Annotated in this window: 60 protein-coding genes, 1 rRNA gene, 1 pseudogene and 1 riboswitch (1 of these 63 only partly in view); of the genes and pseudogenes, 2 read left to right on the forward strand and 60 right to left on the reverse strand. The window is 60.1% G+C overall.

Features of this window, described 5'->3' with window-relative positions:
• From RIN49_RS24890 to RIN49_RS25135, 50 genes and pseudogenes are all read right to left on the reverse strand, one after another.
• Positions 1–91 (reverse strand): 16S ribosomal RNA (locus RIN49_RS24890); the annotation flags it as partial.
• A 326-nt stretch (positions 92–417) separates the two neighbouring features.
• Complete coding sequence (gene lysS, locus RIN49_RS24895) at positions 418–1929, reverse strand: lysine--tRNA ligase (protein WP_309122847.1); 1512 nt, start codon at positions 1927–1929, stop codon at positions 418–420.
• Positions 1930–2011: 82 nt separating this feature from the next.
• Positions 2012–2491 (reverse strand): transcription elongation factor GreA, encoded by a 480-nt coding sequence (gene greA / locus RIN49_RS24900; RefSeq protein ID WP_309122848.1) that lies wholly within the window; start codon positions 2489–2491, stop codon positions 2012–2014.
• A 131-nt stretch (positions 2492–2622) separates the two neighbouring features.
• Positions 2623–3639: a tRNA dihydrouridine synthase DusB gene (gene dusB / locus RIN49_RS24905; protein ID WP_309122849.1), complete on the reverse strand. Its 1017-nt coding sequence runs from the start codon at positions 3637–3639 to the stop codon at positions 2623–2625.
• Between the two features lie 4 nt (positions 3640–3643).
• Entirely contained in the window at positions 3644–3859 is a 216-nt protein-coding gene (locus RIN49_RS24910) for a helix-turn-helix domain-containing protein (protein ID WP_309122850.1), read from the reverse strand.
• Positions 3811–4323, reverse strand: coding sequence for a 2-amino-4-hydroxy-6-hydroxymethyldihydropteridine diphosphokinase (gene folK, locus RIN49_RS24915; RefSeq protein ID WP_309122851.1), 513 nt, complete (start codon positions 4321–4323; stop codon positions 3811–3813). The genes RIN49_RS24910 and folK overlap by 49 nt, the downstream gene beginning before the upstream one ends.
• A complete protein-coding gene (folB, locus tag RIN49_RS24920) occupies positions 4320–4691 on the reverse strand; it encodes a dihydroneopterin aldolase (RefSeq protein ID WP_309122852.1) in 372 nt (123 codons plus the stop codon). Before folB ends, folK begins: the two co-directional genes overlap by 4 nt.
• A 20-nt stretch (positions 4692–4711) precedes the next feature.
• The gene (folP, locus tag RIN49_RS24925; RefSeq protein WP_309122853.1) at positions 4712–5527 is read right to left on the reverse strand and encodes a dihydropteroate synthase; all 816 of its coding nucleotides are present in this window, start codon (positions 5525–5527) and stop codon (positions 4712–4714) included.
• Positions 5527–6408, reverse strand: a complete 882-nt coding sequence (locus tag RIN49_RS24930) for an aminotransferase class IV (protein ID WP_309122854.1) — start codon at positions 6406–6408, stop codon at positions 5527–5529. Before RIN49_RS24930 ends, folP begins: the two co-directional genes overlap by 1 nt.
• Entirely contained in the window at positions 6405–6986 is a 582-nt protein-coding gene (pabA, locus tag RIN49_RS24935) for an aminodeoxychorismate/anthranilate synthase component II (protein WP_309122855.1), read from the reverse strand. The genes RIN49_RS24930 and pabA overlap by 4 nt, the downstream gene beginning before the upstream one ends.
• Positions 6987–7022: 36 nt before the next feature.
• Positions 7023–8531, reverse strand: coding sequence for an anthranilate synthase component I family protein (locus RIN49_RS24940; protein WP_309122856.1), 1509 nt, complete (start codon positions 8529–8531; stop codon positions 7023–7025).
• Positions 8532–8962: 431 nt separating this feature from the next.
• Positions 8963–9904, reverse strand: coding sequence for a cysteine synthase A (gene cysK / locus RIN49_RS24945; RefSeq protein WP_309122857.1), 942 nt, complete (start codon positions 9902–9904; stop codon positions 8963–8965).
• Between the two features lie 90 nt (positions 9905–9994).
• Entirely contained in the window at positions 9995–10975 is a 981-nt protein-coding gene (locus RIN49_RS24950) for a peptidylprolyl isomerase (RefSeq protein ID WP_309122858.1), read from the reverse strand.
• Positions 10976–10991: 16 nt separating this feature from the next.
• Positions 10992–11870, reverse strand: a complete 879-nt coding sequence (gene hslO / locus RIN49_RS24955) for an Hsp33 family molecular chaperone HslO (RefSeq protein ID WP_309122859.1) — start codon at positions 11868–11870, stop codon at positions 10992–10994.
• A 40-nt stretch (positions 11871–11910) separates the two neighbouring features.
• Entirely contained in the window at positions 11911–12681 is a 771-nt protein-coding gene (locus RIN49_RS24960; RefSeq protein WP_309122860.1) for a type III pantothenate kinase, read from the reverse strand.
• Entirely contained in the window at positions 12678–13565 is an 888-nt protein-coding gene (gene nadC, locus RIN49_RS24965; protein ID WP_309122861.1) for a carboxylating nicotinate-nucleotide diphosphorylase, read from the reverse strand. Before nadC ends, RIN49_RS24960 begins: the two co-directional genes overlap by 4 nt.
• On the reverse strand, positions 13555–15180 hold the full coding sequence (gene nadB / locus RIN49_RS24970) for an L-aspartate oxidase (RefSeq protein ID WP_309122862.1): 1626 nt from the start codon (positions 15178–15180) through the stop codon (positions 13555–13557). Before nadB ends, nadC begins: the two co-directional genes overlap by 11 nt.
• 69 nt (positions 15181–15249) lie before the next feature.
• Entirely contained in the window at positions 15250–16188 is a 939-nt protein-coding gene (gene nadA / locus RIN49_RS24975) for a quinolinate synthase NadA (protein WP_309122898.1), read from the reverse strand.
• 213 nt (positions 16189–16401) lie between these two features.
• Positions 16402–18345: an ATP-dependent zinc metalloprotease FtsH gene (ftsH, locus tag RIN49_RS24980; protein WP_309122863.1), complete on the reverse strand. Its 1944-nt coding sequence runs from the start codon at positions 18343–18345 to the stop codon at positions 16402–16404.
• Positions 18346–18441: 96 nt separating this feature from the next.
• Positions 18442–18987, reverse strand: a complete 546-nt coding sequence (hpt, locus tag RIN49_RS24985; protein ID WP_309122864.1) for a hypoxanthine phosphoribosyltransferase — start codon at positions 18985–18987, stop codon at positions 18442–18444.
• A 74-nt stretch (positions 18988–19061) separates the two neighbouring features.
• Positions 19062–20504 carry a tRNA lysidine(34) synthetase TilS gene (tilS, locus tag RIN49_RS24990; RefSeq protein ID WP_309122865.1) on the reverse strand — a complete coding sequence of 481 codons (1443 nt, stop codon included), beginning with the start codon at positions 20502–20504 and terminating at the stop codon, positions 19062–19064.
• A gap of 34 nt (positions 20505–20538) precedes the next feature.
• Positions 20539–21459 carry a protein kinase domain-containing protein gene (locus RIN49_RS24995; protein WP_309122866.1) on the reverse strand — a complete coding sequence of 307 codons (921 nt, stop codon included), beginning with the start codon at positions 21457–21459 and terminating at the stop codon, positions 20539–20541.
• Positions 21452–22177, reverse strand: a complete 726-nt coding sequence (locus RIN49_RS25000; RefSeq protein WP_309122867.1) for a vWA domain-containing protein — start codon at positions 22175–22177, stop codon at positions 21452–21454. The genes RIN49_RS24995 and RIN49_RS25000 overlap by 8 nt, the downstream gene beginning before the upstream one ends.
• A gap of 113 nt (positions 22178–22290) precedes the next feature.
• A complete protein-coding gene (gene spoIIE / locus RIN49_RS25005) occupies positions 22291–24786 on the reverse strand; it encodes a stage II sporulation protein E (protein WP_309122868.1) in 2496 nt (831 codons plus the stop codon).
• A gap of 480 nt (positions 24787–25266) precedes the next feature.
• The gene (locus tag RIN49_RS25010) at positions 25267–25800 is read right to left on the reverse strand and encodes a S1 domain-containing RNA-binding protein (protein WP_309122869.1); all 534 of its coding nucleotides are present in this window, start codon (positions 25798–25800) and stop codon (positions 25267–25269) included.
• A gap of 81 nt (positions 25801–25881) precedes the next feature.
• Positions 25882–26199 carry an FtsB family cell division protein gene (locus RIN49_RS25015; RefSeq protein ID WP_309122870.1) on the reverse strand — a complete coding sequence of 106 codons (318 nt, stop codon included), beginning with the start codon at positions 26197–26199 and terminating at the stop codon, positions 25882–25884.
• A 15-nt stretch (positions 26200–26214) separates the two neighbouring features.
• Positions 26215–26814, reverse strand: coding sequence for a spore cortex biosynthesis protein YabQ (yabQ, locus tag RIN49_RS25020; RefSeq protein WP_309122871.1), 600 nt, complete (start codon positions 26812–26814; stop codon positions 26215–26217).
• On the reverse strand, positions 26811–27098 hold the full coding sequence (gene yabP / locus RIN49_RS25025; RefSeq protein WP_138197988.1) for a sporulation protein YabP: 288 nt from the start codon (positions 27096–27098) through the stop codon (positions 26811–26813). Before yabP ends, yabQ begins: the two co-directional genes overlap by 4 nt.
• Positions 27099–27236: 138 nt before the next feature.
• Positions 27237–27512: an RNA-binding S4 domain-containing protein gene (locus RIN49_RS25030; RefSeq protein ID WP_309122872.1), complete on the reverse strand. Its 276-nt coding sequence runs from the start codon at positions 27510–27512 to the stop codon at positions 27237–27239.
• Position 27513: 1 nt separating this feature from the next.
• The gene (locus RIN49_RS25035; protein WP_309122873.1) at positions 27514–27786 is read right to left on the reverse strand and encodes an HU family DNA-binding protein; all 273 of its coding nucleotides are present in this window, start codon (positions 27784–27786) and stop codon (positions 27514–27516) included.
• Between the two features lie 140 nt (positions 27787–27926).
• Positions 27927–29417: a bifunctional methyltransferase/pyrophosphohydrolase YabN gene (gene yabN / locus RIN49_RS25040; protein ID WP_309122874.1), complete on the reverse strand. Its 1491-nt coding sequence runs from the start codon at positions 29415–29417 to the stop codon at positions 27927–27929.
• 147 nt (positions 29418–29564) lie between these two features.
• Entirely contained in the window at positions 29565–30107 is a 543-nt protein-coding gene (spoVT, locus tag RIN49_RS25045; RefSeq protein WP_309122875.1) for a stage V sporulation protein T, read from the reverse strand.
• 238 nt (positions 30108–30345) lie between these two features.
• Positions 30346–33915 (reverse strand): transcription-repair coupling factor, encoded by a 3570-nt coding sequence (gene mfd / locus RIN49_RS25050; protein WP_309122876.1) that lies wholly within the window; start codon positions 33913–33915, stop codon positions 30346–30348.
• A gap of 97 nt (positions 33916–34012) precedes the next feature.
• The gene (gene fin / locus RIN49_RS25055) at positions 34013–34243 is read right to left on the reverse strand and encodes an anti-sigma-F factor Fin (RefSeq protein WP_309122877.1); all 231 of its coding nucleotides are present in this window, start codon (positions 34241–34243) and stop codon (positions 34013–34015) included.
• A 60-nt stretch (positions 34244–34303) separates the two neighbouring features.
• Positions 34304–34867 carry an aminoacyl-tRNA hydrolase gene (gene pth, locus RIN49_RS25060; protein WP_309122899.1) on the reverse strand — a complete coding sequence of 188 codons (564 nt, stop codon included), beginning with the start codon at positions 34865–34867 and terminating at the stop codon, positions 34304–34306.
• Positions 34868–34962: 95 nt separating this feature from the next.
• A complete protein-coding gene (locus tag RIN49_RS25065) occupies positions 34963–35604 on the reverse strand; it encodes a 50S ribosomal protein L25 (protein ID WP_309122878.1) in 642 nt (213 codons plus the stop codon).
• Positions 35605–35693: 89 nt separating this feature from the next.
• Entirely contained in the window at positions 35694–36644 is a 951-nt protein-coding gene (locus RIN49_RS25070) for a ribose-phosphate diphosphokinase (protein WP_138197981.1), read from the reverse strand.
• A 50-nt stretch (positions 36645–36694) separates the two neighbouring features.
• Positions 36695–38083: a bifunctional UDP-N-acetylglucosamine diphosphorylase/glucosamine-1-phosphate N-acetyltransferase GlmU gene (glmU, locus tag RIN49_RS25075; RefSeq protein WP_309122879.1), complete on the reverse strand. Its 1389-nt coding sequence runs from the start codon at positions 38081–38083 to the stop codon at positions 36695–36697.
• Positions 38084–38214: 131 nt separating this feature from the next.
• Entirely contained in the window at positions 38215–38502 is a 288-nt protein-coding gene (spoVG, locus tag RIN49_RS25080) for a septation regulator SpoVG (protein ID WP_138197979.1), read from the reverse strand.
• Positions 38503–38630: 128 nt separating this feature from the next.
• Positions 38631–39014, reverse strand: coding sequence for a RidA family protein (locus RIN49_RS25085; protein ID WP_309122880.1), 384 nt, complete (start codon positions 39012–39014; stop codon positions 38631–38633).
• Positions 39011–39850 carry a pur operon repressor gene (gene purR / locus RIN49_RS25090; RefSeq protein ID WP_309122881.1) on the reverse strand — a complete coding sequence of 280 codons (840 nt, stop codon included), beginning with the start codon at positions 39848–39850 and terminating at the stop codon, positions 39011–39013. Before purR ends, RIN49_RS25085 begins: the two co-directional genes overlap by 4 nt.
• Before the next feature lie 66 nt (positions 39851–39916).
• Positions 39917–40795 carry a 4-(cytidine 5'-diphospho)-2-C-methyl-D-erythritol kinase gene (ispE, locus tag RIN49_RS25095; protein WP_309122882.1) on the reverse strand — a complete coding sequence of 293 codons (879 nt, stop codon included), beginning with the start codon at positions 40793–40795 and terminating at the stop codon, positions 39917–39919.
• Between the two features lie 324 nt (positions 40796–41119).
• Positions 41120–41293: pseudogene (locus RIN49_RS25100) on the reverse strand (small, acid-soluble spore protein, alpha/beta type); the annotation flags it as partial.
• Between the two features lie 202 nt (positions 41294–41495).
• Complete coding sequence (veg, locus tag RIN49_RS25105; protein ID WP_138197975.1) at positions 41496–41774, reverse strand: biofilm formation stimulator Veg; 279 nt, start codon at positions 41772–41774, stop codon at positions 41496–41498.
• Between the two features lie 116 nt (positions 41775–41890).
• Positions 41891–42703, reverse strand: a complete 813-nt coding sequence (gene yabG / locus RIN49_RS25110; protein ID WP_309122883.1) for a sporulation peptidase YabG — start codon at positions 42701–42703, stop codon at positions 41891–41893.
• Positions 42704–42787: 84 nt separating this feature from the next.
• Entirely contained in the window at positions 42788–43705 is a 918-nt protein-coding gene (gene rsmA, locus RIN49_RS25115) for a 16S rRNA (adenine(1518)-N(6)/adenine(1519)-N(6))-dimethyltransferase RsmA (protein WP_309122884.1), read from the reverse strand.
• Entirely contained in the window at positions 43702–44316 is a 615-nt protein-coding gene (gene rnmV, locus RIN49_RS25120) for a ribonuclease M5 (protein WP_309122885.1), read from the reverse strand. The genes rsmA and rnmV overlap by 4 nt, the downstream gene beginning before the upstream one ends.
• Before the next feature lie 117 nt (positions 44317–44433).
• Positions 44434–45537, reverse strand: coding sequence for a resuscitation-promoting factor (locus tag RIN49_RS25125; protein WP_309122886.1), 1104 nt, complete (start codon positions 45535–45537; stop codon positions 44434–44436).
• Positions 45538–45767: 230 nt separating this feature from the next.
• Positions 45768–45940: riboswitch (cyclic di-AMP (ydaO/yuaA leader) on the reverse strand.
• Between the two features lie 216 nt (positions 45941–46156).
• The gene (locus tag RIN49_RS25130; RefSeq protein WP_309122887.1) at positions 46157–46942 is read right to left on the reverse strand and encodes a TatD family hydrolase; all 786 of its coding nucleotides are present in this window, start codon (positions 46940–46942) and stop codon (positions 46157–46159) included.
• 4 nt (positions 46943–46946) lie between these two features.
• Positions 46947–48230, reverse strand: coding sequence for an HD domain-containing protein (locus tag RIN49_RS25135; RefSeq protein ID WP_309122888.1), 1284 nt, complete (start codon positions 48228–48230; stop codon positions 46947–46949).
• A 264-nt stretch (positions 48231–48494) separates the two neighbouring features.
• On the opposite strand from RIN49_RS25135, the gene RIN49_RS25140 reads away from it, so the two are divergent.
• The gene (locus RIN49_RS25140) at positions 48495–48749 is read left to right on the forward strand and encodes an AbrB/MazE/SpoVT family DNA-binding domain-containing protein (RefSeq protein ID WP_138197968.1); all 255 of its coding nucleotides are present in this window, start codon (positions 48495–48497) and stop codon (positions 48747–48749) included.
• Between the two features lie 115 nt (positions 48750–48864).
• Here RIN49_RS25140 and rsmI read toward each other — a convergent pair whose 3' ends face one another.
• The 10 genes from rsmI to RIN49_RS25190 form a co-directional block, all read right to left on the reverse strand.
• Complete coding sequence (gene rsmI, locus RIN49_RS25145; RefSeq protein ID WP_309122889.1) at positions 48865–49782, reverse strand: 16S rRNA (cytidine(1402)-2'-O)-methyltransferase; 918 nt, start codon at positions 49780–49782, stop codon at positions 48865–48867.
• Positions 49783–49806: 24 nt separating this feature from the next.
• A complete protein-coding gene (locus RIN49_RS25150) occupies positions 49807–50571 on the reverse strand; it encodes a tRNA1(Val) (adenine(37)-N6)-methyltransferase (RefSeq protein ID WP_309122890.1) in 765 nt (254 codons plus the stop codon).
• A gap of 78 nt (positions 50572–50649) precedes the next feature.
• Positions 50650–51012 (reverse strand): initiation-control protein YabA, encoded by a 363-nt coding sequence (locus RIN49_RS25155; RefSeq protein WP_375295284.1) that lies wholly within the window; start codon positions 51010–51012, stop codon positions 50650–50652.
• 66 nt (positions 51013–51078) lie between these two features.
• Entirely contained in the window at positions 51079–51894 is an 816-nt protein-coding gene (locus tag RIN49_RS25160; protein ID WP_138197965.1) for a PSP1 domain-containing protein, read from the reverse strand.
• A complete protein-coding gene (holB, locus tag RIN49_RS25165) occupies positions 51894–52874 on the reverse strand; it encodes a DNA polymerase III subunit delta' (RefSeq protein WP_309122892.1) in 981 nt (326 codons plus the stop codon). The genes RIN49_RS25160 and holB overlap by 1 nt, the downstream gene beginning before the upstream one ends.
• An 11-nt stretch (positions 52875–52885) precedes the next feature.
• Complete coding sequence (locus RIN49_RS25170) at positions 52886–53332, reverse strand: YaaR family protein (protein WP_309122893.1); 447 nt, start codon at positions 53330–53332, stop codon at positions 52886–52888.
• A 50-nt stretch (positions 53333–53382) separates the two neighbouring features.
• Positions 53383–53712 (reverse strand): cyclic-di-AMP receptor, encoded by a 330-nt coding sequence (locus RIN49_RS25175; protein WP_138197962.1) that lies wholly within the window; start codon positions 53710–53712, stop codon positions 53383–53385.
• Positions 53713–53739: 27 nt separating this feature from the next.
• Positions 53740–54387: a dTMP kinase gene (gene tmk, locus RIN49_RS25180; RefSeq protein ID WP_309122894.1), complete on the reverse strand. Its 648-nt coding sequence runs from the start codon at positions 54385–54387 to the stop codon at positions 53740–53742.
• A 37-nt stretch (positions 54388–54424) separates the two neighbouring features.
• Positions 54425–55909, reverse strand: a complete 1485-nt coding sequence (locus RIN49_RS25185; protein ID WP_309122895.1) for an aminotransferase class I/II-fold pyridoxal phosphate-dependent enzyme — start codon at positions 55907–55909, stop codon at positions 54425–54427.
• Positions 55910–56037: 128 nt separating this feature from the next.
• Positions 56038–56196: a sigma factor G inhibitor Gin gene (locus tag RIN49_RS25190; RefSeq protein ID WP_375295285.1), complete on the reverse strand. Its 159-nt coding sequence runs from the start codon at positions 56194–56196 to the stop codon at positions 56038–56040.
• A gap of 194 nt (positions 56197–56390) precedes the next feature.
• Here RIN49_RS25190 and RIN49_RS25195 point away from each other — a divergent pair, with 194 nt between their 5' ends.
• Positions 56391–56802, forward strand: the 5' portion of a protein-coding gene (locus RIN49_RS25195) for a hypothetical protein (RefSeq protein WP_309122897.1). The gene runs 164 nt beyond the window's last position; 412 of the gene's 576 nt are visible here — the first part of the coding sequence; its start codon is at positions 56391–56393; the stop codon falls past the right edge of the window.

Here is a 56802-nt window from a genome sequence, read left to right on the forward strand (position 1 = left end):
AGCTGTCCCCGAAGGAACAACTCCGCTCGACTTGCATGTATTAGGCACGCCGCCAGCGTTCGTCCTGAGCCAGGATCAAACTCTCCAAAAAGGGTAGTTCAAACTACTGCGCTCATTACAAGCTAGCTTTCAAAACTTTGCTATGAGCCGAAGCTCACAGCGCGTATGCGCTCGTTGTTCAGTTTTCAAGGAACAAGCTGTCGGCTCAAGGCCGGACTATTAATGTACCACACCGAAACCATCGATGCAACCGGCAATGTTTTCCCACCGTTGCCGCTTCGTTATTTCGGCGCCGCCGTTCTCGCGGCGACAAGCAATAATATATCACAACCGCCTAGACCAATGCAAGTGTTTCTTTTCGACCATTTCTCGGTAAAGCTTCTCGGCCCCCGACAGGGGGCCGAGCGCTTAAGCCTATTACTCGACGGAACGCGCCCGCATATGCGGGAACAACAACACGTCGCGAATGGACGGCGCATTCGTAAGCAGCATCACGAGGCGGTCGACGCCGATGCCGAGACCGCCCGTCGGCGGCATGCCGTATTCGAGCGCACGAACGAAATCGTGATCCATCTCGTGCGCCTCGTCGTTCCCCTGCTCCCGTTCCAGCAGCTGCGCTTCGAACCGCTGCCGCTGATCGATCGGATCGTTCAGCTCGGTGAACGCGTTCGCGTACTCCCGGCCGACGATGAACAGCTCGAACCGATCCGTGAAGCGCGGATCCGCTTCGTTCTTCTTCGCGAGCGGCGAGATGGCCGTCGGGTGCCCGTAAACGAACGTAGGCTGAACGAGCTTCTCCTCCACGAACTGCTCATAGAACGAGTTGACGATATGTCCGAACGTATGCGACGGCTCGACCGGAACGTTATGCTCCTTCGCCAATCGCTTCGCTTCTTCGTCGCTCATCTCGGCCCAGAAATCGACCCCGACCGCTTCCTTGATCAGGTCGACCATATGCGCGCGGCGGAACGGCGGCGCCAGATTGACCTCGACGCCCTGGTACAGGACCGTCGTGGTGCCCAGCACTTCGCGGGCGATGTGCGAGATGACATTTTCCGTAAGCTTCATGATGTCTTGGTAATCGGCGTACGCCTCGTACAGCTCGAGCATCGTGAACTCCGGATTGTGGCGCGTCGATACGCCTTCGTTCCGGTACACGCGGCCGATCTCGTACACCTTCTCGAGACCGCCGACGATCAAGCGCTTCAGATGAAGTTCGATCGCGATCCGCATGTACATCTGCATGTCGAGGGCGTTATGATGCGTCACGAACGGACGGGCCGCGGCGCCGCCGGCGATCGCATGCAGCGTCGGCGTCTCGACTTCCAAGAAACCGAGGCCGTCGAAGTACCGCCGCATCGCTTGGATGATTCGGGAACGGGTAATGAACGTCTGCTGCACTTCCGGATTCGTAATCAAGTCCACGTACCGCTGACGGTAACGCTGCTCCACGTCCGTCAAACCATGGAATTTGTCCGGCAGCGGGTACAGCGACTTCGTCAGCACTTCGATCGACTTCGCCTTCACGGACAGCTCCCCGGTCTTCGTGCGGAAGAGCACGCCGTTCACCCCGACGATATCGCCGAGGTCGAGCAGGTTGAATGCCTTGTATAACGTGTTTCCGACTTCGTCCTCGCGGACGTAAATTTGAATGCGGCCGGTCAAATCCTGCACATGCGCGAAAGAAGCCTTGCCCATGCCGCGCTTTTGCATAATGCGGCCGGCCAGGCTGACCTCGATCGGGTTCGCGTCGAGCGCTTCGCCCGTCGTCTCCGCGTATGCCTTCAGTACATCTCCTGCGTAGTTCGAGCGCTCATAACGCTTGCCGAACGGATCGACGCCGAGCTCTCGCAGCGCATCCAGCTTGTCCCGCCGGATTTGCAGCAGCTCGCTAACTTCGATTTCTTGTGGTTGGACCGTATCGCTCATGATTCTCACTCCTACGAATGAAGGACAAGCCCAATGAACCAAAAAAGCCTCCGAAGGAAGCTCTCAAGGTCGTCGGGCTATATTACTTCTTCTTAATATCGATGATTTTATACTGAATGACGCCGGCGGGCACGTTCACGTCGACGATCGAGCCCTTCGATTTGCCAAGGATCGCCTTGCCTACCGGGCTCTCGTTCGAAATCTTGTTCTGCAGCGGATCGGACTCCGCGCTGCCTACGATCGAATACTCGACCGTATCCTTGAATTCGAGATCTTCCAAGATGACGATCGATCCGACGCTCACCGTGTTCGTGTCGACTTCGTCGTCGTTGATGATCCGCGCGTTCCGAAGCATCTTCTCGAGAGTGATGATCCGGCCTTCGATGAAGGCTTGTTCGTTCTTAGCGTCTTCGTATTCGGAATTCTCGCTAATATCGCCGTACCCGATCGCGATCTTGATCCGTTCGGCGACTTCGCGGCGCTTGACCGACTTGAGGTGCTCCAGCTCTTCCTCTAATTTTTTCAACCCTTCTTGGGTTAAAATGACCTCTTTCTCCGTCATTTTAAGTAGCTCCCGTCGTCTGAAAATTTGGTTCGGTATTCCGACTTGTGATTACTATATGAACAGCGGGGCCGAATCAACACAAGCAGGATTTAAATTATTGACGATTATATTTCAAGGGGGAGCAAATGTCAAACAACGGAAAGCGCGCCAGGCTCCAACATCCCGCTCTCGAGCGCCGCGACGTAACCGTCCAAAATCGAGACGACTTGGTCCCTCGTGGTCACTTCCATGATCCGGTTCTTCACTTCCGCCGCGCCGCGCAGCCCTTTGAGATACCAAGCGAAGTGCTTGCGCATATCCTTCACGGCGACCGCCTCGCCTTTCAACGCGATCAGACGATCGAGATGAAGCATCGCGATGCGCATCTTCTCCGCCGCGTCCGGCTCCGCCGGGAGCTCGCCCTTCGTCAAGTATTCGACCGTCCGATACAGCATCCAGGGGTTGCCCAGCGCGCCTCGGCCGATCATGACGCCGTCGCAGCCCGTCGTGTCGAGCATCCGCTTCGCGTCTTCCGGCGTAGCGACGTCCCCGTTCCCGATGACCGGAATGTTCACGGCTTCCTTCACCTGACGGATCATGTCCCAGTCCGCCTTGCCGGTGTAAAGCTGCTCCCGCGTCCGGCCGTGAACGGCTACCGCTTTCCCGCCGGCCCGCTCTACCGCTTGCGCGTTCTCGACGGCGTAAATATGCTCATGGTCCCAGCCGATTCGCATCTTCACCGTAACCGGCTTCTCGACCGCATCGACGACGGAGGAGACCATCTCGTAAATTTTATTCGGGTCGAGCAGCCAACGAGCGCCCGCGTCGCAGCTGACGACCTTCGGTACCGGGCAGCCCATGTTGATGTCGATAATGTCGGCGTTCGTGTGCTTGTCGACGTGCTTCGCCGCCGCTACGAGCGAGTTCCGATCCCCGCCGAAAATTTGCAGGCTGAGCGGCTTCTCGCGCTCGTCCACGAACAGCATCTCCATCGTACGCGCGTTGCCGTGCAGGATCGCCTTGTCGCTGACCATCTCGGCGCAGACGAGGCCGGTGCCGAACTCCTTCGCGATCAAGCGGAACGCCGGATTGCACACGCCGGCCATCGGCGCGAGCACGACGTTGTTTTTCGTTTCGACGTTGCCGATCTTTAATGTCTTCGTCATGTTCTCAATTCCCTCCTTCGGTTCCGTTCAATTCTTCTTTCTCGATGCCGAGCGCGTCGGCGATCTCGCGCAGCAATCTCGGTTCGGCCTTGCGCGTGCCGCGCTCCACCGCTCCGAGCACCGCGACCGAGACGCCGAGCTTCTCCGACAATTCGTTCTGCGTATATCCCTTCAGCTTTCGGAACGCCCGAATTCTGCCGGCCAATTGTTGCTGGTCCATCTTCTCACTCCCGCAGCGTCGACCGATCCCTCGGCGGGTCCTGACAGCCAGTCGCGCTCTTTGTTATCCAGTATATCCAGAAGGGGCACCAACACGAACGCCCGCTCCATTAATCGTGGATGCGGGACGGTCAGGTCCTTCGTGTTAAGCGTCGTATTGTCGTACAGCAGCAGATCGATATCGATCGTCCGCGGTCCCCAGCGAACGGTGCGTTCTCTGCCCAGCTCCCGTTCGATCGTAAGCGTCGACGCGAGCAGCGCCTCCGGAGCGAGCGAGGTTTCGATACGGCAAGCCATGTTGAGAAAAGGAGGCTGATCCTCGTACCCGACGGGATCGGTCTCGTACAGCGCCGAGACGTCGGTCACCCGTATCGAAGGATGTCCGTTCAATCGCTCGATCGCTTGCGCCAGCAAGACGTCCCGATCTCCGATATTGGAGCCTAAGCCTAAATAAGCGACGCTCATGACGCCGCCTTTCGGCGGCGCGTCAACTCGACCGTCACGCCGTCGAACACGATGTCGAACGGCGGGTGCGGCTTCATCACGCGAACCGTTACCTCATGTATTTTAGCATACGCGTCAAGAATGCGGGAAGCGAGCGTCTCTGCCAGCGCTTCAAGTAATTTGAACGTTTCGCCTTCCACGACGTCTTTCACTAAGCCGTATACTTCCGCGTAATTAACGGTATGCTGCAGATCGTCGGTCTCCCCGGCTTTCGAGAGGTCGAGCTTCAGCTCCAAGCTGACGTAGAAGCGCTGGCCGAGCCGGTTTTCTTCCGCGAATACGCCGTGCCTGCCGTACAGCTGAATGCGCTCCAGCTTCATCGTGTCCATACTGCTTCCCCCTTTTACGTTCACAACTCTTCGCCGCTTCGCACGATCGCGTCCGCCATGCGCGCCGCCTTGGCGTTCGCCCCGACGTCGTGCACGCGCACGATCGAGACGCCCTTCTGCACGCCGAGCGCCGTCGTCGCGATCGTGCCTTCGACGACGTCCTCCGGCCCCGCGTCCAGAATGTCGCGGATGAATCGCTTGCGCGACGTCCCGAGCAGTACGGGGTAGCCGAGCGACGCGACCGCTTCCAATCGGTTCAACAACTCAAGATTATGTCGACGGGTTTTCGCGAAGCCGATTCCCGGATCCAGAATAATATGGTCGTCCGGAATGCCCGCCGCCTTTGCGATCCAGATGCATTCGCTCAAGTCGTGAAACACGTCGACGACGAAGTCGGGACCGTAATTCATATGGTCCCGGTTATGCGTAAGGACGACCGGCGCGTTGCGCCTCGCGGCGACTTCCAGCAGTCGAGGATCCTTCTTGCCGCCCCATACGTCGTTGACGATCGTTGCGCCCGCCGCAAGCGCGGCTTCCGCGACGGCGCTCTTATACGTATCGATCGAGATCGGAACGTCGATGCCGTCTCGGCGCAGCGCCTCCAACACGGGAACGACCCTCGCGGTCTCTTCCTCGTCGGTAATCGGAACGTATCCCGGTCGAGTCGATTCTCCCCCGACATCCAAAATGTCGGCGCCTTCGGCGATCAACCGCCGAGCGTGCTCGAGCGCCCGCTCGACCGTCGTGTACTTTCCCCCGTCCGAGAACGAATCGGGCGTGACGTTCAGAATGCCCATAATGAGCGTGCGGCGCCCAAGGTCTTTATGAATTGCCATTAGGTACGCGATCCCTCGATTCCCGTAAGCTTGCGGTACGACCGTCGGAGCCGCTCCGTAACCGGTCCCGCATCCGGCGCCCACCGCTTCCGTTCCGTCCCGTCCGCATCGAACAATACCCCGACCGGCGTAAGCTCCTGCACGGAGTTCGTAACGAACGCTTCGTCGGCCGCAAGCAGCGCCTCCCAATCGAACCGTCCTTCGACGACGGGGAGGCCGGCTTCCCGCGCCTGCTCCAGGACGACTTCGCGCGTAATGCCCGGCAAGCAGCCCGTATCGAGCGCCGGCGTGCGGAGCGCTCCGTCCGCGACCCAGAAGACGTTGCTGACGATGCCTTCCACAAGGATACCCTGCGCGTCGGCGAACAGCCCTTCCGCCGACGGGGACGCCGTTCGTTCCGCGAGCTCCCATTTCCCTAGTACATTATTCATATAATGAAAAGACTTCCGCCGAACGACGCCGCCCTCCGGCCCGCTCCGCGTCAGCTTGAGCACATGCAGTTCTTTCGATGCCGCCGCGCTCGTCCCAAGCGACTTCGCCATAATGGCGACGTTCGGCGCTTCGTAGCCCGCGGGGCTTGGCAGCCCGAGGGGCGCCGCTCCGGCGGAGACGGACCAGCGGACGTACCCGTCCGTCAAGCCGTTCGCCCGAAGCGCTTCCGCGACCGCCGTTCCGATCTCGGAAGCGTCCGGCGCGTACGCGATCCGCAGCTCCTCGCAGCCGGCCCGCAGCCGTTCGACGTGACGTTCGAGGAGGAACGGCTTGCCGCCGTACGTGCGGAACGTCTCGAACAGCCCCATCCCGTAGAGAAAGCCGTGATCGGTTATCGGGATCACGGCTTCGGTCTCTTCGATTATCGTTCCGTTCCACCACAGCTTCATGCGTTCGTCCCCCGCGTCCGGTCGAGGAAGTTGCGGAGCATCGAAAGGCCATGCTCCGTGATGATCGACTCCGGGTGGAATTGCACCCCTTCGATCGGATAATGCTTGTGTCGAAGGCCCATAATTTCGCCTTCCGCCGTCTGCGCGGTAATTTCCAACACGTCCGGCAGCGTCTCCCGCTTCACGATGAGCGAGTGGTAGCGCGTCGCCGTGAACGGATTCGGCAGCCCTTCGAACATCGTGCGGCCGTCATGCTCGATCGGCGACGTCTTGCCGTGCATCAGCCGCTCGGCTCGCACGACGTCGCCGCCGAACGCCTGCCCGATCGCCTGATGTCCGAGGCATACGCCCAGGATCGGGATTTCTCCCTTAAACCGTTCGATGACGCCAAGCGACACGCCTGCCTCGTTCGGCGTGCAAGGCCCCGGCGAAATCAAAATATGATCAGGCCGCATCGCGGCGATGCCGTCGAGATCGATCTCGTCGTTCCGCTTCACGACGACCTCCTCGCCAAGCTCCCCGAGATACTGCACCAGGTTGTACGTAAAAGAGTCGTAATTATCGATGACCAAAATCATAGTAACGCCTCCCTCTCCTCTGCTCCGCTCCGCTCGTTACGCGCGTTCGCTGATTTCTACCGCTTTCCACAACGCCTTCGCCTTGTTTAACGATTCCGCGAATTCCTTCTCCGGAACGGAATCGATTACGATGCCGGCTCCCGATTGCACGTGAGCCGTTCCGTCTTTGTACACCAGCGTGCGTATAGTAATATTTAATTCCATATTGCCGTTATAGTCAATCCACCCGACCGCGCCGGTATAGACGCCGCGTCGGACCGGCTCCAGCTCTTCGATGATTTCCATCGTGCGAACCTTCGGCGCGCCGGTGATCGTCCCTCCGGGGAAGACCGCCGCGATGCAGTCGAACGCGTCCCTGCCCTCGGCCAGCTCGCCTTCGACCTCGGAGACGATGTGCATGACGTGGGAATAGTGCTCGACGGCCATGAGTTCCTTGACGCGAACCGTGCCGAACGTCGAAATTTTTCCCAGATCGTTCCGTTCCAGATCGACGAGCATAATATGCTCCGCGCGCTCCTTCTCGCTGAGCAGCAGCTCCTCGCGGAGCGCCCCGTCCTCGCCGACGTCCCGCCCCCTCGGACGCGTGCCGGCGATCGGCCGCGTCGACAGGCGGCCGTGTTCGAGACGCACGAGCAGCTCGGGCGAGCCGGAGACGATGCGTTCGCCGCCGGGGAGACGCAGGAACGCCATGTACGGCGACGGGTTGAGACGCCGCAGCGCTTCGAACACCCGCTCCGGGGACGCGCGCAGCGGCTTCGATTGCCGGACGCTGATATTGACTTGGAACACGTCGCCGCTCGCGATATATTCACGAATCCGCTCGACCGCGTTCATGTACCGCTCCTTCGGCAAGCTGAGCCGGACGTCCGCCATTCGTTCGACGTCGATGTCGAGCGCTTCGGGGATGTCCAGCGGCGGCGCTTCCGCCTGCGTCCATCGGTCCCACGCCCGCTTCATCTCGGCAACGGCCGCCCGCGCCTCCTCGTAATGCGCGCGAAGCGCCTCGCCGTCCCGCCGCTCGTCCTGAAGGCGGGTCTTATACGCCGCGCAATAGAGCCGTTGGTCGACATGGTCGATGATCCATAGCTTCTCCAACCGCATAAAGAAGTAGTCCGGCACGGGAGAGTCCGCAGCCGCCTCGTCCGGCAGACGCTCGATCGTTCGGACGACGTCGTACGCCAGGTAACCGACGATGCCGCCGGTAAACTTAGGCGCGCGAGGCACCGGCGGCGAGGCGAACTCGGCCATCCACCGCCGCAATATTTGTAGGGGCGGCCCGATGAGCCGCTCCCCGTCCGATGGACCGCCGCTCGCCTTGCGCCGAACCGCCTCGGTCAACCCGCCCGTCACCCACTCCGCCGGCTCCGCGCCGACGAACGTATATCGTCCGGCCTTCCCGCTCTCCAGCACGACCGCGGCTTCTCCCGCTTCCTCCCACAATCGCTCCCAGCTTCGAACCGGCGAAGCCGTATAATCGAAAGCCTCAATGTAAGGGAGGCAATTGTAGCGCTCGTTCCAATCCACCCATTGTCCGTACGTGATCATGCGTCCCTCGACCGCCGTTCTTCGAAAACTATTGCCTCAGTATACTGCATTTCGCGCCGAAATTCACGATCACTTGCGCCAGCATTCCTTTGATTGCACGAAATACCCGCCCGGAACGCGAACGATCATCCAATGCTCCATCCCGGCGCGATCAACGTCCAAGGGTCCTCTTCGAAGACGTCCCGCATGAAGGCGATCATAGCCTCGCTCGCATAGGACGTATCCGTCTCTATCGCCTAAAGCCTGATGGAAACGAACGATGCTTCGTTTGTCCAAGGGGGAAGACCTCCTCTTTATTCCCATCGTAGATAAATTTCTAAGTTAGATAAAATTCGACGATACAAAAATACAATACCTCTACCCCGGCGTTTTGCACAAAAAAGCACCGCCGGACCCTAAGGTCTCGGCGGTGCTTCCAACCGATGAAACGATTATTGGTTTTCTTCGAAGTTGTACAGCGGCGTGCTGAGGTAACGCTCGCCGTTGCTCGGCACGATCGCGACGACGCGCTTGCCTTTGCCGAGCTTCTTCGCCACTTGCAGCGCCGCGAAGATGGCCGCGCCGGACGAGATGCCGCCGAGGATGCCCTCTTCCTTCGCTACGCGGCGGGAGGTCGCGAAGGCGTCGTCGTTTTCCACTGCAATGATTTCGTTATAAATTTCCGTGTTCAAGATCGACGGAACGAAGCCCGCGCCGATGCCTTGAATCTTATGCGGGCCTGGCTTGCCGCCCGACAATACCGGCGAAGCCGCCGGCTCGACCGCGACGATCTGAATGCCCGGGAAGTTCTCGCGAAGCACTTCGCCCGCGCCCGTAATCGTGCCGCCCGTACCGATGCCCGCGACGAACGCGTCCAATTGACCGTCGTGCGACTTGATCGCTTCGACGATTTCCGGACCCGTCGTGCGGCGGTGGATTTCCACGTTGTTGATGTTGTTGAATTGCTGCGGCATGAAGTAGCCGTTCTCCGCCTGAAGCTCTTCCGCGCGCTTGATCGCGCCCTTCATGCCTTCCGGTCCCGGCGTCAGAACGAGCTGCGCGCCGTAAGCGCGAAGCAGGTTGCGGCGCTCGATGCTCATCGTCTCCGGCATGACGAGGATCGCCTTATACCCCTTCGCGGCGGCAACCATCGCAAGACCGATGCCCGTATTCCCGCTCGTCGGCTCGACGATCGTGTCGCCCGGCTTGATCCGTCCTTCGCGCTCGGCCGCTTCGATCATGTTGATCGCGATCCGATCCTTAACGCTCGCGCCCGGGTTCTGGTACTCGAGTTTTACGTAAATTTCAGCGCTGTCTTCCGGCACGACTCGGTTCAGCTTAACGAGAGGCGTGTCTCCGATGAGTTGCGTGATGTTCTGGACTAATTTGGCCATAATGGTATGAATCCTCCTTAGATCCGACCCGCCCGACTTACGGTGAGAAGGATAATCCCGAGTAATTAGGTCGGTTTTGTTTCCATCTTATCAATCGCCATCGAGAAAGTCAACTGCATTGTACTTCTCGAGCAGCATCGCTTCGACGTCGAATAACGACGGCGCCTGCGCCAATGCAAGCTCGCGCTTCAGCTCTTCCCGTACGTTGGAATCGTCCAACGGATCGATCGTCCGGCGGCCGAGGAGCGTGACGATCATCCAACGGCCGTCCTCGAGCGACAAGGGCGGACTGACGTCGCCGACGCTCATCGCGCCGAGCGCCTCGGCCGCCTCGGACGGGATGAACGGGTCGTCCGCGGACACCCAACCCGAATCGCCCCCCGCGGCCGCCGTCGTCTCGTCGAGCGAGACGTCCTTCGCGAGCAGGTCGAACGCGACGCCTTTCCCCAGCTGCTGCAGCACGAGATTGGCGCGTTCCTTGCTGTCGACCACGATCTGCGCGTACCGAATGTCGTGCATCGGGGCGAATTCTTCCGGATGCTCCTCGATATACGCCTCCACGTCCGCTTCGGTCACTTGGATGCGGGCCGTCGCGACCCCTTCCAGCATGAGCCTATATAATGCGTCGTCCCGTAGCGCCTGTTCGGACATGCCGAGCTGTTCTCTCATCACGCGATAAAATTCCGCTTCGCTCTCGTACCCGATTTGCATCCGGTTCAGCTCTTCGTCGATGTCGGCCCGGGTCACGTTAATGCCCAAGGACTGCGCCTCCAAGCGGACGACGGTTTCCTTCAACCAGTGCCGCACGAATTCGGCTCCGAAGGCGTCCCGAAGCTCCTCCAAAAATTCGTCCTCGTACAACGTGACCGAGCCGGCTTGAGCGATCTTGCGCTTCCCCGTTCCGTCGCCCTCTTCCGCCGTTCCCGAGCCTTGTCCGTCCGGCCGGTCGGCCGGGGGAGGCGGCGCGGCATCGCCTCCGGACGGACCCGGTACCGCGAGAAGCACCGCCAGCGCGGCCGAGAGCGCGGCTAATGCGCCGCACAGTCCCCAAAGCCATTTTTCTCTCGACATCGCTCTCCCACCGATTCTATTTTGCGTCCAGCCGCTCCCGCAGCGTCGTCAGCTCCGGCCGATCGAAGCCGTATTTTTCGTTGCAGAAGTGGCATACCACCTCGGCGCTGCCTTCCCCCTCGATAATGGCGTCCAGCTCTTCCTTGCCGAGCGACACCAACGTGTTCTCCACGCGTTCCCGCGAGCAGAAGCATTGGAACCGCAGCTCCAGACGCTCCACGGCGGAGATGTCGTCCACGAGCTCTCGCATCATATCCTCCGGCGTCAATCCCCGCTCCAACATCGAGGTGACGGGCGGGATGGCTGCGAGCCGCTTCTCGAGCTCGGCGATTTCGTCGTCCTCGAGCCCGGGCAGCAGCTGAAGAATAAGACCGCCGGCCGTCTTGATCGAGTAGTCGGTATCGACGAGCACCCCGAGCGATACGGCGGAAGGCGTTTGCTCCGACTTGGCGAAATAATACGTGAAGTCTTCCGCGAGCTCGCCCGAAACGATCGGGATGCTGCCGCGGTACGGCTCGCGAAGCCCTAAATCCTTGATGACGTAAATAAACCCTTCCGTGCCCACGACGCCGGCGACGTCCAGCTTTCCTAAGCTGTTGCTCGGCAGATGGGAATGCGGATTGTCCGCGTAAGCGCGCACTTCGCCCTTCGCGTTCGCGTCGGCGACGATCTGGCCGATCGGGCCGTTGCCCTTCACCTGAATCGTCACCTTCTCCTCGCCTTTCAGCATCGCGCCCATCATCGCGGCCGCCGTCGCCGTCCGACCAACCGCGGCCGCAGCCGTCGGGAACAAGTCGTGCCGTCTTCGTATTTCTTCCACGACCTCCGTCGTTCGCGCGGCGAACAGGCGAACCTTCCCCTGCAGTCCGGTCGCCCGTACTAAATAATCGTTCAAGCTCGTTTCTCTCCTTCCGCTCTCGGGCGCGTCTTGCGCCTCATTTGACGCGATTGCGTTCGTAGATCAAACGCAAGCCTTCCAACGTTAATAACGGGTCGATCGTATCGATCGTCTTCGACTCCCCGGCGATCATCTCCGCAAGTCCTCCGGTGGCGACGATGCGAGGGCGCGTTCCGAACTCCTCGCGGATGCGTTCCACGATGCCGTCGACTTGACCCGCGAAGCCGAAGATGATGCCGGATTGCATCGAAGCGACCGTCGTGCGGCCGACCGTGCTGCGCGGTCTCGCCAGCTCGATCCGCGGCAGCTTGGCCGCGCGCTGGTACAGCGCCTCGGTCGAGATGCCGATGCCGGGCGCGATGGCGCCGCCGATGTAATCGCCCTTTTCATCAATATAACAAAAGGTGGTCGCCGTACCAAAATCGACGACGATTAAGGGGCTTCCGTACTTATGAATGCCTGCGACGGCGTTCACGATACGGTCCGCGCCCACTTCCCTCGGATTTTCGTACCGAATGTTTAGGCCCGTCTTAATGCCGGGACCGACGAACGCCGGCACGCGCCGCACGTATTTGCGGCACATGTGATCCAGCATGGCGTTCACCGGCGGAACGACGGAAGAAATCATGACGCCCTCCACATCATCCACGCGAACGCCGGCATGTTGGAACAGGCTGCAGATGAGAATGCCGTACTCGTCGGCGGTGGACGACCGGTCGGTCGCCACCCGCCAATGGAAGCGCAACGTCTCGCGCTCATACAAGCCCAAAACGATATTCGTATTGCCTACGTCGACGACGAGAATCATGCGCGAGCGCCCTTCTTCCCGCCCAGGTCGAGCGAGATGTCGAGCGACTTCGCCGAGTGGGTCAGGCCGCCGACGGAGATGACGTCTACGCCGCTTTCCGCGATCGTACGTACGGTCGTCAAGTTTACGCCGCCCGACACTTCGACGACCGTGCGCGGGGAGGCGCGGCGAATTCGCGACACCGCTTCCGCCATCGACGCCGGTGCCATGTTGTCGAGCATAATAATGTCCGCGCCCGATTCGATAGCTTCCTCTACCTGTTCCATCGTTTCCACTTCGACCTCGACCCGCATCGTATGCGGAACGGCCGCCCGAGAGCGCGCGACCGCTTCTTTCACGCCGCCTGCGGCCTTGATGTGATTATCCTTCAATAGAACGGCGTCGAACAGGCCGAACCGGTGGTTATGCCCGCCGCCGACGCGCACCGCATACTTCTCGAGCAGCCGCAGTCCCGGCGTCGTCTTCCGCGTATCGACGATGCGCGGCGCCGGCGTCACGCCTTCGACCGCAGCCGCGTACGCGCGGGTCGTCGTCGCGATGCCGGACATCCGCTGCAGCAGGTTCAGCGCCAGCCGCTCGCCCGTCAATATCGAAAGCGTGCTCCCCTCCAGCTCGAGCAGGACGTCGCCGACCGCGATCGGCGCGCCTTCCGTCGCGATCCGCGTGACGCGAAGCGCCGGATCCACCTCGGCGAATACGGCTTCCGCCACGGGCAAGCCCGCGACGACGCCGGCTTCCTTCGCGTGGATGACCGCCTTGCTTCGATGGTCTTCCGGCAAGATCGAGCGGCTCGTCACGTCCCCCGGACCGACGTCTTCGCGAAGCCACCCTTGGATTTGGTCCCGAACGATCGACAAATCAAGCGTCATCGAATCAACCGCCATGCTGCAAACTCTCCTCCGCTACTCCGAAATCCCGATGGTGTACGATATGCTTCTTCCAGACGATATCGTCCCGTTCGGGGAAATCCTCTCGATAATGCGCGCCGCGGCTTTCCTCCCGCCGCAGGGCGGCCAGCACCGTCAACAGCGCCAACGTCAACAAGTTGGCGTATTCGAATTGCTCTCGGCCGGACAGCTTCGTCATGAACAACGACGATTGCTTGCGCAGCTCCTCCAGCCCTTTCTTCAACCCTTTTTCGTTCCGTACGAGACCGGCGTACCGCAGCATCAACTTCTGCAGCTTCAGCCGCCGCTCGACGACCGGCTGGGTCGACGCGTCCGTCCGGCCGAGCACGACATGGAACTCCGGATCGCGTTCTAACGGCGGCAGCGCGCGGATGCGCTCGACGATGCGGCGCCCGAACACGATCGCTTCCGACAGCGAGTTGCTCGCGAGACGGTTCGCCCCGTGGACGCCCGTCGAAGACACCTCGCCGCAGGCGAACAGCCGGCGGACGTTCGTCTCGCCGTGAAGGTCCGTCTTTACGCCGCCCATCATGTAATGCGCCGCCGGCGCCACCGGGATCCAGTCGCTCGACAGATCCAACCCGTACCGCAGACAAAATTCGTAAATCGTCGGAAAACGAGCCTTCACAACGTCCTGCGATTCGTGCGTCAGATCAAGATACACGAACGTCGACTTCGTCTTGTCGATCTCGCTGACGATCGCCCTTGCGACGACGTCCCGCGGCGCGAGCTCGAGCTGCGGGTGATAGCGCTCCATGAATCGCTCGCCGCGGATGTTGCGCAGCACGGCCCCTTCGCCCCGAACCGCCTCGGAAATCAGAAACCGAGGCGCCCCCGGATACGTCAAGGCGGTCGGGTGAAACTGCACGAACTCGACGTCCTGCACGTACGCGCCGGCGCGGAACGCCATGGCGATGCCGTCGCCGGTGGCGATTTCCGGATTCGTCGTGTACCGGTACAACTGCCCGGCCCCACCCGTGCATAACACCGTCGCCTTCGCCATCACGAATACCCGCTCGCCGCCGAACGGACGCTCGACGACGACGCCGCAGCATTCGCCTTGATCCGTGACGAGATCCAGACAGAAGTGGTCGTCCCACACTTCGATCCGCTCGTTCCGCCGCGTCTCGGCCGCGAGCGCGCGAACGATCTCCGCGCCCGTCGCGTCGCCCTGCGCGTGCAATATGCGGCGCTGGCTGTGCGCGCCCTCCATCGTCAGCGCATATTCCCCGCCGTCCTCGCGGTCGAACTGCGTGCCGAATCGGATCAGCTCCTGGACGCCGTCCGGCCCTTCGTGCACGAGCACGTCGACCGCGGCCGACGTGCAAAGACCCGCGCCGGCGATAAGCGTATCCTGCCGATGGTACAGCGGCGAGTCCTCGTCCGAGATGACGGCCGCGATGCCGCCCTGCGCGTACCGCGTATTGCTCTCTAGCAGCGATTTCTTCGCGATCATCATGACGCGCTGTTTCGCGTCCGCCGCTTTCAAAGCGGTGTATAAACCGGCAATCCCCGAGCCGATGACGATGACGTCCGTCTCGACTCGGGGCAAGGCCGCGATATCTATATCGATTAGCGTTCTAGGAATCATGAGGTACTCCTGCCTTCCTACGCTGCCGGGCGGAGGGCCGCCGGTCCCGTCCGCCCGGTACGCGGCATGTTACTTCACTTGCAGCATGCGTTCCAGCGATTGTCTCGCCCGCTCGGCGACGTCCTCCGGCACGTGAATCTCCGGCTGCATCGTCTCCAGGCAGCGCACGAGCTTCTTCAAGTTGTTGACCTTCATGTTCGGGCACACCAAATACTTAGACGCGAAATGGAATTTCTTGTTCGGGCTGTCCTTGCGAAGCTGATATCCCGTCCCGTCTTCCGTGCCGACGATGAACTCTTGGTGATCCGACTTCTTGCAGTAGTCGATGATCGCCGTCGTGCTGCCGACGAAGTCCGCCAGCTTGACGACCTCCGGACGGCATTCCGGATGGACGACGAACAAGGCGTTCGGATATTGCTGCCGCATCTCGACGACGTCCTTCACCGTCAGCATGTCGTGCGTGTTGCAATACCCTTCCCAGATGATCATCTTCTTATCGGTAAACTTGGACACGTAATCGCCAAGGTTCTTATCCGGGACCCAGATGATTTCGTCCGAATCGACCGACTGGATGACCTTCACCGCGTTGGCGGACGTACAGACGATATCGGTCTCGGCCTTGATTTCCGCGGACGAGTTAATGTACGTAACGACCTTCGCGTTCGGGTGCTTGCGCTTCAGCTCCCGGAGCCCTTCCACGTTCACCATGTCCGCCATCGGGCAGCCCGCCCGTTCGTCCGGAATGATCACGGTCTTATTCGGCGCGAGAATCTTGGCGCTCTCGCCCATGAAGTGGACGCCGCAGAACACGATCGTGTCCGCGTCCGTCTCCGCCGCCTTCTGAGCCAGCAGGAACGAATCGCCTCGAAAATCGGCGACCTCTTGAATTTCGTCGCGCTGATAATAATGTGCGAGAATGATGGCATTCCGTTCTTTCTTTAATTGCGCTAGCCGCTCGCGAAGCTCGCGGTTTTGCTCTTGTTTGCGCTCCAGCGCTAAAGCCTCCATGGTAGGCGCGCCCATTCGACCCACTCCTTCTCCGCCTGGTTCGAATCCATTCCGCGAAGCCGCGGTCCGGTCCCCGTGCACATATATGAGTAGTTTGTGAAAAAAAGTACGATTATATGAAGAATACAGAATCTTTCAGGAGGTGTCAATTACGGAAAAAGCCCGGAACGACGCAAAAAAGGCGCCGCTACTGGCCTGCGGCGCCTCCACCATTTACTTCTCTTCGTTCTCTCCGTCGGTCGGCGGCTTCTTCGCGCCGTCGCCTTCCTGCGTACCGATATTGATCCGAATGTCGTCCTTCGAGGACGGCGCTTCGGCGGCGCCTTCGCCCGATTCGAGCGATTCGAGCGACCCTTTCTTGATGAGCGCTTCGATCTGTTCCAAGTCGAGCGTCTCCTTCTCGAGCAGCGTCTGCGCGATGAGGTGCACTTCGCGTTCGTGCTTCTTCAAGATGTCGCGGCCCTTCTCGTAGCACTCATTGATCATGCGCTGCATCTCTTGGTCGATCTCGTATGCGATCTGATCGGAGTAATTCTGCTCGTGCCCGATGTCGCGGCCGAGGAACACCTGACCTTGCGTCGTGCCGAACTGCATCGGACCGAGCTTGCTCATCCCGTATTCGGTAATCATCGAGCGGATGATCGCCGTCGCGCGCTGGAAGTCGTTCGACGCGCCCGTGCCGACTTCGCCGATGTACAGCTCCTCGGAGATGCGGCCCCCGAGCAGCCCCGTAACCTTATCGAGCAGCTCGTTCTTCGTCATCATGTACCGGTCTTCCTTCGGCAGCATCATGAGATATCCGCCGGCGCGGCCGCGAGGAATGATCGTGACCTTATGCACCATGTCGGCGTTCTCGAGGTGGTAGCCGATAATCGTATGGCCGGCCTCGTGATACGCGACGATCTTCTTCTCCCGTTCGGAGATGACGCGGCTCTTCTTCTGCGTACCGACGATGACGCGATCGATCGCTTCCTCGATCTCCGCCATGCCGATGTCCTTCTTGTTCCGGCGAGCGGCGATGAGCGCCGCTTCGTTCAGCAAGTTCTCGAGATCCGCGCCGGTGAAGCCGGTCGTGTACTTCGCGATGGACTCGAGCTTGACGTCCTTCGCCAGCGGCTTGTTCCGCGCATGAACCTTCAGCACCGCTTCGCGGCCCTTGACGTCCGGACGATCGACCGTAATCTGGCGGTCGAAGCGGCCCGGGCGGAGCAGCGCCGGGTCCAGAATGTCCGGACGGTTCGTCGCGGCGATGATGATAATGCCTTCGTTCACGCCGAAGCCGTCCATCTCGACGAGCAACTGGTTCAGCGTCTGCTCGCGTTCGTCGTGACCGCCGCCGAGTCCGGCGCCGCGTTGGCGGCCGACCGCGTCGATCTCGTCGATGAAGATAATGCAAGGCGCGTTCTTCTTCGCGTTCTCGAACAAGTCCCGCACGCGGGACGCTCCGACGCCGACGAACATCTCCACGAAGTCGGAGCCGGAGATGCTGAAGAACGGTACGCCCGCTTCGCCCGCTACCGCGCGCGCAAGCAGCGTCTTACCGGTACCCGGAGGACCGTTGAGCAGCACGCCCTTCGGAATTCGGGCGCCCACCGCGGAAAACTTGCGGGGATCCTTCAAGAACTCGACCACTTCGACGAGTTCCTGCTTCTCCTCGTCCGCCCCGGCGACGTCCTCGAACGTCACCTTCTTCTTCTCCTCGTTATATAGACGGGCGCGGCTCTTGCCGAAATTCATCACCTTGCCGCCGCCGCCCTGCGCTTGATTCATCAGGAAGAAAAACAGTACGAAGATGAGGATGAACGGCACGATGCCCGTTAAAAACGCGATCCACAGCGGTTCGCCCTCTTGGCGTTCGTAGGTTTCTACAACCCCGCTGGTCTTCAACATCTCGAACAAATCGCCGTCTAGAGGCGCTCTCGTCACGAATGACGGATCCTCCGGCGCGGCCCCCTCGTATTTCCCTCTAATTAAGTAGGAATATCCGTCCCACCGAACGGTGACCTCTGCGATTTCGCCCGCATCGAGCGCTTGTCGGAATTCGCTGAAGTTCAGCGAGTCTTCTTGATTGTTCTGGTTGCTGATGAAGTGCACGATTCCGACGGTGACTAAGAAAATAATCAGATAAAATCCGGTGTTCCGGACGATCTTGTTCATTCCCTACCTCCTCTCAGGCGTGAGTATATTGTATCATAGCGGAAACCCGCATCACAACAAAGCTCGGCCCTCGCGCGGGTCGCGCGCGCCCGGTCTTTACGCATGTCCGGAGTATACCTCGGGCTTCAGCACGCCGACGTACGGCAGGTTCCGGTACTTCTCCGCGTAGTCCAAGCCGTATCCGACGATGAACGCGTCCGGAATCAAGAATCCCTTATAATCGGCCTCTAGACCGACTGTACGGTGATGCGGCTTGTCGAACATCGTCACGACCTTGACCGAGTGCGCGTTGCGGCGCTCCAGTACGTCGATCAAATAAGACAACGTCAACCCGCTGTCGATGATGTCCTCTACGATCAAGATGTCCCGGCCTTCTACCGGAGCGTCCAGATCCTTGACGATCTTCACCACGCCCGACGATTTCGTCGCGTTCCCGTAAGAGGAGACGGCCATGAAGTCGATGTCGAGCTTAAGGTCGATCTTCTTGACCAAGTCGGAAACGAAGATGAACGCGCCCTTCAGAACGCATAGGATGAGGAGATTTTTCCCCGCGTAGTCCGCGGTGATCTGCCGGCCCAGCTCGGCCACCTTCTCTTGGATGTCTTGCTCCGTGAATAATACTTCTTGAATGTCGTTGCGCACGTTCGTCCTCCCGTCGGCGTTGACCATGGTAGTATAAATATCGTATGTAAGTGCGAAAAAAACCATAACCCTCGTCAGTCGAAAAAGTTCCCCTCGAACCGCAGCCTCATCGCGACGACCCGCTTCGTGCCGTGCCCGACCGGCGCGGCCGCGGCCCGCCGGAAGCCCGGCACCCACAGCAGCGTCCCGTCCGCGTCCGTCACGACGGGCCAGACGTCTCGCCGCGCCTTCGGAAGCTTCCCGTCGACGAAAATATCTTTTACCGATTTGCTCCCGTTTAAACCGAATACGTCCATTCGATCTCCGGGCGCACGCGTCCGGACCGTCCAGGGCGTCGGCGCGCGATCCGCGTCGAACCAAGCCTCGAAGGCATCCGCCGCTTCCGGCGGACGGAACCGGTCGATTTCCGCGCTCCGCCATTCGATCCATCCTCCGACGGCGGGGAGCTCCACTTCGCCGGCTTCGGCGCCGGCGGGGTCGAACGAGCGGCGGTACGGCTTCGGCGCCTCGCGCCGATAAGGTCCCCACTCCAGCGCGTCGTACGACCTTCGGAACGCCGTGTCGGCGCTCGTCCGGATTTCCAACGTCGTGGGCAGGCTAGCTGCGATCGCCTCCCGAATCCGTTCCACTTTGGCGAAATCGATGGCGTTTTCATCCAATTTGAGACTATTTAATATTATTTTAATCATTCGCCTTTGTAAAGCGATATGCGCTTCCAGGAACGCCGTTCGCTCGGCCCGGATCGCGCCCCCCTCCCGCTTCGTCGCTTCGCGAACCCGCTCCGAAGCGAGCGCGTCGAGCAGCTCGTCTTCGTCGGCGCTCAGCTCGGCCGCCCGCCGAAGCGAATCCGCCGCGCCGGGGCGAAGCTTCATTATATAAGGAAGCAAATCTAACCGAATCGCGTTGCGGAAGTACGTCCGCTTCGCGTTGCTCGAATCGAATCGAGGCGCCAAACCGTGTCGTTCGCAATACGCTTCGAGTTCAGTCTTCTTAATACGGAGCAGCGGCCGAACAAGTTTCAACCCGTTCACTTCCGCGACGAATCGAATGCCGCCGAGGCCGCCGGCCCCGGCGCCGCGAAGCAGTCGCATCAGCACCGTCTCCGCCTGATCGTCCGCGTGATGCCCGAGCGCCGTCGCGCCCGCGCCCCAATCGACGGCCGCGGCGCGGAACGCTTCGAACCGCAGCGCCCGGGCGGCCGACTGCAAGTTGTTGCCGTGCGCCGCCAGCGCGCCGGCGACGTCCACGCGCGTCGCGAAGCAAGGCGTACCGAGCCGTTCGCACAACGCTCGAATGTACGCCTCCTCCGCGTCGGATTCGTCGCCGCGCAGACCATGATTGACGTGCGCCGCCGCGACGCGATAGTCGTACCGTTCGCGCAGCTCGCACAACATGTGCAGCAGCGCGACGGAATCCGCGCCGCCGGACACGCCGACGACGATCCGCTCGCCATGCGCGAACAAGGAGCGTTCCCGAATGGTCCGCTCCGCCCGCCGCGTCAACTCGTCCGTCAGCATTCGCCCAACCGCCCCGCTTTCGCAATTTCGCAATTTATGACAGCCCGTTGCCGCTCATCCACCAGACGGCTCCGGCGAACGCGGCCGCCGCTCCGGCGAACCAATACGCCGGCCACCGTTCCCCGGCCGCCGGCGCGTGCCGCGGCAGCGGCTTCGCGGCGGCGGCGCGCCAAGCGCCTAGCGCCTGCTCGGTATCGCCGCATTCCCCGCGCAGCAGCCGCTTCAGCACGTTCGCCTCCCCGGCGAGCAGCGGGCTTTCGTCGACGAGCGCGACGAGCTCCTTCGCCTTGTCCCGGCGGCTCGACCCCGCGATCGCCCGCACGCGGCGCCCGAGCCCCGCCGCCTCGAGCATGACGACGGCGAACGCGAACAAATCGTAAGCCGCTTCCGCCCGTCGTCCCCCAAGCTTCCAGTACCCTCGATCGTATAGCTCCGTGAACTGCTTCACCGACGATCCGAACCGCGTCGCCCCGCCGTAATCGACGAGGCGCACCTCGCCCTGCCGGCCGATCATCACGTTGTCGGGCTTCACGTCGCCGAACGCCCAGCCGGCGGCATGCAGCGCGCGAAGCTGCCCGAGCAGGTCGGCGCCGAACGACGCCAGCGCCCCGGCGTCCGCGCCGAACGACGTTTCCCCGAGCGGCTTCCCGGGCACGAACGACATGACGTAGAACGGGAACGAGACGCCCCTGCACGAGCCGTCGTCCGCCAGCAGCAGCCGCGGAGCGTCGCCTCCGACGGATTTCAGGGCGTTAATCTCCGATTGCAGCGCATAGATGTCGTTCCCGATTTTCAACGCGCAATGGGAAGAGCCGTCCGGGAGACGCGCCAAATAGACGCTCCCGTTGGCACCTTCCCCGAGAAACCGTTCCACTGCGATCGATTGTCCGCTCCATCTCGACGTCACGCGGTCTCCCGCGCGGAGCCGAATCGTTCCGGAAGTCGCGTCAGACAACGTAATCCCCCCAAGCGGCGTCCGCGGCGCGGCGCGGCGAAGGCCGCCCGACGCCGCCGAACAAGGCTAGCGCGTCCAAGATCGCCGGCCCGGTGGGTGTCGTCCCTTTTACGTTTAATTTATATAGAATCTTCTCTAGTTTTGCAAGCTCGCACGTCCACTCGACGTCGGTTTCGACAGCGTTCGAGTTATTTCCAGGGAAATGTAACACGGCGAGTTCGCTTTTACCCGCTCGCGCCTGCATACTGAGCATCAAGTCGTAGGCCGCCTCCCGCACCGCATCGAATTTATGCTTCATGCTCGCGCTTGCATCGATCAGCAGCGCGACCTTCAGCGGCGCCGTCTCCGTCCATTCGTCCACCGATCGGACGACCTCCGCCCGCTTCGCCGGCGGGAGCGTCTCCAGCGACGCCGTCTCGTCCTTGAAAATCGAACGCAGCTCTTCGTTGACGACCTGTTGGATCGTCGCCACCACCGTATGCCGCGTCATCATTTGCATCGTATACGCCAGCTTCGTCGGCGATACGATTTTATGGATGCCTCCGCCCGCTTTGGCGACGGCCTCGATTTCTCGTTCCCCGCGCATGCCCGCCGCTTCCCGGTCGACGATGCCGATCACGTTCACGACGACGCCCCTGGCGTACGCCTCCGCCGCCGCGGTGATCGGGCTGATCCCCTCATTCGAATTCCCGTCGGTAATCACGATGATTTGCTTCAAAACGAAACGCTCCCCTTCCGGCTGAATCTAGCGACTAGCGGTAAATTTCTACTAGTCCTAGCATTGCCATAAGGAGAGCGATATAGACCTATTTTACTACTAGAAAATGCCCGCTAGCTCACCGTCCTCGGCCGTTCGATGGGGGCGCCTTGCCCGCGCCAACGGAACGTCGCCCATTCCGGCGCGAATTTGTCGATCTTCGCGACGATCACCGTCATATCGTCCACGACCTCCCCGTCATGGTGGCGTATGACCGTGTCGAGCAGCTTGTCCGCGATGTCCTGCGGCGCGTCGGATTCCATCTCGGACAGGATGCGCTTCATCCAGAGTTCCTTGTTCGCGGCATGCCCCGGCGCATCGTAGACGCCGTCCGTCATCATGACGAGCAGATCGCCCGGCAGCAGCTGATGCACGACCAGGTCGACGTCGATCTCCTTCAGGATGCCGAGCGGCAGATTGCTCGCCGTAATCGGCAGCACCTCGTCGCCCCGCTTAATGAAGCTCGGCGTCGAGCCGATCTTCATGAACGTCGTCTTCGCGCTATATAGATCGATGATGGCCAAATCCACCGTCGCGTAAATTTCCTCGGAAGAGCGCAACATGAGCACCGAATTGACCGACTTGATCGCGAGCTGCTCGTCCATCCCGGATTGCAGCAGCTGCTGCAAAATCGACAGCGCGGCGCTGCTCTCCACCCGGGCTCGTTCGCCGTTGCCCATGCCGTCGCTGATCGCGAGCGCGAACTTGCCGTTGCCGAGCTCTACGGTCGAGAAGCTGTCGCCGGACAGCCATTCGCCGCCCTTCGCGGCGCAGGCGATGCCCGTCTCCACCTCGTACTCCTTCGCGGAAGAGAACCGTACCGTGGCAAGCCCCTCGTCCGGTTCGTCCCAGCGCTCCTGCTTCACCGCGATCGTCTCGCCGAGCACGTCGGAGAGAAGGGGCGCGATCATTTTCCGACATTCGTCGAATCCGCGCCTGAAGCTATGCACCACCTCGATTTCCACGTTGCCTTCGTCGAGCGAGATAATGTCGAGCCGCTGCACCTGCAGCCCCATCTCCTCGAGCACCTGCGTAATCTGCTCCTCTTGCAGGAACAAGCCTTGTCCTTCGCGGCGGATTTCCTTCACCAGGTCGTCCATGACCTGCGAGACGCCGAACAGCTGCTCGGATACGAGCTTGCGGCTGTCTTGAATTTGCTTCGTCCAATGCCGGTCGTAGCGGTATTTCTCGTATTGCTTCTGCAGAATCGTCAATACGCGTTCCGTCTTATGACACGTCTGCCTCCATTCCGCGCGAATGTGGTCCTTGTCGAATTCCGGGTTCGCCTCCACCTCCGTCATCATATCCGTCATATATTTGTAAGTTTTATAGAATCCTCCCTCCCAGCAGGAGTTTCGCTTGAAGCAGGTCGCGCACGCTTCTTGCGTCACTGCGTTCACGAAATGGCCCATCTCCGCTTCGTGTTGGAGGAGTTGATTTTGCTCCGTCAGCTGGCCGAAGCTCTTCGACAATTGCTTGAACACGTCGGAAAATTGGTTCACTCGATTCGCCGTAATGTCCCGCACGCGGCGAATGTAATCCTGCTGCGACTTCGCGTGCTCCTGCGTGCCGGGCACGTACTTGGCGATCGTGCGGATCATGCCCTTCGGCGTCAGCAGGAACAGCGCCACCGCGGCCACCGATTCGTACGTGGACTGCAGCACATGCGTCGCGTCTCCGGCGTAGATGGCGAGGATCGACGTGCCGAGCAGCATTCCGAAGCCGACGGCCATCTTGCCTCCGTCCTTCAAGAGGCCGGCCAGCAGCCCCGCGAACGCCAGCAAACTGATCTGTTGAATCGCGGAAAAGTTCGCCAAGCTGAGAATGAGACCGGTGACGACCCCGACCGACGCGCCGATCGGCGCCCCGCCGACGAACGCGAGAATCAAGATGAGATATCTCGACAGCGAGTGCTCCAGCGACACGGTGCCGATCTCCCACTGCACCGTCCCGGTCAGCACCGACGCCAGCAAAATCATTAAACAGATGATTTCCTCGTGCCGCAGCTGATAGTTTTTCCGAGTCAACGTAAGCACCGGAAGCGCTTGTAGGAAGATAAGCGTCAATACGCTGCTTAGCGCCGCTTCGACCGATGTCATCATAACCGCGTACCAGGTCATATTCGAAGCGACGATATCGGCGAACAGCCCCACGGTGAAGGTCGATAGGAAGACGAGCGCCGGCGCATGCGATACCTCCGACTTCTCGTACCGCGCCATCCCTTTCTGCAGCAAGGCGAAGACGACGAGCTGCGCGGCGATCGACCCGACCTGGATATGCGGCGACAGCAGGCTGCCTGCGATCAAAGCCAGCGCCGACGTCTGCATAAGGCCCCGCCTCAAATACGAGATGGCCGCGAAGAACGCGATCGCGAACGGCGCCAGCTCGCCGAGAATGTTCGCGCGTCCGAGCAGGAAAGCGACGAGCATCAGTACGATCGCCCACCGCTTGCCTACCGCCGCCTGAACGACGCGATTGTGCAGCAGCCGATCCTTCGCCGTTTGCTTCCACCTGCCCGTCGCTCCTCCGATGTCCCACCCCAGCCGCTGCATCACGTTCCGTTTTTCCATGTTTCGTAGCCACCCCTAATCCGTAGTTTCCTCCCGCAGGATGAATGAGTGGTTTCATTATAGGTATAACTCTATTAAAAAGTTTGTCACAATGCGTTGGTAGGTTCGATATTTTTTCCGACAGCTTCGGCGTACCGCCGCATCCCTTGCGGCGAATGCGATTGCGGGTCCCGCGCGCCGGAGCCGTCGACGCACGTCGGGGCGATTCGCCCGCGGCCATGTCGTAGAATGATGTCGAATGCCTTGGCATGCCGTCACAACGAAGCGCCGGCGCATCATGACGCGGAAAATATTATGAATAATTTCTGCCTCCGACTTCCTGAACAGAGGGAGTCACCTTAGAAAGAAGCGAAGAGAGAAAGCCGCCGCCATCGGTTGCCTCTTACTACGAATTTCGCTAGTTTCCGCCGACAAAAAAAAACCGCAAGGCGTTAAGCCTTGCGGTTTCCATCCGGGAAGCCGTCGGTTCCGGCGTCGAAGCTATACTCGCTTCGCGCCGCGTCCGCCGCGTTTCCCTTCCGTATTTTTCTTCAGGGAGGACATGCGCTCTTCGCTATCCTTCAAGAAACGGGACATCTTGTCTTCGAAACTCGCCGGTCTGCCGCCGCCGAAGCCGCCGCCGCCTTGACGACGATCGCCGCCGCGTCCGCCGCCGAAGCCGCCGCGACCGCCGAAGCCGCCGCCGCCCTCGCGCGGAGGCCGCCCGCCTCCGAAGCCGCCGCCGCCTTCGCGCGGGCCGTCGCGGCCGAAGCTCGGTCGCGGAGCTTCCGGCGGACGATCGACGGCCTTCTTGATCGAAAGCCCGATCTTCCCGTCCTTATCCACATTGATGACCTTCACCGTCACCACGTCTTCTAGCTTGAGGTGATCCTTGACGTCCTTGACGTAGCTGTCGGCGATCTCCGAAATGTGAACGAGACCGGTAACGCCTCCGGGCAATTCGACGAAAGCGCCGAAGTGGGTAATTCCCGTAACCTTGCCTTCTAGCTTCGCGCCAACTTCAATGGTTGACATAAAAGAACCTGTTCCTCCCTTGGTGAATGCATGAATGGAATTAGCTGCATTATACAGAATACGCAGGATTTCGGCAATGCGTCACTCTTCCGCCGGGGTGCCGAACACCTTGTCGCCGGGGCGCGTCATCCCGAAATCCTTCCGTACCTTCTGTTCAATATATTCAGGATCTTGAAGACGGGTGACTTCCGATTGGTACGCATCGTGCTCCGCCCGTACTTCCTCCAGGCGCTGCAGCAAGACGCCCATCTCCGCCTTCTTCTCCTTCATGGCCCCGGACTGGTCCCAAAACGCGAAGATCGCCCACAAGGATACTCCGCCGATGATCGTAAAATACAACCGTCGCCTCCGGAGCTCGCTCTTCGGCTTCGCCGCATGCTTCGCCGATCCCTTTGCCATGTTCTTAGATTCCCCCTACTTGCGCTTTCTCCATAAGCCCGTCCTTCGAAGAACGTCGGCAACGAATCGCGCGCTCGGCGTCAGCCACGCTTCCGCGCGGACGAGGCGGGATACCCGCCGCCCGAGAGGGCGCCCGATCCATAACGTGATTTTCCACAAAGGATAGAGCAATTGTAACACAAGTTTTCCGAGGAAAATAGACAAGGCCGCCAAAAATCCCAAAATTACAATGGCTAGGCGGTACAGCGCGATCAAGGGGCGAACGACGAGCAGATCGCCCAGTCGGATGAGCATGCGGATCAACGCCTTGATACGACCGATCGACCAACGGATCACGTTGACGAAGACGTCGCTAAGCAGCGCGAAATAAAACGAGACCCCGATCATCAACGCCAGAAAAACATAAATCCGAACCTCTCCCCCGTTGCTGAGGAACAAGACGCGGAAGACGGCGACCGTCCCGACGGCCCAATATAGGATGTCCAGCGGCGGGATGATCCAGCGCGGGAACCGGAGCTCCCCCGACAACACCCGGTAGCCGTCGAACAGCAGCCCGAGCGCGGCCCCGCTGAGCATCATGGCGGCCATCGTCAGAAATTGCGCGCTTAGCGTCACTTGAACAGTTTACCGAGGAAGCCTTTCGACTTGTCCGGCCCCGCGCCGTCCAAATACGCGAAGGCGTTGACGGTGCCTTCGATCGTGACCAGTCCCTGCTCGAGGTTCAAGTTCTTGATATGTAAATTTTGTCCCTTTACGTTAAGGAACCCGAGTTCGGTTTCGAGCAGAAATTCTTCGCTGTCGAAGCTGTCCACATTCAGGACGCCCGTCACTTCGAGCAAGCGGCGGTTCAGCAACCGAACCTCTTGCCGTTTGGTCTTTCCACCACCAAGATCCACCATGGCATGTACCCCTCCCTTATACCTCTACCATATGGGAGGGGGGCAGGTTTTAGAACCGATGCCGCAGGAACGGAAAGAAGCCGCTCCGAAGCGGTAAACATCCCGCTTCGGAACGGCTTCGGTACGACCGGCGAAAGATTAGATCACGCTCTCGCCGGACGCGTTCGATTCCTCTTTAATGACTGTGTACATCTCGGCCGCTTCGTCCTTGCGAGTCGTCTCTGCGATCCGCTCGATACGAACGGTGACGCTCTTCTGGCCGAAACGCACCGTCAGCTCGTCGCCGGGCTTGACCGTGCTGCTCGCCTTCGCCTCTTTCCCGTTGATCCAGACCCGTCCTTGGTCGGACACGTCTTTCGCGACGGTACGACGCTTGATGAGCCGGGAGACCTTCAGGAATTTATCGAGACGCATCTTACTTCACTGCTTCTTTGAGCTTGTTGCCCGCTTTGAACGCAGGAACCTTGGACTCGGCGATTTCGAGCGTCGCGCCGGTTTGCGGGTTGCGGCCTACGCGCGCGGAACGCTTGCGCGTCTCGAACGTGCCGAAGCCGATCAATTGTACCTTGTCCCCGGAGGACAACGCGTCGGTTACTTCGCCAAGGAAGCTGTTCAATACGGACTCGACGTCTTTCTTCGTCAGGCCGCTCTTCTCGGAAATGCTGTTGACCAAATCTTGCTTGTTCATGCTTACGATTCCTCCTAATCAATCCAACGGTAAAATATAGCGAAACACAAGTTATGTATTCTCTCGGATGCCGGGAAAATCCTGCTTTGCGACCGAACATTTCAACATTTTCGCAAAATATTCACGCGTAAGAAGGCATTTCAGCTCCTTTTGGCATCCTGCCAGTAGCGTTCCATCTCATTAATATCAGTTTGGTCAAAGGATTTCCCGCTTAAACGTAGTTGTTCCTCGATATACTGAAATCTTTTGGTAAATTTTCGGCTCGTCGCGGACAACGCTTCTTCCGGATCGATCTTCAGGTAACGGGCCAGATTGACGACCGCGAACAACAGATCGCCCATCTCGTCGAGCAGCCGTTCCGCCCGGTCGTCGCCGGCGCCGGCCAACGCTTCCTGGAACTCGCGCAGCTCTTCCTCGATCTTGTCGGCGATCGAAGCCGGCTCGCTCCAGTCGAAGCCGACCTTCGCCGCCTTCTTCTGCACGGCGACCGCCCGCATAAGCGAAGGGAGCCCGCTCGGGATGCCGTCCAACGCCGAAGTCGGCGCCGAATCGCCCGCCGCTTCCCGCTCCTTCGCCTTCACGTCCTGCCATGTCGCGAGCACGTCGTCGACCCCGCCGACGCGGACGTCGCCGAACACATGCGGATGACGCCGCACCATCTTCGCGGCCAGCCCCGCGACGACGTCGTAGATGTCGAACGTGCCGGCCTCTTCTTCGATCTGCGCATGCAGCATGATTTGCAGCAGCACGTCCCCGAGCTCGTCCCGAAGCGCGTCCATGTCGTCGTTGTCGATCGTCTCGAGCGCCTCGTACGTCTCCTCGATGAAGTATTTGCGCAGCGACTTATGCGTCTGCTCCCGGTCCCACGGACAGCCCTCGGGGCTGCGCAGCTTCGCGATGATCTCGTGCAGCCGCTCGAACGTACGGTAATGGACGTCGTCCCGCTCGGTCGGCGGCACGTACACGAGCGACAGATTGCCGTACCCGCCGACCCGGTCCAACTCGTATAACGGCACGCGCTCGATCCGTTCCTCGCCGGCGACGCCGAGCGCATGCCCGACCGTCACCTCGTAGTCGTCGGGATACCGTTCCATCAGCCCGAGCTTTACGTCCGAAGCGACGAACCCGTCATACACCTGCGTAATCAGAATGTGATTGTACGGATTCAGGCGCTCCGGTCGGAACGCCGTCCCGTCGGCCAGCTGGAAGCCGTCCGCCGGATCGAAGCCGAGCGCGACGAACGCGCGGTCGAGGAAGCTCTCGCCTCCAATGATGCGTAGAGAGACGCCTGCCGCGGGGCAGCGCTCCCGCAGGAGCGCCACGGTCGACTCCGCGACCGACGGATGTCCCGGCACCGCGTAGACGAGGTCGCTCCCGTCCGCCGCGCGCCGCAGCAGATCGTCCACGATGGCCGCGTATACGTCCCCGAACTGTCCGTGCGCTTCGTAAAGCGCGTCGTAGGTTTCGTAAGCGACGCCCTGTTCCCGCATCCAAGCCGTCACCGGATGCTTGTCCGTCCGCAGCAACAGCAGCGACGCCGTCCGTACGGCGTCCCATGCGCCGAGCGTCAAGCCGTCGGGGCCGCCCGGTCCGAGCCCCGCGACGGTAATGCGTCCCGTATTTCGTTGCACGCCATCCACTTCCCTTTTTCCCGATTGATACTTCATTCTACGCATAACGAAAAGGCTTCCGCAACCCGCGCCGGTATGCGTGAGGTTACGGAAGCCCTTATGTAGGCGCGCGGCCGCGCCCGTCGATCGATTGGAAAGCGAATCGGTTCACTGCTCCATCTGTTTGGCTAAGAAGCCGGCCGCCGTCTCCGCCATCTTTACTTCCATCTGGCTCATCTTGGTGCCGTCTTGCTTGCTGAGCAAGATGACCGAACCGATCGGATCGCCGCCCGCCACGATCGGCGAGCAGACGAAGGAACTGTACGTCTCCGTCAAATCTTTGCATATTTCGTATTCGCCGGCATTCGTCTCCGCCGTCGTCTTGCGGTTTTCCATCGCCGTCTCGACGATCGGGCCGATCTGCTTGTCCATGTATTCCTTCTTCGACGCCCCGGATACGGCGATAATGTTGTCGCGGTCCGAGATCATCGTGATGTGCCCGGTGCTCTCGCTCAGCGATTCTGCGTATTCTTTGGCGAAGTCGCCTAGTTCCCCGATCGGGGAATATTTTTTCAATATAACCTCTCCGTCGCGATCGACGAAAATTTCCAGCGGGTCACCTTCGCGAATACGCAATGTCCGACGAATTTCTTTCGGGATGACGACCCGTCCGAGATCGTCGATTCTGCGTACGATTCCTGTTGCTTTCATGTTGTATGCCCTCGCTTTCTAGAAGTTTGAATGCATCGAAGTCGTCCGTCCTGTACGGTTCGAGGGGGGGTGATGACCTGTGTTATATTCGACCTTAGTATTTGTCGCTAACGATTCACTTATACGCCAGATCTTGTACAAACCGTCCAACATCATGCATCCGTATGGGACTGTTCGCCATTATTGTTGCCAACCACTTGAAAGCAAAACAGGATGTTCATAAGAACATCCTGCCAATTCATACAACGTTCGTCGAGCGTTGCGCGCCGTCCTTCAGCACCTCGCGGTACTGCTGAAGCAGCTTCTCCGCCGCCAGGAGCGCGTCCTCCATGGACATCCCTTTGCGGTTCATCTGGATGACGATCTGCTTGCCCGGGACGAGCTTCAGCTTGCGCTCGAACCGGTTGCTGAGCGCGAACAGCTTCTGGCCGTCGATGCGCTCGTTCTGCTCGGGCCCGAACGTGATGATCAGGTCGTCGCCCTTGGCCGCGATCGACTGGATGCCGTACTCCGCCCCGTATACCTTGAGGCGCGCGACCGCCAGCAGCGTCTGGACCGGCGTCGGCATATCCCCGAACCGATCTAGCAGCTCGTCGGCCAGCTCGTTCTCTTCCTCGAAGGAGCGGATGCCCGCCACCTTCTTGTAGATCTCGATCTTCTGCGCGCTGTCGTAGATGTAATCGCCCGGCAAGTAGGCGTCCAGCGTGAGCTCGATCTGCGTGTTGACCGGCTTGGGGCGCCGTTCCGCCGGCTCCGCGCCTTCGGTCCCGCCGTCGAGCGCCGCCTTCCGCTGCTCGATCTCCTCGGCCAGCATCTGCGAATACAGATCGAACCCGACGGAGGCGATGAAGCCGTGCTGCTCCCCGCCGAGCAGATTGCCCGCGCCGCGGATCGCGAGATCGCGCATGGCGATCTTGAAGCCGGAGCCGAGCTCCGTGAACTCCTTGATCGCTTGCAGCCGCTTCTCCGCGACTTCGTTCAGCACCTTGTCGCGTTGATACGTGAAGTATGCGTACGCGATCCGATTCGAACGGCCGACCCGGCCGCGCAGTTGGTACAGCTGCGACAAGCCCATCTTGTCGGCGTCATGCACGATGAGCGTGTTGACGTTCGGAATGTCGACGCCCGTCTCGATGATCGACGTGCTGACGAGCACGTCGAATTCGCCGTCGAGGAAGTCGAGAATCGTCCGCTCCAGTTCCTGCTCGGACATCTGCCCGTGCGCCGAGGCGACCCGGGCGTCCGGCACGAGCGCATGGATCGTATCGGCCATCTGCTGGATCCCTTGGACGCGGTTGTACAAGTAGTACACCTGCCCGCCCCGGGCGAGCTCTCGTTCGATCGCGTCGCGGACGAGCGCGCCGCTGTGCTCGACGACGTACGTCTGTACGGGGAAGCGGTTTTCCGGCGGCGTCTCGATGACGGACAGGTCGCGCACCCCGAGCATGGACATGTGCAGCGTCCGCGGGATCGGCGTCGCCGTCAGCGTCAGCACGTCGACGTTCAGCCGCAGCTTCTTCAGCTTCTCCTTGTGCGTGACGCCGAAGCGCTGTTCCTCGTCGATGATCAACAGGCCGAGGTCCTTGAACTTCACGTCCTGCGACAAGATGCGGTGCGTCCCGATGACGACGTCGATCGCGCCGCTCACGACGCCCTTGATCGTCTCGGTCTGCTCCTTCTTGGAGCGGAACCGGCTTAAGACGCCGATGTTGAACGGGAAGCCGCCGAAGCGCTCCCGGAACGTCTCGTAGTGCTGCTGCGCGAGAATCGTCGTCGGCACGAGCACGGCGACCTGCTTGCCGTCCATCGCCGCCTTGAACGCGGCCCGGATGGCCACCTCGGTCTTGCCGTAGCCGACGTCGCCGCACAGCAGCCGATCCATCGGCTGCGGCCGCTCCATGTCGCCCTTAATCTCCTCGATGGCGCGCAGCTGATCCGTCGTCTCGTCGTACGGGAACATCGCCTCGAACTCTTGCTGGTACGGCGTATCCTTCGGGAAGGCGTGCCCGGGGGCCGCCTGACGCGCCGCGTACAGCTTGATCAGCTCGTCGGCGATGTCCTTGACGGCCGATCGCGCCTTCGACTTCGCCTTCGTCCAATCGCCGCCGCCCAGCTTGTAAACCTTCGGCTCCTTGCCTTCCTCCGCGCCGATGTACTTCTGCACCATGTCGATCTGTTCGATCGGTACGGACAGCTTATCGCCGCCGGCATACAGAATATGCAGGTAATCCTTGTGTACGCCGTCGATCTCGATCGTGCCGATCCCGACGTATTTGCCGATGCCGTGATTGACGTGGACGACGTAATCGCCGATCTTCAGCTCGGTGTAGCTCTTGATGCGCTCCGCGTTCTCGATCTTCCGCTCGACCTTGCGCGCCTTCCGCTGCTTGGCGCTGAACATCTCGCCCTCGGTAATGACGACGAGATGGACCGACGGCAGCTCGAAGCCGCTCTGGAGATTGCCTTCGATCATCGTCTGCTCGGGAATGCCGTAATCGGCGAGCACCCGGCGCATGCGTTCGAGCCGCTCCTTGCTGCCGGCCAGCATCATGACGGTCGACTTCGACTTGCTCCATCGCTCGATCTCCGTCTTCAGCACGTTCATCTGCCCGTGGAATTGCTGCATCGCGCGGCAGATGACGTTCACGATGTTCTGCGGCTGCGTGTTCGGAATTTGCCGCAGGAACAGCGACAAATACACCGTCTGCAACGGCTTGTGGAAGAAGAGGGATTCATAGCTCTTCGACAGCGCGAAGCTCGGAATCGTCTTGCCCTCCTGCAGCAGGTGGGTCGTCCACTCCGCCTCGTCCCGATCGAGCTGCTTCGCCGTCTCGAGCAGCCGGTTCGGCTCGTCGACGAGCAGCAGCGCGTCCTTAGGCAAGTAGTCGAGCAGCGTCTGCCGTTCGGGATACAGCAACGAGACGTATTTATAAATACCGGTAAAATAAGCGCCTTCCCGCAGCTTTACCAGGTCGCCGCCGATCTCCTCGCGGAGCTTCTCCTTCGCCGTCCGGTCGGTCGTCCGCTCCAGCTGGCGTTCCAGCAGCTCCGCGGCGGTCCGCGCCGCGATCTCGAACCTTCGCGGCTCCGCGAACAGCTCGCGGCTCGGCAGCAGCGTGACCCGCTCCAGCCGCTCCTTCGAGCGTTGATCGACAGGGTCGAACAAGCGGATCGAATCGATCTCGTCGTCGAACCATTCGATGCGCACGGCGAGATCCCCCGCTTCCCCGCCGCTTCCTTCGACGGGCTTGGGCGGATACACGTCGACGATGCCGCCGCGCACGCTCATCTCCCCGCGCCCCTCCACCCGCTCGACGCGCTCGTAGCCGAGCTCCGCGAGACGGCCGAGCAGCGCGTCGATGGCGAGCGTCTCGCCGACGGACGCCGTCACCGCGGCGCCCTGGAACGTCTCCTTCGGCGCGACGAGACGGCGGACGCCCGCGTACGGCACGACCAAGACGCCCCGGAAGCCGTTCGCGAGGCGGGATAATGCATCGATTCGCTGCGAGACGAGCTCGGGGCTCGACACCGCCGCCTCCGTCGCGATCGACTCGTTCGCGGGGTACGCGAGGAGCTCGCCGCGAGGCAGGCACTCTTCCAGATCCTCTATTAATTTTTGGGCGGAAAACATATTATGCGTCATGACGACGATAGGGCGCTGCAATTGCGAATGCAGCGCCGCGACAAATACGCTTCTAGCCGAGCCGGCAAGCCCGGATACCAATTGTTCCTTCAGCCCCGACCGGATGCCGTCCGTCACGGTGATCAGATCCGGATCCGTCGCAAGCGCTTCTAATAAACGTCTCATTTCGAGATTAGGACACCTCTTTCCCGGCAAACCAAAACAAGCCTAGGCTGACAAGCCAAGGCCGTTCATCCCGCCCGATGCGCCGGCGCGTAGCCGGTCATTGCAGCGGGCTGGATACCAACGAAAGCTCCGGATGAGACTGGAGCGCTTCGCGGCAATAATCGCATACAAGCTTGACGGTAACGTCTCCGCTTGAATTATACGTAATTATATCGTTGCGCTCCTCGGGGGTCAAGAAATGGAATCCGAGCTGCGCCTCCGTGACATGCTCGGACGAAATCTCCCCGAGCGACATTCTGCAATGCTTACAAACATAGCGAATCGACATAACGTCCCCACCTCCCGTGTCCATCTGATGTTAGTATCGCCACGGGAGCGGCGGTTCCATTCAGCTTCCGTTAAATTTCGCCATCGCCTTCTCGAACGGTTCCTTCAAGCAGTATTCCATCGCGTCCGCCGCCTTCGTTACGGTCCGCTCGAGCGCTTCCCGCTCCTCCTTGCGGAACGTCGCCAGCACATAGTTCGAGATGTTCGTGCCCGGCGCCGGGCGCGAGATGCCGAGCCGAATGCGATGGAACTGATCGGTGCCGAGATGGGCGATAATCGACTTGATGCCGTTGTGACCGCCGGGGCTGCCCTTCATGCGAAGGCGAATCGAACCTAACTCCGTGTCCATATCGTCGTATACGACGACCAGATCCGCGGGGTCCGGCTTATAGAAGTCAAGGAACGCTCGCACGCATTCCCCCGACAGGTTCATGTACGTCATCGGTTTGATCAAGTACGCTTTCTCGCCTTCCACCCTCGCTTCGGCGACGAGCCCCTTGCACTTCGACTGCGCCGTCGAGACGCCCCACCGCCTCGCGACCTCGTCCAGCGCCATCCAGCCGATATTGTGGCGCGTATCCTCGTAATCTCTGCCCGGATTGCCGAGCCCGACGAACCATTTCATCACATACTCACTCCCGTAGCCATTATACACCAAGGGCAAACAAAAAGTCCCCTCTCCCAAGGGGACTTCGACGTTCTTCTGCGCCCGACCGGCCGTTAATCCGCGTGAGCGCCGACCTGCTCTTCCGTCGCTTCCGCCACGTCCTGATCGCGGATTTCGTCGGTCGCCTCCGGCAGCTCCTTCTGCGGCGCGAGGATCGTAGCGATGATGTCGTTCTCGTCGCTGCGAATCTCGACGCCCGCCGGCACCGCCAGATCGCGCACGTAGAGATGTTCCCCGACGGCGAGACGGCTGACGTCGGCTTCGATCGCCGCCGGGATGGCGCTCGCGATGCAGCGCACTTCGACGGTCGGGTTCATCACCTGCAGGATGCCGCCTTCCGACACGCCTTGCGCTTCGCCCGTCAATTCGACGCGAACCGTCGCTTTGACCGGCTCGCTCATGTCGATCTGGTGGAAATCGACGTGCAGGATTCGCCCCAGCACCTTGTCGCGCTGAATTTCCCCGATCATGACCGGCTGCTCGCCGTGCGTCGGCAGCGTCAGCCGCAGAATGCCGCCGGCGCTCGCGCCGCTGCGCATGAGCTGATGCAGCGCCTTCTCCTCGATATAGATCGGCTGCGACGCCACCTTCTTGCCGTAGACGACCCCGGGAATCTTGCCGCTCTCCCGGTTCGTGCGGCGATCGGACTTCGTCTCGCCGGAACGCGACAGTACCGTTACCTTCATGTCGATCATCGAAAAAAGCCTCCTCTGGAACAGTAGATACTGAAAACGATGTACCTACTGTTCCCTGAGAAGGCCGGATATAGTCGTCTTCGACGACGTTAATCTTCGAACAGCTTGCTGATCGACAGTTCTTCGTGGACCCGGATGATCGCTTCGCCCATCAGCGGCGCCACGGACAACGTCTTCAGCTTCGTGCAAGGCTCCGGATTCGCGACCGGTATCGTGTTCGTGATGACGACTTCCCGAATCGGCGATTCCTCGAGCCGGTGCATCGCGGGACCCGACAGCACGGCATGCGTGCAGCAGGCGTACACGTCCTTCACGCCCGCTTTCTTCAGCGCGTTGGCGCCGAGCGTTATCGTCCCCGCCGTATCGATGATGTCGTCGATCAGAATCGCGGTGCGACCCTTCACCTCGCCGATGATGTTCATGACCTCGGCGACGTTCGGCTCCGGACGGCGCTTGTCGATGATCGCGAGCGGCACGTTCAAGTAATCCGCCAGCTTCCGCGCGCGCACGACGCCCCCATGGTCCGGGGAGACGATCACGACGTCCTCGAGCTGCTTCTCCTTGAAGTACGCCCCGAGGATCGGCACGCCGAGCAGGTGATCGACCGGGATGTCGAAGAAGCCTTGGATTTGCGTCGCATGGAGATCCATCGAGATGACGCGGTGCGCCCCGGCCGTCTCGATCAGGTTCGCTACGAGCTTCGCCGTGATCGGGTCGCGGGAACGCGCCTTCCGGTCTTGGCGGGCGTAACCGTAATAAGGGATGACGACGTTAATGCTCTTCGCCGACGCGCGCTTCAGCGCATCCACCATGACGAGCAGCTCCATCAAATGCTCGTTCACGGGCGCGCTCGTCGACTGTATGACGTACACGTCGCAGCCCCGTACGCTCTCGTCGATCCGCGTTTGAATTTCGCCGTCGCTGAACCGGATCGTCTGCGAGACGCCGAGCGGCAAGCCGATATATTCTGCGATTTCCTGCGCAAGCTGCGGGTTCGAATTGCATGTGAACACCTTCAGCTTGGGATCCCGGTAAGACATGGAACGTTCTCCTCCAGCTTATGTTCGAATAGTTTGTTGCTTCGATGGCTTCAGCGATTTTTCTTCGCCTTGAGACGGGCCCGCAGCGTCTTCGCGTACCCCTTCTTCGTCGTCTGTCGGTCGCGGGCGATCGCCAGGTCGTCTTCGCCGACGTCCTGCGTAATGGTGGAGCCCGCGACGACGAACGCGCCCTTCCCGATGCGAATCGGCGCGATCAAGTTGACGTTGCTGCCGACGAACGCCTCGTCTTCGATGACGGTCTCGAACTTCGAGAACCCGTCGTAGTTCACCGTTATGACGCCGCAGCCGATATTGACGTCCTTGCCGACGCGCGCGTCGCCGACGTACGCTAGATGCGACACCTTCGACCCGTCGTCGATCGTCGAGCTCTTGATCTCGACGAAGTCCCCGATCTTCACGTCGCTGCCGAGTCGCGTGCCCGGACGCAGGTTCGCGAACGGACCGACGGTCGTGCGAGGGCCGACGACCGCGTTGTCGAGCACGGAGTGTTTGACGGCGGCGCCGTCGGACACCGTCGAAGCGTGAATGTCGCTGTTCGGCCCGATCGCGCAGTCCGAACCGATCTGCGTCGCGCCCCTCAGCGACGTGCCCGGATAAATCACCGTATCGCTGCCGATCGTCACGCCGGCGTCGATATAGGTCGAAGCCGGGTCGACGATCGTCACGCCGTTCAACAGATGCGACCGGTTGATGCGCGCGCGCATGAGCCGCTCCGCCTCGGCCAGCGCGACGCGGTCGTTCACGCCGAACGCTTCGTCCGCGTCGCTCGTGCGGTACCCTTGCACCGTGTCGCCCGCTTCCCGGAACAAGCCGATGACGTCCGGTAAGTAGTATTCCCCTTGGGCGTTATCGTTCTTCACCTTCGCGAGCGCCTCGAACAGCTTGCGATTGTCGAAGCAATACGCGCCCGCGTTGATTTCCTTGATCTCCCGCTCCGCCGCGTTGCAATCCTTCTCTTCGACGATGCGCTCGATGGATCCGTCCGCGCCGCGCACGATGCGGCCGAGGCCGGTCGGATCGGCGAACGTCGCCGTCAACAGCGTACCCGCCGCGCCGGATTCGCGATGCAGCGCGAGCATGCCGGCGATCGAACGCGCCGTCAGCAGCGGCGTGTCGCCGTAGACGACGACGGTCACGCCGTCTTCGGCGCCGAGCAGCGGCTCCGCGACGCGGACCGCGTGGCCCGTGCCGAGCTGCTGCTCCTGCATGGCGTATTCCGCCCGGGCGCCGAGCGCCGAACGCACGGCGTCCGCGCCATGGCCGACGACGACGACCTTGCGGCCGACGCCCGCTTCATCGAGCGCGTCGATGACGTGCTCGACCATCGGTTTGCCGCACACGGGGTGCAGCACTTTATGTAATTTGGACTTCATGCGCTTACCGAGTCCTGCTGCCAATACGATGCCCATAATATTCATGATTTCTGATAATCCCCCTTCCGAATTCGCCGTTCCGCTCTGTCGAGGGTTGGTTTTTCCCACATGAAATCATATCTCACTTTCCGAAAAAAGAAAAGAGAGAGCCCTCGGCTCTCTCGTCGCATTCGTAATTACGCTCCCTCTTCGATTACGTCTTCCTCTTCGGATGCCGCGCGGTCGTACTCCGCCAGAACGGCTGCTTGGATCTTCTCCCGAGTGGTCGACGAAATCGGGTGGGCGATATCTCGGAACTCGCCGTCCGGCGTGCGCTTGCTAGGCATCGCCACGAACATGCCATTGTTCCCGTCAATTACCCGGATGTCGTGAACGACGAATTCGTTGTCGATCGTAATAGATGCGATCGCTTTCATACGACCTTCGGAGTTCACGCGGCGGAGTCTCACATCGGTTATTTGCACTTTAGGTCACCACCTTATCATTATCGAAAAAAAGGACTTGGTGTAATATTCCACATTGTCATACAAATTCCTTCCGATTTCTTGAGACTCGCACACATTTTTTTATAAATATTCAGAAAGCTTCGATTTCAGTCCTCAACCGCCAAGATCAACTCGATTTCCACCAACGCGTCCTTCGGAAGCCGGGCCACTTCGACGGTCGAGCGCGCCGGTTTATGCCCTTCGAACATTTCCTCGAACACGGCGTTGAACTCGGCGAATCGATTCATGTCCTTAATGAACACCGTCGCCTTCACCGTCGACGCCAGCGTCGTGCCGCAAGCCGCCGCGACGGCCTTCAAGTTCTCGAGCACTTGCCGGGTTTGCTCCGCCATCCCGCCTTCGACCATCGCGCCTTCGGGCGTGAGCGGAATTTGGCCGGACGTGAACACGAGTCCGCCGACGCGCATCGCCTGTACGTACGGTCCGATGGCCGCGGGGGCCTTGGTTGTCGAAATTACTGTTGGATTCATAGGTTCGTTCCCTCCTCGAAATAGTTGCCGGGCGCCATGCGAATTTCCCTCGTCTTCGGGTCGACGTGCGCAAGCCGCGCCAACGATACGTATTCGTCGACGAGCAACTCCTCTTCGTTCACGCCTCCGGCTTCGACCAGGACGCCGACGCCTTGCACCGTCGCCTCGAATTCTTGAAGCAAGTCGATCATGCCGCGCGCCGTGCCGCCCGCCCGCATGAAGTCGTCGACGATGAGCACGTTCGCCTTCGACTTCAAGGCGCGCCGCGCGAGCGTCATCGTATGTATGCGCTTGTTGGAGCCGGAGACGTAGTTGATGCTGACGGAGGAGCCCTCCGTCACCTTCGGGTCCCGGCGCACGATGACGACCGGGATATTGAGATGCGCCGCCGTCGCGTAAGCGAGCGGGATGCCCTTCGTCTCGACCGTCATAACGACGTCGATCGGCCGATCGCCGAACACCGACGCGAACGTGCGCCCGATCTCGTTCATGATGGCCGGTTGGCCCAAAATGTCCGACATGTATAAGTAGCCGCCGGGCAGCAGCCGTTCCGGCTGCTCCAGCAGACGGCAGACGCCGTTCACGAGGGCGAGCGCCCCGTCGCGCGACATCTTCGGCACGAATTTCACGCCGCCGGCCGCGCCTGCAAGCGTATGCAATTCGCCGATGCCTTCCGTCTCGAATACCTCTTTAATGATCGTTAAATCTTCGCTGATCGACGATTTCGCCGAGGCGTAGCGATCCGCGAACACGGTCAGGGGTACGAGGACATGAGGTTTGGCCAGTAAATACTGCGTCATCTCCACGAGACGTGCGCTTCTTTTTAACTTCTTCACCCCTTATCCCCCCTTATAATTCCAAAAATCAATCAATTTCCGAACATTATAAAGAGAATATACCACTTACGTCCGTGTTTGTTCAAGAGGCGCGGACAATAGGCGCACCACGTGAACCTCGCGGCAGAAGCCTCGGAGGCCGTTATAGATGCGAGCGAGCTTCGATTCCCGCTGCACGAGCGCGAAGACGGTCGGTCCGCTGCCGGACATCAGGGCGCCGTCCGCGCCTAACCGAAGCATCGAGTCCTTGATGTACCGCACCTCCGGGTGCATCGGAATCGTCACTTCCTCCAATACGTTCCCGAGCGCCCCGCACATGCCCGCGAAGTCGCTCGCGTCGATCGCCCGGAGCAACTCTTGCGTGCGCGGTCTGCGTTCGATCCGATCGACGCGGAACCGCCCGTAGACGTCCGCCGTCGACACGTTGATCGGGGGCTTCACCAGCACGACCCAGCATGAGGGCGGCGCGCCGAGCGGCGTCAGCTTCTCGCCTCGCCCGCGGGCGATGGCCGTCCCGCCCGTCACGCAGAACGGCACGTCCGAGCCGAGCTCTTCGCCGAGCTTCTGAAGCTCCTGCGACGGGATGTTCAAGTCCCACAGCCGGTTCAGTCCGCGCAGCGTCGCCGCCGCGTCCGTGCTGCCGCCCGCGAGCCCCGCGGACACCGGGATCCGCTTATCCAGGTGAATATAGACGCCCTTCTTTACCCCATACCGCTCTTTAATCAGCTTCGCCGCTTGGAACGCCAAGTTTTTCTCGTCCAGCGGAATGTACCCGGCCTGGCTCGAGATAATGATCGTGTCCCGCGGCAGCTCCTCCATCTCGAGCCGATCGGCCAGATCGACCATCGTCATGATCATCTCGACCTCGTGATAGCCGTCTTCCCGCTTCCGCAGCACGTCGAGCGACAAATTGATTTTGGCGGGCGCCTTCTCGTACACTTTCACCTCGGTGAGTCACCGCCTTTCCATTCAGCATCCGTCCCATTAGTGTATCACAATTGCGAGGATGCAAAAAAGGAGCCCGCGATCCGGACTCCCTAGGCCGTCCCTATGTTACGGACGATATCGTCCCGGCTGCGATTGTATCGCCGCGCCCGCCTGCCGCGGCTGGGCGAACGACGACGTCATCGTCGTCGTCATTCCGACGGTGCGCCCCATCGTCGCGGTCGCCGCTCCCGTCGTTGCCGTCGAAGCCGCCATCGCCGTCGACATCCGCTGCGGCGGCGTCTGCGTTCCCTGCGTCTGCATTCCCTGCGTCTGCGCCCGGGCCTGATCCGCCAACGTCTTCTCGGCGATTTGCAGCGCCCGCTTCACCATATTGCCCGCGTCCTTGGCCCGAATGCCGCCCCATCCTTCCTTCTGAACGGTATCGTAGAACCCTAAATCCTTCGCGAGCTCGTATTTCAACTCCTCGGACATGACTCCCCTTCTTTTGCGCGCCATGTTTTCCACCTCCTTCGGTTAGGCTGCCCCATATCGTTCGGTTATCGATAGTATGGTTCGAGGAAGGAGGCCGCATGCGAAGGCGGGCGAGGGGACGTTTTCCGGAGATTCCGTATAAGCCCTTATAGACGAAAAAACGGCAAGGCACCGGAGCGTTCCGGTCCTTGCCGTTCTAAAAGCAATCGCTGTTCTAGGCGGTCGATTAGGCTTGAATGTGGGCGATTCGAACTTGTCCATCGTTGTCGCCGCGCACGGTCACTTCGACGGTCTCCGTCAAAATATCGGCGTAGCTGTATGAGACTCTCTTGAAAGCGTGTTGTTCTTGGTCCAGTTTGACAATGAACACGGAAGGGTAGGTTTCCTCCAAAACACCGGTGCGTTCGATCGTTTTGCGACGGCCGCCGTTCGCGCGAAGCGTAATTTGCTGACCGACGTGAGCTTCAAGGCTCTTCTTAATTTCCAACAGCGCATTCTTGGCCATTGTCAACCACCACCTCTTTCCTTAGGTATTATAACCGAAAAGGGGGGCTTGTGTCAAATAGCCGAATATTATATCAGTGGACTTTGCGCGTTGTCAACGGATCTCTTTAAAAAAAATTAATTTTCCGGGCCGATTCGAGGCAACCCCATCCGGTAGTTGCCGCGCGTTTCGATGCCGCCGAGCCCTTTCAACCCGCTGACGGTATGCGTGATGACATCGTAGATGTTCACGGTGTCCTTCACCGGCGTGAACGCCGACTTCGCCGCGATATAGACCGGATCGAGCGCATGGATCAAGATGCGGGACGGCGAGCTCGCGAAGTTCGCGCCCGCTTGGAGCAGCGCTTCGAAGTGCGACTGGCAGGCGCCGGCGATGATCGTCATCGCGTCGCGATTCCGCTCGTAAGCGCGAGCGACGCGGACCGCCTGCACGAAATGCATAGAGTTTTTGTAATTCCGGATATTTTGCTTATCGCCGTCGAACCGATGCTTCAGAATGGCGTCGTGACCCGTAATGACGACGATGTCCGGCTGCACCGCGGGCAGCAGCTGCCGCAGCGCCTCCGCCATGTCCGACTCCAACAGATGGTATCCTTCGGCGGGAATGCGCAGCTCGTTATAGACGGCAATGCTCTTCTTCAAATACGATCGATCCCCGTCCAGATGCAGGATCGTGCCGGGCACGTCGAAATAAGGCTCGGTCGACCGCTTCAGACCGGCGATGCGCAAGCGGCTTTGCTTTAAGAGGGATACCCCCCTGACGTCTTCCTCCATCGGCTCGGTCGCCGCTTCCAAATCGTCGAGCGGCGCGTCCGCCAGCAATCGGTACGATACGCCCTTTAACACGGCTTGCCGATCCTTGAGATCCTGGATCCGAAACAAGACGTCTTTCCCGTACGATTTGCGGACGACGCAGTCGCCAATTTTCATGTTCCATCCCTCCATACGTATATCGTATGGCGGGCATAGGCGAATGGTGTACGCGAACCTGTCGCGCTTTCGTACGTTTACGTCTTACGCTCGCTCCGATCGCTCGCGCATCGCGTTCGCGATCGTCGCGAACTCGGATAGACTGAGCGTCTCTCCCCGGCGTTCCGGCGCGATGCCGCACGCCTCGAGGAACGCGCGGCACGCCTCCTTGCCCCCTTCGGTCGCGAAGAACCGCTGCTGCAAATTGTTGAGCAGCGTCTTCCTCCGCTGCACGAAGGACGCCTGCACGACGTCGAAGAACAACGCCTCGTCCGTTACGTCGACGGGCGGCTTCGCCCGCATCTTCAGCTTCACGACGGCCGAATCGACGTTCGGCTGCGGAATGAACACCGTATGCGGCACCTTGGCCACGACCTCGGGTACGGCATAGTATTGAACCGCGACCGATAGGCTGCCGTAATCCTTCGAGCCCGGCGCCGCGGCGAACCGGTCGGCGACCTCCTTCTGGATCATGACGACGATCGACTCCACCGGCAGGCGCTCCTCCAGCAGCTTCATGACGATCGGCGTCGTAATGTAATACGGCAGATTCGCCACGACCGATACGCCGTCGAGCCCGTCGAACTGCTCGCGAAACAGCGCCTGCATATCCACCTTCAGCACGTCGCCGAGCACGACGGTGACATTCGGGTAATCGGACAGCGCGTCCTCCAGCATCGGCAATAGCCGCTGATCGATCTCGATCGCGACGACGCGTCCGCTCCGCTCGGCGAGCTTCTCCGTCAGCGCGCCGGCGCCGGGGCCGATCTCCAACGCGCCCTTCGTCGGTCCGAGCTCGGCGGCGTCCGCGATATTGCGCAGGATGTTCCCGTCGATGAGGAAATTTTGTCCCAAACTCTTCTTGAACGAGAAGCCGTATTTCTGCAACAGCTCCTTCGTCTTGCGCGGCGAACCGATGCCTTCCGCCTTGTCCTGCCGCGCCGGTTCCGTCCATTGCGTCATTCGGCGTCACCCCTTCCCGCTTCTCCGTCATTCGCTCCCGCATATGCGGCTGCGCCTTCGTCCCATGCATCGGCCGGCCAGCCGCAGGCGGCGAGCGCGGCCGCGATTTCCGTCCGGCGAATGCCGAACATGGCGCAGCGCTTCAAGAACGTCTTGGCGTTCGCATAGCCGATCCGAAGCTTCCGCCCGACGAGCAGCCGCCGGTGCGCGGAGCCTGCCGTCCCGGCGAGCCCGACGACGAACAGATCGGCCCAAGCGACGTCCGTCCCCGGCGCCTCCGCCTCCGTCCGCACCGCCTCCAGCGCGTAGCGGATCGACTCCGGCTTCGCGTTTTCGATCCCGATATCGTCGCCCAGCGTCGCCTCGTCCTGGGACAAGAACGCATGCTTGCAGCCGGGTACCCGTCCCGAGACGATCGAACGTATGCGCTCGCCCGCGTAGTCGGGATCCGTCAAGATGATGACGCCCCGCTTCTTCTGCGCCAACGCGATGCGGGCTAGAACGTCCTTGTTTACGGCCGATCCCCCGGTCTCGATCGTGTCGGCGTCGACCGCTCGCTTCACGGCCGTCGTATCATGCTTCCCCTCGACCACGATGATTTCCTTGATCATGCTCCGCGCTCCTTATACGATGTACTGGTATTGTACCCTTCTTCGGACAAAGAAAAAAGGGCCGCCAAAGCGGCCCTCAACTCCCGAATGAAAGAACATGATGAAAAAATAAGAAACTTAGTTCGCGACCGGCTTCTTCGGTCCGATCACATACACCGTATATCCTTTCTTGGTGCCGAACTTGTGCGCATGGGCTTCGCTGTCGAAGTACACGTCGATCTTCTTGCCTTTGACCGCGCTGCCCTTATCCTCCGCGCGCCGGAATCCGACGCCGTCGATATACACCCACCATCCCATCGGAATGACGTTGGTGTCCACCGCGATCGTGCGTCCTTCCGACACCGTCGTGCCCGATGCGGTAATGCCGTAGCCCTTGTCGCCTTTCCGCTTGCCCGTCGAAGCGAAGCCCGCCGAATACGCCGTAAGCGTTACGTTCTTCAGCACGCCCTTCACGCCGAAGGTCATGCCGTCGAGCGTCACTTCTTGGGTTTCCGCCGACAAGACGGCTACCGCATTCGTCACCGGCTTCGGCTCCACTTTCGTGCCGATGGCGACGATCTTCGCGAGACTCTCCTGCTCCACCGTTCGCGCCAATACTTGTTCCGAAACGAGGACGCCGTCCTCGTATACCTTCTCGATTTGCTTGACGAGCACGCCCTCTTGGCCTTGTTGTACGACCTTCTCTTTACCCTTGAGCAGCGACTTGTCCTCTTGTTTGACCGTCTCGAACGGCAGCGCGTGTTCCGTTTCCTCGACGACGCGTTGTACCCGCACGATCTTCACGTCGGCGGAAGCCGTCAGCCGTTCGTCGAGCGCCGGTCGGATCCGGTCCAGCTCGCCGAGCGTGACGCCCGCTTCGTTCAAGACGTCTCTCACTTGCGCTCCCGTCGTGTACACTTCGACGGTCTTGCCGTCCGCCGTGACGCTGACCGGGAACGCCCGATCGATCTCCACCGCGGCGCCGTGCTTCAGCCTCGACGTCAACGGCAGCGACGATTCATCGTGTTTCCCTAAGACTACCCCTTGTTCTTCTAACACGTCTGCTACGGTCTCCGTCGTCGTAACGACCTCGATCGTGTTACCGTCCGCGACGATCGATACGCGCTTGAACTGCGTACCGTACATCAACGCGGAGAATAGACCTACCGCCGCAAGCGCGCTTGCGACGACCGACAATAAAACCTTCTTATGAGCACGGGCCCAGCGCCATGCGTAAGACATGTCGGACAGACTTTCCTCATGGGTTCCTTGTACAGGAATATCCCCCATTGCTACAGTCCTCCTTACATAGTCCCGCCTTGTACGTGAGTTGTTCTCTCAGGTGCAAAGGATCGACGCGACTATATTCGTAGTGTGAGGCAACCGTTCGAATCCATGAAAAAAAGCCGGGACGAAGAGGCTCGTTCGCGGCTTTTCGTGGAAGCGAAAAGTGTGCATGTTCAGCACGGACGGTTACCTCTCTCGTAACGCTTACGAGGTTAGCTGTCGGATTCGGACCGGAGAGTGGCCCTATCTCGGCGTGCGCCGTACGTACAATGACGGCGATATCCGAAAATTCACCCCTAGACGTATCTTACGGATACGTCCGATGCGGTTCCCCCGTTTCCCCAAGCGATGGGCGGCTTCTGCAGTCGCTCATCGGGAAACTCAGCGATACTGGAAATATGTTGTAATCTTTATTTCATTCGGTGTCTGATAAGTATCATAAAGGGAGCAAGCCATCGTTGTAAAGAGGGGTCAATCCCCCGAAATCGATGATAATCGGCGGAAATTCGTAAATTATGGCCGGTTACTCGAAATAACCGCTACGCGTTTCACCAATTTGCGCCAATTTCTCGCTTTATCTCCCCCTTTCTCCAATCGGGCGAAATAACGATGCCGCATTCGCGCTCGTGATCGCCGCGAAATCCTCCAAGGAAAGCCCTTTGATCTCCGCCGCCGCTTCCGCGACGAGCCGGACATACCCCGTCTCGTTTCGCTTCCCACGATACGGATGAGGGGTCAAATACGGCGCGTCGGTCTCGACCAAAAGACGATCCATCGGCACCTTCGCCAGCACCTCTTTCGGCTGTTTCGCGTTCTTGAACGTGATCGGGCCGCCGAACGAGAGGTAGAAATTCATATCCAAGCACATCTGCGCCGTCTCCCAGCTGCCGGAAAAACAGTGCATGACTCCCCCTACATCGTATGCTTTCTCTTCCCGTAATATGGCAACGACATCGGCATGCGCGTCCCGATTATGGATGACGATGGGCAGTCCGAGCTTCCGGGCCAACCGGATTTGCTCGCGAAAGACGCGGTGCTGCACGTCCTTCGGCGATGTATCCCAATAATAATCGAGTCCCATCTCGCCCAGCGCGACGACCTTCGGATGCGTACGCGCCAGGTGCTCGACGTAGTCCAAATCTTCGGCCGTCATATCGATCGCGTCTTGGGGATGCCACCCCACGACCGCTTCGACGCAATCGAACGTCTCCGCGAGCGCAAGCGTCGTCGGGATCGACTCCCGGTTGCAGCCGATATTGATGATGCGGGTCACTCCCGCTTCGTTCGCGCGACGAACGACCGCCTCTCTCTCGCCTTCGAAAGAGGCGTGGTCCAGATGCGTATGCGTATCCGTAATCATGGGTTCATTCTCCTCTCAGCCATTCCTCGGTTTCGGCCGTAACGTATGGATTGCCCGGCTCCAGCATCCGTTCGGGCACGTAAATTCGGTGCCTCCCCGACGTCGTGCCGCTGATCGAGCGAACGATGTCGGACGCTTCGCTGATTTCGAGCAGCTCGCCGTCACGTTTCAACAAATAAATCGGTTTTCGTTGCGCGTTTCGACCCGAGCGATAAACATCGTACGACAAATCTTTCGGAAAATCGACCTGCAAATAATACTCCGGATCGTACCCTTCCCGGCGAATCGATTCCCGCAGCCGATCGAGCAACTCGTCGTCGAGCTTCGACGGCGTGGCGTACTTGAACAATTTTCTATGTAGGAATCTTCGGCATAAATCCGACAATATCGGGTCCTTGTCGTTCGTCCACAACTCGAAAGCGGCCTGCGCCAGCGCCTCGTCCAGCTGCAAATAATGCTCCGTGTCTAGCGTCCCGTCGAACAGCCGGCGCAGCGACTCGGGCATGAAGAGGAACGCGTGGCCGCTGTCGTATAATGATTTCGCTCGCGCGAAAATATTCCGCAGCACGATCTCCGAGCTCCGCGTCACCGGATGGAAGTACACCTGCCAATACATCTGATAGCGAGACGTCAAATAGTCCTCGACCGCGTGCATGCCGCTCTCTTTCACGACGATTTGGCCTCGGTACGGCCGAATGACCCGGAGGATGCGTTCGAGGTCGAACATGCCGTAATTTACGCCCGTGCTATACGCGTCCCGCAGCAAGTAATCCATCCGGTCGGCATCCAGCTGGCTGGAGACGAGCGACACGACGATCTCCTGCGGATACGTCTTGCAGATGACGGCCGCGACGCGGTCCGGGAACGTCGGATCGACGCCGCGCAGCACCCGGTTCACCTCGGTGTCGCCTTGGATGATGCGGCACGACCACGATTCGTGATGCTCGCCGAACACCGTCTCGATCGAGTGGGAGAAAGGGCCGTGCCCGATGTCGTGCAGCAGCGCCGCGCACAGGCACAACAAGCGCTCCTCGCCGGGCCAATCCTCGAAGCGGTTGCGCTCGAATTGACTGATAATCTTGCGTGCGATCTCGTATACGCCGAGCGAATGAGAGAAGCGGCTGTGCTCCGCGCCATGGAACGTCAAGTACGAAGTGCCTAGTTGTCGGATGCGGCGCAGCCGTTGAAATTCTCGCGTGTTGATTAAATCCCAAATCACGGGTTCCTGTACATAAATATACTTATGAACCGGATCCTTAAACACCTTCTCTTCGGGCCATATCGACATGGTTCGATCCCACCGTTCTTCGCTATTAATCGACATTATTCGACAATTATTTCATTCCCTTGTCGAACGCCGCTGTCGGATTCTTATCCAATTTGTTGCCTCTTGAATATTGGAAAACCCTTTAAAAATAAGGAATTTATAAACGCGCCAATCCACGTTGACTATTATGGGAATGCTTGGTATCATAGAAACTAGTAAAAATTATGTCGAATTATGGCGAGCATAAATTTATTGTTATTTTACATTTTGGGAGGAGTTATCCATATGATGAAGTCTACAGGTATCGTCCGCAAGGTCGACGAACTCGGCCGTGTCGTGATCCCGATCGAACTTCGCCGAACGCTTGGCATCGGCGAGAAGGACGCGTTGGAGATTTATGTCGACGGCGAGCGGATTATGTTGAAGAAATACGAGCCCGCTTGCATCTTCTGCGGCAACGCCGACAACGTCACCTATTTCAAGGGAAAAATTGTTTGTAACGAATGCCTAAAAGAAATGCCGACCCCTGTGACAAAATAAGAAAAATAGTATATAATAGCTTTATGACCATGTTAATTCTAACCTTTTTATATCTCCTTATTGGCCTATGATCTCCAACGGTTTCGTTGACGGATCATAGGCACTTTTTTTGTCCTTACTCCGGCTTTCCTTGATGGATGGCGTTATAGAGGTCCCGCTTCGGCACATTCCGGTCGGTCGCCGCCTTCTTCAGCGCCTCCTTATGCGGGAGACCTTCCTTCCGTTCGTAGGCCTCGACATGTTCGGCCGGCGACAATTCGGCCCACCAGGCCGTCTCCTCCTCGCCGTCCCCGGCAAGCCCCGAATCCCCTTCCACCAGCACGCAATATTCGCCCATCGGCCCGTTCGCTTCCACATGCTTCAGACAGCTCGATAGGGTGCCGCGCGCGAATTCTTCGTACCGCTTCGTCAGCTCCCGCGCCAGGACGCACCGGCGGTCCCCCCAAGCTTCCAACATGAGTTTCAAGGTCGCCTCCACCCGATGCGGCGCTTCATAGAAGATCAGCGTCGCCGGCTGGCGCTTCCACCGGGCCAGCGTCGCCGACGCCTTCCGCTTATCGCGGGGCAGGAAACCCACGAACGTGAACGCTTCGGTCGGCAGTCCCGAGGCGACCAGTGCCGTCAGCGCGGCGTTCGGACCGGGGATCGGCACGACGGAGACGCCCCGTTCGATCGCCTCCGCGACGAGATCCGCGCCGGGATCCGAAATCGCCGGCATGCCGGCGTCGCTGACGAGCGCGACCGTCTCCCCGGCGAGCAGCTTGTCCAACAGCGCTTCGCCGCTTTTCTCCTTATTATGCTCATGGTACGAAACCAGCTTCCCGGGGATGTCGAAGTGCGTTAGCAGCTTCCTCGACTGCCTCGTATCCTCCGCCGCGATCCATGTTGCTTCCTTTAATATATGTACCGCTCTGTAGGTCATATCGTCCAGGTTTCCGATCGGCGTTCCGACGATGTATAGCGTGCCGTACGGCGTCCGCCCCTCGTCGCGGAAGCTGCGCTGGATGCGCGCTTCTTCGGCGTTGTCTAGCATCGCGTCCCCCTCCATCCTTCTAGGTTACCCCTTCAGTTCGTTTTTGCGTCCATAGAAAATGTCGAGCAGCTCCTCCGTGTACGAACCGTCGGCTTCATGCACGACGAGCGGCGGGAGCAGGCGAAGTTCCGACTTCCCATCCTTCAGCGCCTCGACAAGCACGATATTCGCTTCCTGATCGCGACGCGGATGAATGAAGCGCATCCGCTTCGGCTCGAGCTTCGCCGCGCGCAGCTCCGTTACGATCTCCGCGAGCCGCGACGGCCGGTGAACCATCGCCACCTTGCCGCCTGACTTCACGAGCCTCGCGCATGCCTGCGTCACGTCGGACAGCGTCGCGAACAGCTCGTGCCGCGCCGCGGCGATGTGGGGATTGCCCTTGATCTCTCCCGACGTTGCCGGCAGGTACGGCGGATTGACGGTGACGAGATCGAAGCCGCCGTGACCGGCTTGTTCGTGGTACGTCTTCAGGTCGGCCAACTCGATCCGCACGCGGTCTCCCAGCTCGTTCAGCTCCACGTTGCGCCGCGCCATGTCAGCCAGCCGCGGCTGAATTTCTACGCCTGTAATCCGTGCCCCCGTTCGCGTCGTCAGCAGCAGCGGAATCACCCCGTTGCCGGTGCACAGATCGACGATCGCGCCCGCCTTCGGCACCGAACAGAACCTTGCCAGGAGGACGGCATCGAGGGAGAAGCTGAACACCTCGTCGCTCTGTATGATTTTCAAATCTTGCGTCAATAAGTCGTCCAACCGTTCGCCCGGCTGCAGCTCGACTCGCTCGACCTTCATCGGCCGGTCCCCCTTCCTTAGCATCCCTCGTGAAATCGCAAAAAACCGCAGGGCTGTGTAGTCCTACGGTTCTTCCGTCTACTTATTAAAGAAGGATAAGCAAAACAAACAATCGCCTTCGGTGCGAAGATGCCCGTAGTATACGTTGCAGATATGGAACCCTTCGTGATACAGCCGGGCCAAGTTGTCGTACCCTTCGCCGACCTGTCCGGCGGCGTCCTGCGGTTCGGCCCCCGGCCGCTCCGCCGTCTCGGGCGCCTGAGCCGCCGCGACGTCCGGGTCGGGAGCGGCGGGCGTCTCCGCCGTCCCGTTCTCTTTGCGCAATATTTTGCGTAGTTGCTGGTTTTCTATGCTGAGCCGCTTGTTCTCTTCGAGCAGCAGGACGATCTGCTTCCTCAGCCCCGTCAGCTCTACCCCGAACTTCGCGAACATGTCTTCCATGTGCGTGACTTGGTTGTATAGGTCTTTTCTATCTTCCACCGTTCCACCCCTGGAAAGAGACAACCCTTACGCTTCTTGCTCCGCGACGTCGTCTAGCGGGAAGTCGGATACGCGGTTGCCGGCTTCCGCCACGCGAACGCTTACCATCCGCGAGGATGGATTGATCCCGACGACGACGCCCGTGCCGGCCGACGTAATGACGCGAGCGCCCACGGACGGCAAGTCCTGTTTCACGCTCTCGTAGTTGTCATGTTCGAATTTCAAGCAACACATCAATCGTCCGCACAATCCCGAAATCTTCGTCGGGTTGAGCGACAGGTTTTGATCTTTCGCCATCTTGATGGAGACCGGCTCGAAATCGCCGAGCCACGAGGAGCAACAGAGAATGCGTCCGCACGGCCCCAATCCGCCGAGCAGCTTCGCTTCGTCTCGGACGCCGATTTGGCGAAGCTCGATCCGCGTCCGGAACACGCCGGCCAAGTCCTTGACGAGCTCCCGAAAATCGACGCGGCCTTCCGCGGTAAAATAAAAGATCACCTTGTTCCGGTCGAACGTGTATTCGACGTCCACAAGCTTCATCTTGAGTCCGTGGTCTCGGATCTTGTCCACGCATATATCGAACGCGTTCTTCGCGGCCGCCTTGTTGTCGTCCACGACCTTCGCGTCGTTCTGATCGGCGACGCGAATGACTCGCTTCAACGGCAGTACGACGTCCGACTCGCGAACCGTCTTCTTGCCGATGACGACCTTGCCGTATTCCACGCCGCGCGCCGTCTCAACGATGACGTTCTCATGATCCTCGACCGGAAGGTCGCTGGGGTCGAAATAATATACCTTGCCCGCCTTCTTAAAGCGGACGCCTACGACTTGATACGTATCCATCATGTCCCTCCTTGCAACGCGAATAAAAACCGTTCAAGGACAAGTTGGGGATTCGCATGCCCGCGGAGTTTCCGCTTGGCCTTCAGCGCTTCGTCCATCACGGCGACCCAGTGATGGGCCGGCTTGGACATGGCCTGCTTGGCATGGAACTCCAGTTGATCTATGAACACGACCGTTGCGGTCTGTTGTCGTTGCAGTACGATCATATCTTTACACCATAAGGCGAACAAATCGAACAAGGTGTCCAAGTGCTCGGACATCTCCCCTTTGCCTGCGACCGATTGCGCGGCCAACATGCTGGCGGTGAATCCGCGGGTAGACTCCTTAGCCAATTGTAACACTGCGTTTCGGATTTCTGCAAACCAATTTAATTGGATAAGCTCGCGCGCCGTCGACAACCCTGGCGCCAGCCGTACCGCCGGTTTGACCAGCGCCGGAGGATGCCCCTCCCGCAGCAGCTCCGCCTCCATCGTCTCGGGGGACAGCGGCAGGAATACCATGCGCTGCGTACGCGATCGAATCGTCGGCAAGAGGGCTTGCCCGTTTTCGGTGATAAGTATGGCTACCGTCGCGGAACTCGGCTCCTCCAAGAACTTCAGCAAGGCGTTCGCCGCTTGCGGCGTCAGCCGATCGGCGCTCTCGATGACGTAAACTCTCGGCTTCGTCCCCGTCGTTCGATAAGCGAATTGCTTCTGCAGCTCCCGCACCTGATCGATCTTCACCGTCGCCCCGTCCGGATCGACGCTCAGGACGTCCGGGTGATTGCCGTTATCGATCTTCCGGCATTCGGCGCACTTCCCGCAAGCGTCGTCGCCTCCCTCCAGACAATGAATCGCCTGGGCGAGCGCATGCGCCGTCGCTCTGCGTCCCGTGCCGCGAGGCCCTTCGAAGACGTAAGCATGCGACAGCGCGTCGGAGCGGAGCGCCGCCTGCAGCTGCATCTTCACCCGTTCCTGACCGGGGATATCTCGGAATGGCATGTCCTTCGCTCCTAGTAAAACAAGTTGATCAGCAGTCCGCGAATTTCGCCGACTTTGCCAAGCAGTTCGATACGGCCGCCTTCCGTCGCGAGCAGCTCGTCCGCCATCGAAAGGAGCGCCTGATCGATCTCGTCCAACAATTGATATCGTTTCGTTCTGCCTCTTCGGTCCCAGCCCCTCGTCTCCTTCAAACCGACGCCTTTGCGCACCGTGTCTTCCAAGAAACGTTGAACCAGCACCTTATATTCTCTAAGCTCGCGCACCGTCATCGAACGGGCCAGCCGTTCGCCTTGCTGCGCGATGCGTTCCATCCGTCGGGCCAGCTCGTCCTGCGACGCCGCCTCCCGTTCCTGCCTTAGAAAGCCGGAGAACGGCCTAGCGGACGCGGAGGTGCCAGAAGCCCCTTCGTTCCGAAGGGGCTCCTTGCCGAACGGGCGGATGCCGGGATTGATTTTCACGTCGATCCGCCTCCGTGTCCGAAATGATTCGTTCGTGCTCTGCTTTATTCTTAGAAATGTTCGAAACGCTCGACCGGCATGATGAAGACGGCGGCTCCGCCGACCTGCACCTCGACCGGGAACGGAATATAGGAATCCGTTGTACCGCCCATTGGCGTGACCGGCGTAACCAGTTGATCGCGCACCTTGCAATTCGACTTGATGACCTCGAGGACGTCCTGCACGCGATCGTCTTCGATCCCGATCATGAACGTCGTGTTTCCGGCCCTCAGGAAGCCGCCGGTGCTCGCCATCTTCGTCGCACGTATCCCCTCTTTAATCAGGGCGTTCGACAAGCGGTTGCTGTCCTTATCTTGCACAACTGCGATTACAAGTTTCATCCTAAATTCCTCCTCTGAGCGATTTTGTCATTGCTGTTGCTGTAACAAACGGTCGAAGTCCGCATGGATGTCCGCGGCGATGTCGGCGACGGTCCGATTCGCGTCGATCAACATCACGCGCTGCGGTTCGGCTTTCGCGATCAGTAGGAATCCGTCTCTCACTCGTTCGTGGTATTCTCTCTCTTTCTGCTCGATGCGGTCGAGTCCCGCGCCGCTGGCCGCAAGCGCTCGACTCAATAGCCGTTCGCGGCTTACCGACGCGGGCACATCCAGCAAATACGTCCGATGCGGGCGCAATCCGCCGGTAGCGAACCGGTTGATTCGGGCCACCTCCTCGGGATCCCGGCCCAGGCCGTACCCTTGGTAGGCGATGCTCGCGTCGACGAATCGATCGCAGACGACGACCTTCCCCCGCTCGAGCGCCGGGACGATTACCTCGCGAACGTGCTGCGCGCGGGAGGCCGCATAGAGCAATATTTCCGTTTCGTCCATCATTTCCCCATTGTCCGGAGACAGGACGATCTCGCGCAGCCGATCGCCGATCGGCGTCCCGCCGGGCTCTCTCGTCCGTACGACGTCCGCCCCCATCGACGCCAGCCGCTCGCCGAGCAGCTTCATTTGCGTCGTCTTGCCGGACCCGTCGGGTCCTTCGAAAGTAATAAACAAGCCTTTCACTTTCAGGCTCCTAACATAGTATATTGCCTAGCTGCCATTAGGGTTCCTTACGAACGCCGATCATTCGAAGCGAGGGGTCGCGAACGCCTTGAACCGAAGCGCCTTGCTCCCGGAGGCGAAGCGCCGCCGCCGCGATGTCCCGAGTAATCTCCTCGCCGGGCAAGAGGATCGGAATGCCGGGCGGATACGGAATAACCATCTCCGCGCACGTCTCGCCAACCGCTTCTTCCCATGGAATGTCTTGTCGTACGTCCGTCCTTGCGGCCGAAATCGCGTCCTCCGCCTTGAAATAAACGGGTGCGGACAAGGATAACGCCCCTAATGCATACATATTCGAGAAATTTTGCTGATTTTCCTTCTTTTTCGCCGGAAATCGTGAGGCAAATTGTTGTAACGCCGAGAGGAGCCGTTCGATTTCCGCCGCCGACGTGGCTGCACTGCAGGCCAGGACGACATACGACTCGTTCGCCATCTCCGTATAGATGCCGACCTCGGCCAAACGCTCCGCCAGTTCGTAGCCCGTCCACCCGCCGGCGGCGTCGTAGAGGAGAGGCTTAAAGGGATCCGAGGTCGTCTTGACGCCGAATCTTCCGCTCGTCGTCGTTCGCAACGCCGCGCCAAGACTGTCGATCGCTTCCAACGCCTCCGCGAAGAGCGCATCTCCTCTCGTATGCAGCTCCCGCCGCGCCCGGTCGAGCGACGCGAGAATGAGGTAGGAGGGACTCGAGCTCTGCAGCATACGTAAGTACGCTTCGATGCGCTCATGCGGGATGCGATTGCTGCCTATATGCAGCATAGCTCCCATCGTCAAGGCGGATAGCATCTTGTGCGTCGACTGAATGACGACGTCGGCCCCTTGCTGCAACGCGGATTTCGGAAACCGCGGATGTCGCCCGAAATGCGCCCCATGCGCCTCGTCGACGATGAGCGCTTTCCCTCGGGCATGCGCCGCCTCCGCGATCGCGCCGATGTCCGCGGCGATCCCATAATAATTCGGGCTCGTTACGAAGACCGCCTTCGCCTCGGGATGCTCGTCCAACGCGCGCGCGATCGCGTCCGCCGACACGCCGCCGTATAAACCGAGCTCCTCGTCGGCTTCCGGGAGGACGAATACCGCCCCTGCGCCGCGCAGCATCAACGCGTGGATCGCGGACTTGTGCGCGTCCCGCTGCAGCACGAGCAGCTCTCCCGGTCCGGCCGCCGCGTGGATCGCCGCCAGGTTGCCGACGGTGCTGCCGCCGACGAGGAAATACGTTCGCCGCGCCCCGAAGCATTGGGCCGCGAGCGCCTGCGCCTGCTCGATCGCGCCCGAGGGCGCGTGAAGATCGTCCAGACCCGGCAGCTCGGTCGCATCGTAAGGCCCAACCGCTCCGAGCCAGCTCGCCACATCCGGGTCGGATGCGTACGCGGCGCCCGCTTTATGGCCCGGCACATGAAAGCCCGCCCGACGACGCGACCGGTACGCGGCGAGCGCGGCCACGATCGGCGCGTCTCCCGGTTGAAGCGTCCGTTTGTCCGTCATCGGGCGCTTTCCCCCTTTTTCGACATAATCTACTTGTATCTTACCTCGTTCTCCGTCAGAAAAAAAGACTCCCCGCCGTCGCGCCCGACCGTCGGAAAGTCCTTTCCATTCTATGAGATCTGCATCGATTATGCGTCCTTTTTATACCATACTCGTTTCATCTGGGTAATGAAAAACGGATACTTCTCGTCTTTCACGTCCGTCCGTACCATTTCCGTCTCGCAATCCGCACAAATAAATTGACCGCAAATATGAATTCCTTCCGAACGCGTCTCTTCGCAAATCATGCAGATCGTCGGCTCCGCTTCGGGATTCAGCGCATTCATTGGGCAGCTCACCTTTCTCGTTTTACTCCCAGTATTGCCTTTCTTCTAAATCTCTAAACTTTTTTTGGCGAACTTGCTATAATTGAGAATCGGTATGTGATTCCCATTCTTCGCCACCGTTCCTTATGTATATGTGGGCGCGGAGAGAAGCGTGAATGAAACCCGAAGACCCCGAGGTGACGGTTGTGGCGATGCAAGCAGAAACGCCCGCGAACGAAAAAGTGATCTACCAATACAAGCTCCTTAAGAGGATTCGCCGTCATCCTTTAATTAGCCTTGTTTATTTAGGTTTTCTTACATTATGGCTTTCGGTCGTACCGATTCTTCACGGGGGAGCATACCATTTGCTCTGGGGCATCGGCGCCTTGGTCGGCTGGCAGGCGGCGTATTACGTCCTGACAACGGCGCTCCTGGGCCGGGAACGGGAGGAATTGAGATATTCGCAGCGGTACGGTTGGCTGCTTGCATCGCCTTGGTTCGGGTACCTGCCGACCTCCAGCGTGCCGTTCCGTCAATATCGATCGATCCAGCTGCACCTAACCGCGATCGGCGTATTGGCGTCAGCGG

The organism is Paenibacillus sp., assembly GCF_031177825.1.
GTDB lineage: Bacteria > Bacillota > Bacilli > Paenibacillales > YIM-B00363 > Paenibacillus_AE.

What these genes read in the sequence shown, in the direction of transcription:
- lysS (WP_309122847.1), bottom strand. Translation starts at nt 1,929, where the DNA reads ATGAGCGATACGGTCCAACCACAAGAAATCGAAGTTAGCGAGCTGCTG.
- greA (WP_309122848.1), bottom strand. Translation starts at nt 2,491, where the DNA reads ATGACGGAGAAAGAGGTCATTTTAACCCAAGAAGGGTTGAAAAAATTA.
- dusB (WP_309122849.1), bottom strand. Translation starts at nt 3,639, where the DNA reads ATGACGAAGACATTAAAGATCGGCAACGTCGAAACGAAAAACAACGTC.
- RIN49_RS24910 (WP_309122850.1), bottom strand. Translation starts at nt 3,859, where the DNA reads ATGGACCAGCAACAATTGGCCGGCAGAATTCGGGCGTTCCGAAAGCTG.
- folK (WP_309122851.1), bottom strand. Translation starts at nt 4,323, where the DNA reads ATGAGCGTCGCTTATTTAGGCTTAGGCTCCAATATCGGAGATCGGGAC.
- folB (WP_309122852.1), bottom strand. Translation starts at nt 4,691, where the DNA reads ATGGACACGATGAAGCTGGAGCGCATTCAGCTGTACGGCAGGCACGGC.
- folP (WP_309122853.1), bottom strand. Translation starts at nt 5,527, where the DNA reads ATGGCAATTCATAAAGACCTTGGGCGCCGCACGCTCATTATGGGCATT.
- RIN49_RS24930 (WP_309122854.1), bottom strand. Translation starts at nt 6,408, where the DNA reads ATGAAGCTGTGGTGGAACGGAACGATAATCGAAGAGACCGAAGCCGTG.
- pabA (WP_309122855.1), bottom strand. Translation starts at nt 6,986, where the DNA reads ATGATTTTGGTCATCGATAATTACGACTCTTTTACGTACAACCTGGTG.
- RIN49_RS24940 (WP_309122856.1), bottom strand. Translation starts at nt 8,531, where the DNA reads ATGATCACGTACGGACAATGGGTGGATTGGAACGAGCGCTACAATTGC.
- cysK (WP_309122857.1), bottom strand. Translation starts at nt 9,904, where the DNA reads ATGGCCAAATTAGTCCAGAACATCACGCAACTCATCGGAGACACGCCT.
- RIN49_RS24950 (WP_309122858.1), bottom strand. Translation starts at nt 10,975, where the DNA reads ATGTCGAGAGAAAAATGGCTTTGGGGACTGTGCGGCGCATTAGCCGCG.
- RIN49_RS24960 (WP_309122860.1), bottom strand. Translation starts at nt 12,681, where the DNA reads ATGATTCTCGTCGTCGACGTAGGCAATACGAATATCGTTTTGGGCTTG.
- nadC (WP_309122861.1), bottom strand. Translation starts at nt 13,565, where the DNA reads ATGGCGGTTGATTCGATGACGCTTGATTTGTCGATCGTTCGGGACCAA.
- nadB (WP_309122862.1), bottom strand. Translation starts at nt 15,180, where the DNA reads ATGATTCCTAGAACGCTAATCGATATAGATATCGCGGCCTTGCCCCGA.
- nadA (WP_309122898.1), bottom strand. Translation starts at nt 16,188, where the DNA reads ATGGAGGCTTTAGCGCTGGAGCGCAAACAAGAGCAAAACCGCGAGCTT.
- ftsH (WP_309122863.1), bottom strand. Translation starts at nt 18,345, where the DNA reads ATGAACAAGATCGTCCGGAACACCGGATTTTATCTGATTATTTTCTTA.
- tilS (WP_309122865.1), bottom strand. Translation starts at nt 20,504, where the DNA reads ATGCTGACGGACGAGTTGACGCGGCGGGCGGAGCGGACCATTCGGGAA.
- spoIIE (WP_309122868.1), bottom strand. Translation starts at nt 24,786, where the DNA reads ATGGAAAAACGGAACGTGATGCAGCGGCTGGGGTGGGACATCGGAGGA.
- RIN49_RS25010 (WP_309122869.1), bottom strand. Translation starts at nt 25,800, where the DNA reads ATGTCAACCATTGAAGTTGGCGCGAAGCTAGAAGGCAAGGTTACGGGA.
- RIN49_RS25015 (WP_309122870.1), bottom strand. Translation starts at nt 26,199, where the DNA reads ATGGCAAAGGGATCGGCGAAGCATGCGGCGAAGCCGAAGAGCGAGCTC.
- yabP (WP_138197988.1), bottom strand. Translation starts at nt 27,098, where the DNA reads ATGGTGGATCTTGGTGGTGGAAAGACCAAACGGCAAGAGGTTCGGTTG.
- RIN49_RS25030 (WP_309122872.1), bottom strand. Translation starts at nt 27,512, where the DNA reads ATGCGTCTCGATAAATTCCTGAAGGTCTCCCGGCTCATCAAGCGTCGT.
- RIN49_RS25035 (WP_309122873.1), bottom strand. Translation starts at nt 27,786, where the DNA reads ATGAACAAGCAAGATTTGGTCAACAGCATTTCCGAGAAGAGCGGCCTG.
- spoVT (WP_309122875.1), bottom strand. Translation starts at nt 30,107, where the DNA reads ATGAAAGCAACAGGAATCGTACGCAGAATCGACGATCTCGGACGGGTC.
- mfd (WP_309122876.1), bottom strand. Translation starts at nt 33,915, where the DNA reads ATGAGACGTTTATTAGAAGCGCTTGCGACGGATCCGGATCTGATCACC.
- fin (WP_309122877.1), bottom strand. Translation starts at nt 34,243, where the DNA reads ATGTCGATTCGCTATGTTTGTAAGCATTGCAGAATGTCGCTCGGGGAG.
- pth (WP_309122899.1), bottom strand. Translation starts at nt 34,867, where the DNA reads ATGAAATGGTTCGTCGGGCTCGGCAATCCGGGCAGAGATTACGAGGAT.
- RIN49_RS25065 (WP_309122878.1), bottom strand. Translation starts at nt 35,604, where the DNA reads ATGATCGACATGAAGGTAACGGTACTGTCGCGTTCCGGCGAGACGAAG.
- RIN49_RS25070 (WP_138197981.1), bottom strand. Translation starts at nt 36,644, where the DNA reads ATGTCTTACCGGGATCCCAAGCTGAAGGTGTTCACATGCAATTCGAAC.
- glmU (WP_309122879.1), bottom strand. Translation starts at nt 38,083, where the DNA reads ATGAATATTATGGGCATCGTATTGGCAGCAGGACTCGGTAAGCGCATG.
- RIN49_RS25085 (WP_309122880.1), bottom strand. Translation starts at nt 39,014, where the DNA reads ATGAATCCAACAGTAATTTCGACAACCAAGGCCCCCGCGGCCATCGGA.
- veg (WP_138197975.1), bottom strand. Translation starts at nt 41,774, where the DNA reads ATGGCCAAGAATGCGCTGTTGGAAATTAAGAAGAGCCTTGAAGCTCAC.
- yabG (WP_309122883.1), bottom strand. Translation starts at nt 42,703, where the DNA reads ATGAAAATTGGCGACTGCGTCGTCCGCAAATCGTACGGGAAAGACGTC.
- rsmA (WP_309122884.1), bottom strand. Translation starts at nt 43,705, where the DNA reads ATGACGCAATGGACGGAACCGGCGCGGCAGGACAAGGCGGAAGGCATC.
- rnmV (WP_309122885.1), bottom strand. Translation starts at nt 44,316, where the DNA reads ATGATCAAGGAAATCATCGTGGTCGAGGGGAAGCATGATACGACGGCC.
- RIN49_RS25125 (WP_309122886.1), bottom strand. Translation starts at nt 45,537, where the DNA reads ATGTCTTACGCATGGCGCTGGGCCCGTGCTCATAAGAAGGTTTTATTG.
- RIN49_RS25130 (WP_309122887.1), bottom strand. Translation starts at nt 46,942, where the DNA reads ATGATTACGGATACGCATACGCATCTGGACCACGCCTCTTTCGAAGGC.
- RIN49_RS25135 (WP_309122888.1), bottom strand. Translation starts at nt 48,230, where the DNA reads ATGTCGATATGGCCCGAAGAGAAGGTGTTTAAGGATCCGGTTCATAAG.
- RIN49_RS25140 (WP_138197968.1), top strand. Translation starts at nt 48,495, where the DNA reads ATGATGAAGTCTACAGGTATCGTCCGCAAGGTCGACGAACTCGGCCGT.
- rsmI (WP_309122889.1), bottom strand. Translation starts at nt 49,782, where the DNA reads ATGCTAGACAACGCCGAAGAAGCGCGCATCCAGCGCAGCTTCCGCGAC.
- RIN49_RS25150 (WP_309122890.1), bottom strand. Translation starts at nt 50,571, where the DNA reads ATGAAGGTCGAGCGAGTCGAGCTGCAGCCGGGCGAACGGTTGGACGAC.
- RIN49_RS25155 (WP_375295284.1), bottom strand. Translation starts at nt 51,012, where the DNA reads ATGGAAGACATGTTCGCGAAGTTCGGGGTAGAGCTGACGGGGCTGAGG.
- RIN49_RS25160 (WP_138197965.1), bottom strand. Translation starts at nt 51,894, where the DNA reads ATGGATACGTATCAAGTCGTAGGCGTCCGCTTTAAGAAGGCGGGCAAG.
- holB (WP_309122892.1), bottom strand. Translation starts at nt 52,874, where the DNA reads ATGCCATTCCGAGATATCCCCGGTCAGGAACGGGTGAAGATGCAGCTG.
- RIN49_RS25175 (WP_138197962.1), bottom strand. Translation starts at nt 53,712, where the DNA reads ATGAAACTTGTAATCGCAGTTGTGCAAGATAAGGACAGCAACCGCTTG.
- RIN49_RS25185 (WP_309122895.1), bottom strand. Translation starts at nt 55,909, where the DNA reads ATGACGGACAAACGGACGCTTCAACCGGGAGACGCGCCGATCGTGGCC.
- RIN49_RS25190 (WP_375295285.1), bottom strand. Translation starts at nt 56,196, where the DNA reads ATGATTTGCGAAGAGACGCGTTCGGAAGGAATTCATATTTGCGGTCAA.